Origin of the sequence: Nostoc sp. NMS7, from assembly GCF_017115085.1 — a bacterium.
Classification (GTDB): Bacteria; Cyanobacteriota; Cyanobacteriia; order Cyanobacteriales; family Nostocaceae; genus Nostoc.
This window is the reverse complement of sequence record NZ_JABXKJ010000220.1, coordinates 1-51,534: the sequence shown is the minus strand read 5'-3', so window position 1 is coordinate 51,534 and position 51,534 is coordinate 1. Positions and strand designations below refer to the sequence as shown.

Sequence of the window (51,534 nt, the reverse complement as noted above, 5' to 3'; positions counted from 1 at the left end):
CTCCTTTATCTTGTCAACTATTTTTCCAAAATTCTTTTTGGACTGCTTTCGAGTCTCCTAAAACTGCCCACAGTGTCGGGTTGTAGGCAACAATGGTTTATGCACTGTGCTGAGTAAGGAAGGGTGAAGCGTGAATTTTCAGTCGGTAATAGGTTTATTGCATGAGTTTTGGGGCGATCGCGGTTGCTTGATTGCCCAGCCCTACGACATTGAGAAGGGGGCTGGTACTAAGAATCCCCAGACATTTTTAAGAGCATTGGGACCGGAACCGTGGGCTGTTGCCTACGTTGAACCGTGTCGTCGCCCAACGGATGGACGGTACGGCGAAAACCCGAACCGCTTCCAACACTATTATCAGTATCAAGTCCTAATCAAACCGTCGCCAGATAATATCCAAGAGATTTATCTTGATTCGTTAAGGGTTTTAGGTATTCGTCCTGAAGACCATGATATTAGGTTTGTAGAGGATAACTGGGAAGATGCGACGGTGGGAGCTTGGGGCACTGGGTGGGAAGTATGGTTAGATGGGATGGAAGTTACTCAATTTACCTACTTCCAACAGTGTGGAGGAATTGATTGCAGTCCGGTGTCGATTGAGATTACATACGGGTTAGAGCGGCTGACAATGTATCTCCAGCAAGTGGAAGCAATTACTAAGATTCATTGGACGGACAACATTACTTATGGTGATGTTTACCTCCAAGGAGAAATTGAGCAGTGTACTTACAATTTTGAAGCATCAAATCCTGAGTTGCTACTGACACTATTTAATTTGTATGAGCAAGAAGCTACCCAATTGACGGAGCGAGGATTGGTTTTGCCTGGCTTAGATTATGTAATGAAGTGTTCGCATACGTTCAATCTGCTGGATGCTAGAGGTGTGATTTCGGTAACGGAGAGAACTCGCTATATTGCCAGGATTCGGCATTTGGCTAGGAAGGTAGCTCATTTATATGTTGAGCAAAGGGAGAAGTTGGGTTTTCCGTTGCTCAAAGATACTGTGAGTTCAGCAGGAAGCACAATATCCTAAAGGGTGCGACTACACCAACTAACTACAGCTTTGCGTTAAATCGTAGCGTTTTTAAACGCAGAGGAACGCAAAGTAAACGCAAAGGTACGCAGAGTCTTGTAAGGTTTAATTCGCTACAAATTAATTAAATGATCTACTTAAGTCCGCTAGAAACAATTATATATTTGGTCAACGTAGGACTTGGTGTTCTGTTTCTCGATGCAGCGCTGGCGTTTCAGCTAGGTATATCTTTATGATGTGGCTATTGCTAAAGGTCAGAAATACCGTTAAACAAGTCGGAAGTCGGAAGTCGGAAGTACAGTTTTGTAACGGGGATTTAAACCCCGCCTAACATACTTGCTTTTTTATGGAACCAGGGGACTTAAACCCACCGAATTTGTTAAATCTTGAATCTAGAGCATTAATGCTACAAGGATAAGGCCCGCCTGTGCGGGCTTTGTTTGTATAAACTTGATGGACTATACTTCACGACAAGGATAAAAATTTTTCGGCGTTGCTGATTAAAGAGATGAATAGCCCATGCAAAGGCGCTCCAGTCCCAGATAATAAGAGTTTGGAATATTTGATTTTTAAATTTCATAGCCAAATTCACCAACGCCGATTTTTCTCTATTGTTGCCTTAGCTATTTTTAAGTCAGCTGCAAATTCGGGTTGTCAGGTGCTTTTACAAAAAATCTTATGATTCAAACCAGTGGTGTAATTATTTGTCTTGGCTACATTTTCGGGTTGCTGTTTACAGCAGTTCCTTGGGGTGGTATATGGATTTTGGTTCTGGGGATAGTGGGAGCAATTCTTTTTAGAAGACGCACCACTTCACGGCAACTTGCTCAGAAACCAGAAAATGTTGGAAGCAAAAATAAGGCAGTCCCTAACATTTGGGAAACTACTCCCCATCCGCGAATATGGCTAGCTGCTAGCTTGGTGGGATTGTTGGCAACTCTGTATCTTCAATGGCGAGTGCCGCAACCAGGTGCAAAAGATATTAGTCAGTTCGTCCCGCCTGGAAATAGCAGTAATCAAGAACAACTTGTGATTGTTCGCGGTGAAGTGGCGAGTAATCCCCGCTTGACTCGCAGCCAGCGAGGACAATTTTGGCTGGAAGCGACTCAGCTAGATGAGGTCAAAAATGAAAAAGGTTCAGCAGGTGTCCCAAAAGGGGTTACTGGCAAATTGTATGTGACAGTGCCTATACTTCAAGCTACTGGGTTATACCCTAGTCAACAAATTGCTGTAACTGGGATTTTGTACAAACCAAAGGCGGCTTCCAATCCTGGTGGTTTTGACTTTCAGAAGTTTCTTAAGCAAGAGGGAACGTTTGCTGGTCTAATTGGGCGACAAATAAATGTTTTGGATCAGGAACGTAAATGGGGATGGTGGCAAATTCGGGAGCAAATTGTGCGATCGCAAGTTCGTTGGTTAGGTGTCCCTGAAGGTCCTCTTGTGAGTGCAATGGTTTTAGGCAGCAAAGCTGTTGATTTACCCTACGATATCCGCGACCTGTTTGTACAAGCTGGATTAGCTCATGCTTTAGCAGCTTCTGGGTTCCAAACTTCCTTGATTTTGAGTGTGATATTACAGTTAACGAAGCGGGCAAAAAAAGCAACTCAATTTACCCTTGGCTTTTTGGGTTTAATCATTTTTCTGAGTTTAACAGGTTTTCAACCTGCGGTTCTCAGAGCCGTAATTATGGGTTTTGCGGCATTAGTTGGTTTGCTATTAAAAAGGAAGGTAAAACAGTTCGGATCGTTACTATTAGCAGCAACTCTGTTATTAGTGTTTAATCCTCTATGGATTTGGGATTTAGGCTTTCAATTGAGTTTTTTAGCAACACTGGGATTAGTCGTAACAGTACCCCCATTAGTCAATCGACTAGCATGGCTACCACCTGCGATCGCTGCTTTGATTGCCGTTCCTCTAGCTGCCACGATTTGGACTTTACCTGTGCAACTTTTTGTCTTTGGGGTTGTACCATCTTATAGTTTATTGCTGAATGTGGCTAGTACTCCATTAATTTCGATCATTAGTATCGGTGGAATCATTAGTGCGATCGCAGCATTAATTTGGACTGAGGCAGGAAGCTTTCTGGCTGAGGTGTTGCATTACCCTACTGATTGGCTAATTAAACTAGTGGATTTTTTTAGCAAGTTGCCAGGAAATTCTGTTGCTGTAGGCAGCATATCTAGTTGGCAGCTTCTGGTGATTTATCTACTGATTATACTGGTTTGGTTAGTGCCTTGGTGGCAGCAGCGGTGGTGGTTTGCTAATGTGATTGCGATTGGTTTAGTATTCATCCCCCTTTGGCATTCGACAAATACATTGTTTAGGATAACGGTATTAGAATCTGGTACGGAACCAATTGTAATTGTTCAAGATAGAGGTACAGTAACTGTAATTAATAGTGGCGATGAAGGTACAGGACGTTTCACAATCCTACCGTTTTTGCAACAGCAGGGTGTAAATCAAATAAATTGGGCGATCGCAACTGATTTCCAAGGCAATGAAAGTAATGCTTGGTTGGAATTACTGCAACGTTTACCAATCAGAAATTTTTATGAATATTCCCCTAAGCCAGAAAATTCCATTGCAATTCAGGCAATTCAACAAGAATTACAAAAGTATCAGGGATCTTACCAAGCTCTGGCAGTCGGTCAAGGGGTGAAAACGGGTTCAATAGTAGCAAAATTAATCAACGATCAATTACCCATCTTACAATTGCAAATTTTAAATCAGAATTGGTTATTAGTAGGTAATATCAAGTCTAAAGAGGTACAGCAACTAGTTAAAAGTGGGAGTTTGCCTCGTCCACAAGTGCTGTGGTGTCCTCCTCAGTCATTAAAAGATTTAGTTATTGCTCTCCAACCACAAGTGGCGATCGCTTCTTCTGCCAACTTTGATCCAAAAGCTTTATCTGAACTGAATAAAAGCCAAACCAAACTATTTTTTACAGGACGAGATGGGGCTATTCAATGGACTCCTAATGGTCAGTTTGAAGCGTTTATTGAAGCAACAGAAAATAAGTCTTCTATGTTATAAAATACTTACAAACTAAGGAAATTTAAAAGCACAGATTTATTTTTAACTAAGTCTATCTTTAGATAGATGTATGGTCATTCGGAAGGAAGTAAGGTCTCGAAAGGTTTCAGGAAGGTCGATTCCCTGAGCAGGTGCTAATTGTATGCTTGGGGTAATGTTTGTATTCTTGCACATGGTGACACGGACTACTCACAGGAAGATATATTAAAAAAATGCAAATGGGAAGTTTAATTGAATTTACATTGTTTGCTCCTCGGAACAAAGGAGCAGCTTTAATTGGGTCTTTTTCTGAGTGGAAAGAAATCCCGATGGTAAAAAATGAAGATGGTTATTTCCGCACTCAAGTAAAACTGGAAGACGGCATTTATCAATATAAATTTCGTGTTCAAAGCAAAAGTCCAAATTTTGCACTTGATGAATGGGTAGATGTTATTGATCCTAATGCCACAAATGTTAATGAAACAGAAAAATCCAGCAGGGTACGGATTAAAGATGGGCAACGCATTGTTGATACTTACGTTTGGCAATATGACGAAAAACCGTTGCCTGACAATCGGGAATTAGTCATATATGAAATGCACGTTGCAGATTTTACTGATGATCACGTTGGGGTTGACAAACGAGGCAAATATTTAGGGGTAATTGCTAAGTTAGATTATCTGGTTGAATTGGGAGTTAATGCACTTGAATTAATGCCAGTTAATGAATACCCTGGTAACTATAACTGGGGCTATAAAGTGCGCCACTTCTTTGCTACAGAATCTAGTTACGGTTCAACAGAAGATTTAAAACGATTAATAGATGAGTGTCATGCTAGAGGCATTCGTGTTTTTATGGATGGAATTTATAACCACACAGATGAAGAATGCCCGTTAATGCTGATTGACCGGAATTACTGGTATTACGAACACATGCATTATCCTGAAGATCCAGATAATTACTGGGGGCCAGAGTTTAACTATAATAATTATGATGAGAAGTTAAATGTTAAGCCTGCATGGAAATACATCGGGGATGTAGTGCAATTTTGGATTCAGGAGTATCATATTGATGGAATTCGCTTTGATGCGGTGCGCCAATTAGCCAACTTTGAATTTCTCGACTGGCTGGCGAAGCAAACAAAAATCCATGCCGCACCCAAACAGTTTTACAACATTGCCGAACATATTCCTGATACAAACACTGTAGTCAAGCCAGATGGACCATTAGATGGTTGTTGGCATGAGAGTTTTAGGTACTTTATAGTTCCATATATTTGTGGAGAAACATTTGAATTAGAACAACTAAAGCAAATTTTAAATCCCAAGCAGCAGGGTTATGCGATCGCTACCAATGTGATAAATTATTTGGCAACCCACGATCGCGAACGTCTATTGCGAGAATTAGGCGATCGCGGTATCTTTGACGCAGACGCATTTAAGCGAGCGAAGTTAGCAGCCGTTCTCTTAATGACAGCGATGGGTATACCGATGCTGTGGATGGGAGAAGAGTTTGGCGAATACCAGCAAAAAAGCGAAGATGTGACTAAGCCACAGAAAATTAATTGGTCTTTGTTGTCAGGCGACCAGAATCATAATTTATTTGAGTATTATCAAAAACTTATTGCTCTACGCAAGCAGAATCTCGCCTTGCAAAGTGACAATATCCAGTTTTTTTACGAAAATGCCGAAGACAAAGTGTTAGCTTACACCCGATGGGATGAGCAAAATTCTCATATCGTTGTCGTGGCAAATTTCTCCGGCCAGAATCTAAATGAATATAAAATTCCCAACTTCCCATCTGCTCAATATTGGCAAGATTCGCTCACCAACTGGGAGGTGCAAGTTGGAGAAGATGGTTTAGTCACTGATTTGCCAAGCTATACAGCCAAGGTATTTGTTTAGCAGTAGTAGTTTGTCAATAAATCATTGATAACTAGGGATATTACTGAAACCGAGTATAATTGCAATCAACTGAAATCCCTATTAGGGATTGAAACGAAGTATAGTGGCAGTCTAACTTCCCAGTTGCTTGGTATAAAAATATACAGCCTATAGCGGTAAAGGTGATTCTACCTCCAGCTTGAGGGCTGTGATATTATGGGAGACTGCTACATACATTTAGAAAAACTAGAAACTGAATCGATCATGGCCCTCACGCAACTGCGGAAACAAGAAATAATTTCCAACTACCAAGTTCACGAAACCGACACTGGTTCGTCCGATGTCCAAGTTGCCATGCTAACTGAGCGCATTAACCGCCTCAGCGAACATCTCCAGGCAAATAAAAAAGACCATTCTTCCCGGCGGGGACTGTTGAAGCTAATTGGTCAGCGTAAGCGTCTTCTAGCTTACATATCGCAGGAAAGCCGAGAAAAGTATCTAGCTTTGATTGCTCGCCTCGGTATTCGTGGATAGGGACTACCGCTTATGTCTGCTGAAGAATCTGAACGCAGTCGCTTGCCCTTTGAACCAAACAAAAAGCGCCAAAAACCCGCAAAAACTCAAAGTAAACCAGCAACACAGCCACAAGAATCTGGCAAACAGGCTGATAGAAGAACGCCTTACACCAAAGAAGAAATGACTATTCCCCAAGTAGTCAGCCAGAGGATGATCCGACGGGTAGCTGGGTTCTGTGGTGTACCAACAGCTTTGGGCATTACCACCCTGGTAGTCAGCTATCTGCTTGCTATCTATTCTGATATCCAACTACCTCCCATCGCCGTGTTATTGGTGAACATGGGATTATTTGGTTTGGGGGTCTTAGGGATAACTTATGGCGTTCTCTCTGCCTCTTGGGATGAAGAAAGAGTCGGAAGTTTGCTGGGTTTGGGTGAGTTCAACACCAATTGGGGACGAATGGTGGCAGTTTGGCGCGAAACGCGGCAAAAAAACTCATAATGAACAGCGCTCAGGTATTATGTAACTGCGGTATTCGGTAAATTTTAAAGTGAATGTTGAAGTTGAAATTTTATAACTTGAACATTGCTAATTAAAATTAGATCATCTTTTTGATATGCCGTATCCAGTTATTTAGTAGTAAAACTACTGACTGAGCGCTATATTTTGTAAATAAATTTATTTTGTTTTTAACTATTCGTAATTAGTCCAATAGGCAACAATAAAGTTAGCCCATTTACAGAAAAACTTACTCAATTAATCAGGAACTTTCACATGATTATAGTAATGAAAAGTGGTTGCCCAGAGGCGGAAATAAACCGCATTGATGAGGAACTAACTAGCTGGGGGCTAACTCCAGAAAAAATTGTTGGCCAACACAAAGTAGTTATTGGTCTAGTAGGTGAAACCGCCAGCTTAGATCCACTACAAGTTCAGGAAGTTAGCCCCTGGATTGAGCAGGTGTTGCGGGTAGAGCAGCCTTACAAACGAGCCAGCCGCCAGTACCGCCACGGCGAAGCTTCGAAAGTGGTGGTTAATACTCCCAATGGAGCGGTGGTATTTGGTGAACACCACCCTTTGGTAGTCGTTGCCGGTCCCTGCTCAGTAGAAAATGAAGAAATGATTGTGGAGACGGCACGGCGCGTCAAGACGGCTGGAGCCACATTTTTGCGCGGAGGGGCATACAAACCCCGGACTTCACCTTACGCCTTCCAAGGACACGGCGAGAGTGCTTTGGATTTGTTGGCGAGGGCGCGGGAAGTTAGCGGACTAGGTATTATTACAGAAGTGATGGATGCTGCTGACCTGGATAAAATTGTCGAAGTTGCTGACGTGATTCAGGTGGGGGCAAGGAATATGCAGAATTTTTCCTTGCTCAAAAAAGTGGGAGCGCAGCCGAAACCAGTTCTCTTGAAGCGGGGAATGGCAGCTACTATTGAAGATTGGTTGATGGCAGCCGAGTATATTTTGGCATCTGGCAATCCCAATGTGATCTTGTGTGAACGGGGAATTCGCACCTTTGACCGTCAGTATACTCGGAATACGTTAGACATATCAGTAGTGCCAGTGTTGCGAAAGCTGACTCACTTGCCAATTATGATTGACCCTAGCCACGGTACAGGTTGGTCTGAGTTTGTGCCTTCAATGGCAATGGCTGCGATCGCAGCTGGCACAGATTCCCTGATGATAGAGGTTCACCCCAACCCTGCCAAAGCTTTATCTGATGGACCGCAATCTCTGACACCAGACCGTTTCGATAACTTGATGCAAGAATTAGCAGTGATTGGTAAGGCGGTGGGACGCTGGCAGCAACCAGCAGTAGCTCTAGCTTAAAATTCAGATCGAAGTGTATCCGACCATTATTATCAGGCTACAAGAGTGGCTGGCTATGGGGTTGAGGCTGATCATCGCTCTATATCCACCCCCCATGATTGTATAGGGAACTCCCATAGAGAGGCAGGGGATACTACGGAATTTGACCGAAAACAGGGTATGGTCGCCGCAGATACTTTGTACTAATACTGTACTAGTCCACTGCCGCCATTAGCAGTTTTGATATTAATGCAGAAAGTGCCAAAGGGACTTTAGCTGAAGTCCCTTACACAGTAAAAAAATAACTTTAACATTGCTTGAACATCCCTCGTGCTGCATCATAATGCTTGCCTAGGTAAACAACTAAGTTGGTGGAGCGTTCATTGAAAGCGGCTATCCCTCTCCATCCCAAGAGTGGGTGGTCGAGGTTGCTCCCGCCGCCGCTTGGGGCATAGGGCATTAGTAACTTCTTCCCCATGCCCTATGCCCCATTCCCCATGCCCAAAAACTCAATTCCCTTGAGTGGGTGGAGTTTTTTATTTAGTCTGTTTACCTAGATGAGCATCATGCAGAAACTTTTCCCGCATAGCGATGCCTACTACTTTGTCAAATTCATTTTGATGGTTAAAGAGACGCGATAAATCGCCGTCTCTACAGGAAACCTATCCGTCAATTATTTATTGACAGACTACTACGCTAATGACACTTGTGTCAGACAAGGTACTTTATATTACAAAACAAGGCGGCTATGCTGAGGGCAGAAGGGAAGTCTTGATGTGTATTGACTGTTTTCTTAATAGTACTTGACTTATGTTTTCACAAGATGTAGTTTATCAATATTAGAATAAACATCGGTAAATCAATCGGTTTTTAGTATTTTAGTGAAAATAAACATCTTTATTGTAAATTAGTCGAAGATTAGAGTTGAGACTTAACAGTTTCTGCATAGTATCAAGTATCGAAAATTTTCTGAAAATTTATTGATATACAATCCATATTTTCCGATAATAAATAAGGCGAAAAATAGATTGACTAAAATTACGAAGAAAAGGGGAATTGTTCATCTATAATCTAATTTTTCAGCAAAGTTGAATCTTATTGCTCAACTACAGGCATTCAATTAGAAGTAGTAAAAATCAGCATATTAGAGATGGAAAAAAACATTACTATTCTCACACTAATATTCATTCAGGGAATAGCGATCGCACTCTTATTCATGAATACAACTGCATTTGCAGCCACAGTCAATTCCTGTCCCCAAGGTATGGCGATGATTTCAGGAGGAACGTTCAAAATGGGGTCTGATAATTCCAGTTTTGTGGAGGAGCGATCGCCTGGAGATGTAACGGTGACTAACTTCTGTATTGATAAATATGAGGTAACAAACTCACAATTTAGCGAATTTGTCAAAGAAACAGGATATGTGACAGTTGCGGAACGTCCCTTATCTCAAGAACAGTTTCCCGATTTACCCGATGAGCAGCGATTACCGGGTTCCCTAGTGTTTGAGATCGCAAAACCAGGCATCAAGCAAGTTTCCTTTCTGAGTTGGTGGCATTGGACTACTGGCGCGAATTGGCAACATCCCTTTGGCCCAGACAGTGCAATCGCTAACAAATCCAACTATCCAGTTGTTCACATAGCTTACGAAGATGCCCTAGCCTACGCTAAATGGTCAGTAAAATCCCTGCCCAGCGAAGCCCAATGGGAATACGCCGCCCGTGGTGGCTTGGATGGTGCAACCTATGCTTGGGGCAATGAATATTCTGAACATAGAGCCAACACTTGGCAAGGAATTTTTCCCTTTTTCAACACCAAAGCCGATGGTCACTTGGGCATTGCTCCCGTCGGTTCTTTTGCACCCAATGGTTATGGACTCTATGATATGGCCGGCAATGTGTGGGAATGGACTACTGATTTCTTTCAAATCGGACACGATCGCAAATCCCATCAAATTAATCCTATTGCCTTAAATCAAAGCTTTGATCCCAAAAAGCCCGATGAATCAGAGTTACACGTGATCAAGGGGGGATCATATCTCTGCGCTCCCAATTACTGTAGCCGCTTCCGTCCGGCGGCGCGGGAGTCAGAATCACCAGATACGGGAACTACTCATATCGGGTTTCGGCTAGTTAAAAATTTACCTTCCAGCACATTACCTATAAATCCAAAATCGTTCGACTGAGCGTAGCCGAAGTCCAAAATCTCAAATCCAAAATTGTATGACTGATCCTCACAAGAAAGATTCTTTGTATGTATCTCTGAAGTTAACTTCTGGTGCGATCGCCTTTTTGACAGCCCTGACGCTAATATTTTCTAGTCTCTTACCTCTACCTGCTTGGGCAGACTACGGCGACAAATTGCCATTACCCCAACCATCTTTTCAAGGCAAAATTGGCATTACTTACAAAGAATCCGAACCAGACTTCCCCAAACCCATTAAGGCTCCAGAAAATGCACCAAACGTTTTGCTGGTGTTGCTTGATGATGTCGGTTTTGGACAAACCAGCACCTTTGGCGGTCTGATCAATACGCCTAATTTAGACTGTCTAGCAGAAAGGGGATTGCGTTATAACCAATTCCACACTACAGCACTCTGCTCTCCTACCAGAGCCGCATTGCTCACAGGACGCAACCATCATTCTGTGAGTACAGGTGTGGTTACGGAGTTAGCCACAGGCTACCCAGGTTATACTGCGATTTTACCTAGAAGTGCGGCAACGATCGCCGAAGTATTGCGAGACTATGGATATAACACGGCGGCCTTTGGCAAATGGCACAATACCCCAGACTATGAAACTAGTGCCGCAGGCCCATTTGATCGCTGGCCGACAGGTTTAGGTTTTGAGTACTTCTATGGATTTCTGGGCGGTGATACCAATCAATGGAGTCCAGCTTTGGTAGAAAATACCCAACATATTCAGAAACCAAGCAATCGCCCTGATTATCACCTCACCCCCGATCTAGCAGACCATGCGATTAAGTGGATTCGTACCCAACAAGCGATCGCTCCTGATAAACCCTTCTTTACCTACTTTGCCACTGGCGCTACCCATGCCCCACACCATGCACCGAAGGAATGGATCGACAAGTACAAGGGTAAATTTGATCAAGGTTGGGATAAATTACGCGAAGACATCTTTGCTCGTCAGCTAGCCCTTGGTGTAATTCCCGCCGATACTAAGCTGACTCCTCGACCGGCGGAACTCCCAGCTTGGGATTCCCTCACTCCCACCGAGCAGAAAGTTTATGCGCGTCAGGCGGAAGTATTTGCAGGTTTCCTCAGCCATACCGATGCACAAATTGGTAGAGTCATTGACGCGATTGACCAACTGGGTGAATTGGATAACACCTTAGTCTTTTTCATTGCCGGGGATAATGGTGCGAGTGCTGAAGGCGGCTTAACAGGTAGTGTTAATGAATTAAAAGTCTTTAATGGCGTAGCAGAAAGTCCTCAAGAAGTTCTCGCGGCTTTAGATGATTTAGGTGGGCCAAAAACCTTCAATCATTTTCATGCAGCTTGGGCTTGGGCAGTGGATAGCCCCTTTCAATGGACAAAACAAATTGCTTCTCACTTCGGCGGAACCCGGAATGGTTTAGTTGTGGCTTGGGGCAATCGCATCAAAAATCGTGGTGAACTGCGAAGCCAATTCCATCATGTAATTGATATTGCGCCTACAATTCTGGAAGCTGTGGGGATTGAAGAACCAGAGGTAGTCAACGGTGTAAAACAACAACCTATCGAAGGTACTAGCCTTGTTTATAGCTTTGATAATCCTGCTGTACCATCCGATCACAAAACCCAGTATTTTGAGATGTTTGGCAATCGTGGCATTTACGATCAAGGTTGGGTAGCAGCCGCCCGTCATGGACGCTTACCTTGGGAGCGTGTTTCCAAAACCACTTTCGATGAAGATAATTGGGAACTATACGATATTACCAAAGACTTCAGTGAAGCCAACGATTTAGCCAAGCAGAACCCTGACAAGTTAGCGCAACTACAAAATCTATTTCTGAAGGAAGCAGAGAAATACAAAGTTCTGCCCTTGGACGATCGCTTACTTCAACGGTTTGATGTCAAAATCCGTTCCAACCTAATCACAGGACGCAATAGCTTTACTTATTACACATCTGTTGCAGGGATTCCCGAAGGCAGCGCTCCCAATATTAAGAATCGCTCCTTTAGCATCACTGCCGATGTAGATGCTGCTTCATTTGGTACTGAAGGCGTTTTAGTCACCCAAGGCGGACGTTTTGCGGGTTGGAGTTTCTTCTTGAAAGAAGGTAAACCCACCTTTGCTTACAACTTCCTGAATAGCGATCGCACAATCATTCAATCTTCCCAACCAATTGCGATCGGCAAATCCCAAATCAAATTTGACTTTACTTATGATGGTGGCACTCCGGGGGCAGGCGGTACTGGTAAGCTCTTGATCAACGATCAACAGGTTGCCGAAGGCCGCATTGAGCAAACCGTAGGCTACAGATTTGGTTTAGATGAAACCTTTGATGTTGGTCAAGATACTGGCACACCTGCGGTAGATAGTTACCAAACACCCTTTGCATTCACCGGCAACTTACAGCAAGTCACCCTGGAATTGAAGTAATAAGCATTGGGCATCCCTTCGGCTTCGCTCAGGGCAAATGGGCATTGGGCATGGAGAAGAGACAAGGTAGAGGGGGGAGACAAGGGAGAGACTTGTTCAATAATTCCCCCTTGTCTCCTTGTCCCCCTTGTCCCCTTGTCTCCCCTGCTCCCCTGCTTCTTCGCCCCTCCGCCCCTCTGTGTGAGAAAAAAATCATGAACGAAATCTTGTCAATAATCGATAAACTCGCACTTTTCACATTTATCGTGTTCACCATGCTGGGTGCAGGGTTAAGTCTAACTGTACAACAGATTTGGGAACCACTCCGCAACCTTCGCTTAGTCATATCATCGCTGCTAACAAATTTTGTGCTAGTGCCGCTTTTTGTATATTTATTACTACAAGTAGTACATTTAAGTGAACCACTCAGAGATGGCTTACTGATCATGGCAGTAGCATCAGGACCTCCAGCACTACCTAAACTTGCCCAGATAGTCAAAGGCAATATAGCTTTCTCGGTGGGATTAATGATGTTGCTAATGCTGGGCACAATTTTTTATATGCCGATTGTACTGCCCTTAGTAGTGGAAGGTGTGCAAATTAACTCTTGGGATATTGCCAAACCCTTATTGTTAATGATGGTCAGCCCATTGATCATTGGGTTATTCATCAAAGCAAAATTGAGTGCGATCGCCCCCATTATCCAGCCGATTTTGTTCAAATTATCTAATGCTGGATTGCTTTTAGGTCTGGTTGTCAGGCTGATAGTTCACACTAACGATATCATTGGCTTATTACAAACAGGTGCAATCTTAGTTTGTGCCGTTTTCATAGTCTTCTCCTTTAGCGTCGGTTATCTTTTGGGCGGTCCTGGTATCGATACCCAACGAGTGCTAGGAGTAGGAACAGCTCAACGTAATTTTGCCGCAGCATTATTAGTAGCTACAAGTAATTTTGAAGATCCCAGCGTGGTGAGCATCATCATGGTGACGAGTATTTTAATGATGATTGTAGTTTTGATCGCTGGGCCAAAGTTCATAGAACTAAACCAAGGAACGGGTGTAGAGATAGAGCAGCCTCTAAGCTAAGGTGGGCTTTTTGGCCCACCCCACAAGATTGGGTAATTTATTTGTTGTCAGTCCCTAGTTTGCGGTTATTGTAACTAAACTTTCCCACCTGAAAAAAAGGACGGGCCAAAAAGCCATTGGTGTCAAGTTAAGAAAAATAGAAACTTGTCAAGTGGGTAAAACTGAATGGATAAACTCAACACCCTTGTGTTGAGAATAACCATGAGTCAGCCACGGAAAAAACAAGGAAATCCAGATTTTCGGCATCAAGTCACCGTCCCCGCCCCATCAAGCCAAGAGATAGAATCGCGGCTGTTTGAGTTAATCAGTCCGGGTACATTTGCCAATCTCAAAGGGGTAAAAGACTTTAAACGTAGTTTGCGCTCCGGCATAGCCCGCCTTCTCTAGGAGACGCTCCGCGAACGGCATCGTGTACTAACCCTAACAGTGATGGCAGCAATAGTATTGAGTCTAGTGTATCGACAAATACAGCATTTAACAGATGTGCTGGGCTGCCTGGAAGTTGAAGGATTGTTGTGGGTTAACTCATCCCCCGGCTTGAAGCCGGGGGTAAATCGAAGTCATTAGTACCAATGACTAATGACAATGGAAAGGCGGGCGGCTATCCCGGACATCCCAACAAGAGGGGTGTCCGGGATAGCCGATTTTCATTGAGGCAATGCAGGTGAGTCGGCAAGCTCTATCTCAACGCCTTGGGAACTTCTTGCCAGCGCACCTGTTTATCGGACTGTTTGAGCAAGTAATAGAGCCTCTAGCAGTCAAAGCCCTACAAGCATAATTACAAATTAGGATCAATGATTCTCGACAACTTCCAGACCTGTCCTAGCTACTGATTTAATATCAACATCCTGATTGTTTAGCAGCACTATAATGGTGGTATTTTGATTGGGGAGATACGCAAGCAATGTTACGAAGCCATAAGCTGTACCACTATGCCCAATTGCTTTTGCCAAAGGAGATGAAAACCGTTCTACACCTAAGCCATAGCTATAGCCTTCGCCATTATCTTTAAATTTCAGCATTTCTTTGAGCATCTTCGGGGAGAGTAAGGTTTTTTTGACAAATAACGCTTTGGCGAACTTGGCTAAATCCTCTGCTGTTGAAACCAATCCACCATCTCCTAAACCATTGCCATCATTGACTTGGGCGTAGCTATCTAGCTTACCATGCTTATGGCGATCGCCATAACCTGTAGCAACTTCTCCAATTGTCGGTTCGCGCAGTTCCGTAAAGGTATGTTTTAATCTTAATGGTTTTAAAATCTGATTGCGGATTGCTTGGGCGAGAGTTCCTTTAGTTATATTTTCAACAATCAGTTCCAATAGAATGTAGTTGCCATCAGTATAAATAAATTTTTCTCCGGGATTTGCACGCGGTTCTTCTTGGTACATATACCGAATAGCTTCTCTGGCTGTCCAAGGCTGTGAGCGACTTCTTTTCGCTGTAGCTTGAATAAACTCTTTTGTTTCTAGGTATTCCGCAATACCACTGGTATGGTTGAGCAGTTGACGAACTGTAATTCTGTCGCTGTTGATAATATGAGGACTGATGTCTCTTGGTAAGTAGGTTACGATCGCCTGATCTAATTCTATCTTCCCTTGTGCAACTAATTTCAGCACAACCACCGCCATAAAAGTTTTACTCATACTGGCAATAGAAAAGCCATCTGTGGTTTTCATCCGGGTTTTAGTTGACAAGTTATTCACACCAGATGCTCCCAGCCAATCACCTTTGGGTGTAGAAATATACATGACTGCACCAGGGATTTTTTGTTCTACAACTATCTCATTTAAAAGTCTCTGTAGTTGAGAACTTTTTCCTACAGTAGAGGTAGACATGACTTGTTTAGCAAGAGATTTTTCAATTACTCTCTGACTAATGTTATCACCCACTAGGTATCCTGCAAAACCAAGGGAAATTACAAAGACTATTGCAAATAAAATTTTGCTGAAAGCCAAAAATTTTAGGTTCATTTTACTTCCTAAATAGAAACCTAGTACCGCAGGGCGGAATTCAAAATTCAAAATTCAAAATTCAAAATGACTACAGGGTAAGCGTTTCATGGTTACGTAGCTCTGCCGAAGTATTGATTTTGAATGGGTGGTTTATTTACCCTGTGCTGTACTAGCCGAACTAGCTCAACAGCACAAAGTAGTTGGTGAGCATCAAAGAGACATCTGATATACAAATAGCATTACTTTATTCCCAGATTAGTATCAAAATTTAAATTCACCAACTCTCATAAAAATGAAAATGGCAACTAAAAGCAAGACAAAAGCCACTGTCTGGGTTGTGGAAAATGGTCAAGTGCGGCCTCGTTTAGATCATCTCACTACAGAGGAACCTTTAGAAATTCGCCTTGTTCCTTTCCAGAAGACGGTAGCTGTCACAATGCGGACACCAGGGGCAGATTTTGAACTAGCTGCTGGTTTCCTCTACAGTGAAGGAGTCGTTAGCCGCAGAGAAGATATCCGACGTATCAGCTACTGCGTTGATGAATTAGTAGATGGTGAACAGCGCCATAACATCGTAAATGTAGAACTGCGGGATGGGTTGATTCCAGATTTACAGCCTTTGGAGCGTCATTTTTACACTAGTAGCGCCTGTGGAGTGTGTGGTAAAGCTAGCCTTGAGGCTTTGCGTCTGCGGGGATGTCCAGTGATTCCTTCTGGCCCAACGGTAACACCTGAGATCATCTATAGCTTACCAGACAAGCTCCGGGCTGCTCAAGGTATCTTCACTGCTACAGGGGGTTTGCACGCTGCGGCTACCTTCGATGCTCAAGGACAACTGTTAAATCTGTGGGAGGATGTTGGGCGACACAATGCTTTGGATAAATTGATTGGTACAGCTTTGCTCAGTAACGAATTACCTTTAAATAATTGTATTGTCCTAGTCAGTGGACGCTCTAGTTTTGAGATTTTGCAAAAGTCTACAACTGCTGGAATTCCTATTGTTTGTTCTGTTTCCGCTCCCAGTAGTTTGGCGGTGTCTGTCGCCAAGGAATTCGGAATTACCTTAATTGGATTCCTACGCGGAGAACGGTTTAATATTTACACTGGTTTACAAAGAATAAACGCTGCTTAAGAACACATTGTGCAAAAAAACCAGTAAAGTTATTTCATGCGACGAGATTCAATATTTTACAAACTGTTTTAACAATCCCCCACTTTGCTCTTTGAACTATTGACAAATCCCCCGACAAATGCTGATGCCTATAGATTTGATTCGGTTGCTATCAAAGAACCCAAATTTGAAATTGATGGCGTGTTTTTACCACCTGAGAATGAAAGTCCGGGTACTGTATATTTCTGTGAGGTGCAATTCCAGAAGGACGAAAGGCTGTATGAAAGAGTATTTGCGGAATCATCGTTATATTTTTACCGCAACCGTGCCAGATTTAGCGATTGGCAACCAGTGATTATTTACCCGTCACGCAGTATTGAGCAAAGTGATATTTATCCCCATCGCTCATTTCTTAACGGTGGACAAATATATCGGGTGTATTTGGATGAATTGGGAGATATTCGTCAATTACCTCTATGGGTAGCATTGATGGTGTTAACTACGGTGGAAGAAGAACAAGCGCCGGAAGAAGCAAGGTATTTGTTAACAAGAACCCGTCAAGAAGTGCGATCGCCATCAAGTATCGCCATAATAGAAATATTGACAACAATAATGGTGTACAAGTTTGAACAATTAAGCCGAATGGAGGTAGAAGAGATGTTAGGAATTACACTCAAGGAAACGAGAGTTTACAGGGAAATTAAGGAAGAAGGACGAGAAGAAGGACGAGAAGAAGGACGAGAAGAAGGACGACAGCAAGAGGCTGCTAATCTGGTAATTCGACTTCTAACTAAGCGATTTGGAGAAGTTTCTCTTGAAATGCGATCGCACATTTCCAGTTTACCTCTACCTGTTCTTGAAGGTTTGAGTGAAGCACTGTTAGATTTTACTAGTATCGCTGATGTGCAGGCTTGGCTAGAAGCGCGATGATCCCACTTTCAGATTTCATCGACTGCGATTTTGAGATCAGCGACTCATCTTGTAGTTATTACTACCAAGGGCGTTGTCCTGAAAGTGGCGTAGGCGTAGCCCGTCGTAGACATCGCTTAAAATTACCCCGCACCTCAATGTCGGAAGTGATCGCCCACGGACTCATGCAACAACTTGCCAAAAATGACTGTTATTCTCGTGAAGGCAAGATGTATGGAATACTATTGGTTGAACTGCCTAATGGCGAACAACGGGTACTCAAAGCCTTCTCTGGTCTTTTGAATGGTTGCAGTGTGGTTGAGGGCTGGGTGCCGCCAATTCCCGGACGAGAGGAAGTTGCTTTACAAGAAGCCCGCACTTTGGCACAGTTGGACGCGATTAAGCAAGAAATTCTTACTTTGAAGCAACTGAGCGATCGCCAGCAGTACCAAACCCTGTTTGCTCAGTTTGAGCAACAGTTGCAAGCAATGAGCGATCGCCATCGCCATTGCAAACATCAACGACAGGAAAAACGTCAGCAAATCTGCAATACACTCACTTCAGAAGCACTCACGATTGCTCTTGAACAACTCGACGAAGAAAGTCGTCAGCAGGGAATTGAACGACGGCAACTTAAACGCCAGCAAAATGCAGTATTACAGCCCCTTCAACAGTTAATTGCAGCGACGGATGAGCGAATTAGCGAACTGAAACAACAGCGTAAAGCACTGTCCCGTCAATTACAAGCTCAGATGCAGGCTAGTTACAGCCTGACTAATTTTTCCGGGCGATCGCAATCATTGCAAGAATTGATGCCAGGAGGTTCGCCCACTGGTACAGGAGACTGTTGTGCCCCCAAGCTACTACATTATGCGGCAACACATAATCTCAAACCACTGGCAATGGCGGAATTTTGGTGGGGTGCGTCTTCTGTAAATCAGGATAAAATTCCGGGAGAATTTTATGGAGCATGCGCCGAGCGATGTCAGCCATTGATGGGATTTTTGCTATCAGGGTTAAGACCTATTTCAATCCCTAATAGGGATTTTCATACAACAGCCCCACTCTTGCTAAATAGATTAACACATTTGCGTAGATCCAATGTGTTTGACTCCCCAGCTTTCTCCACTATCAAAGGAGAGATCCCCATTCTTTATGAAGACAAATGGTTGATTGCTGTAAACAAACCTGCTGGGTTACTTTCGGTACCTGGGCGTTATTGCGATCGCCAAGATAGTGTTTTGAGTCGCTTACGTCATCTTAGGGCTGATGGTATGGCACTTGCATCTGTGCATCGCCTAGATCAGGAAACTTCTGGTATTCTGTTGTTGGCACGCGATCGCCAAACTCATCGCCAACTCAGCCAGCAGTTTCAGCAACGCCAGATTCACAAGGTTTATGAAGCTATCCTTTCCGGTGCGGTGACAGTTGAGCAAGGTGTGATTGACCTCCCACTGTGGGGAGATCCCGAAAATCGCCCTGAGCAAAAAGTTGATTGGCAGCAGGGTAAACCTAGCTTGACACACTTCCAGGTTATAGCGAGAGAAGGAAACTACACCCGCGTAGAATTTACGCCGCTAACAGGACGCACTCATCAGTTGAGAGTTCATGCGGCTGATGCGCGAGGACTTGGGGTAACTATTTTAGGCGATCGCCTTTATGGATGCTGTGCAGTTACCAGTCGGTTACATCTGCACGCCAGAGAACTTCGCTTCCAGCATCCGCAGTTAGAAAAAACCCTGCATTTACAAGCGATTACGCCCTTTTGACGCATCATCTCATGTCCACTTGACTACTTATTAAACTTCAAGAACCCCAAAGAGCTAAAGCTGTGCTTTGTCTCCCCTAACAGCAAGCCTATTGCTTTTTAAATTTGTATGTGATAATTTCTGCTTGTAGTGAATTCAACGCATATCCGACCGATTTACCGTATTTTAAGGAATTAATATCACAGCTAAGAGACTTCTCAATAAAAAAATACCCCACAAGATTGAATAATTTATTTTTGGAAATTCCTTAGAGCAAGATTGGATGATTGATTTTTTGCTAGTCCTTTAACAAATTTATTCGTAAGGAATATCACGCATGACCAAAGTATTAATACTCGATGCCAACCAACAACCCTTGTATCCAGTACGCATCAGCCGTGCTAGGCTGCTATTGTCACAAGGTAAAGCTACCGTATTCCAGCGATATCCCTTTACGATCATTCTGAAGGAGTCCCTTTCTGGTCTAAAACTTGAGCAACTTGGCTTCAAGATTCACCCTAGCATTAAAATAATTCGTAATTCGTAATTCGTAATTCGTAAGGGACTTCCAAATAAAAAAATATCCAACTATTTATTGTGGGGTGGGCGACACGAGAGCCCAGTAACCAAAGGCTCTCGTGTCGCCCACCCCACAAGTAGTAGTAATTTATTTCTTGGAAGTTCGTAATTGAATTCTTAACTACGAATTACTTGCAATCAAGAAGAAACAGTCTATCGCCGTGTAGATAACAGTGATGCCGAAGGACACGCACAATTAACAAGTAACTGAAATGCTTCGGCATCGCCAGCCGTAGGCATCGCTTCAAGCAGGTGATATCTACCGCCTGTTACCCCCAGATGGTGATATTCACGCCGTCAAAACCATATCTCTGAGCGCATCTGTATCCATCTTCTGGGTAACGATACTGGTTGCGTCTTACCTGACCCATTGATCATAGAATCTCACAGCGTCAAATCCTTTGGCTCTGGAGATTCCAAGGCTCCCTGTAAAGACGAAGAGGAAAAAGAACATGCCCAAGTACGATAGACCACAACCCCCTGTATTCGAGCGAGTTGAAGACGAACGCCTGCACCGTAAGCAACGCCTAGCTGCTGCCTTTCGCCTGTTTGGTAAGTTTGGGTTCAGCGAGGGAATTGCCGGTCATATTACAGCTCGTGATCCCGAATTTACAGACCATTTCTGGGTCAATCCCCTGGGGACATACTTCGGTCACATCCGAGTTTCTGACCTGATATTGGTTAACAAAGAAGGTGAAGTGGTTAAAGGTGATGCTCAAGTAAATCGAGCCGCTTTTGCCATCCATTCTCAGCTTCATGAAGCTCGGTCTGATGTGATGGCGGCGGCTCACGCCCATTCACTTTATGGTAAAGCCTGGTCTAGCTTAGGTCGTCTCCTTGACCCCTTGACTCAAGATTCCTGTGCTTTTTACGAAGATCATGCGCTATTTGACGATTTTACAGGTGTTGTTTTAGAAACTTCTGAAGGTCAGCGACTGGCGCAAGCTTTGGGACCAAAGAAAGCGATAATCCTACGTAATCATAGCATTTTAACTGTGGGACATACAGTAGATGAAGCTGCCTTTTGGTACATTAGCTTAGAGCGATCGTGCCAAGCCCAACTGCTGGCAGAAGCTGCGGGTAGACCGACTACTATCAAACACGAAACAGCCCGTTTAACACAAACTCAAGTGGGGTCACATGCAAGTGGATGGTTCAGTTTCCAGCCACTTTACGACAGGATTGTGCGCGAAGAACCTGATTTGCTGAATTAGTGCTGTGTTTCTTGGCACTGCAAAAATAGGCGCGGAAGTATTAATTTACGCCCACTTCCCGCTATTTTTAGATCAAATTTCCCTGGATTTATTTATATACTCCGGTAAACCTATAAGTTTATAGTATTCATATAGTTCAGAGAAATCATTTTGATGATTAACCTAATCTTTCGCCGTTTCATTGCCAAGTGGATATCCTTGATCAAGTTGAGGAATATCCCCTTTCACAACCAATATAAATTCTTCTTTTCTTCTCCTTTGCCAATAGTCGGGGCTTTTGTTACAGGTCTTTGTCTGAGCTTGCTATTTGCTGCCTGTTCATCGACATCGACTGTTAATTCCTCTAATCCCAGTGCCACATCTGTTGGTAATTCTGCTGCAAGTAAAGCAACAGTAGTCAGATTTGGTTATCAAAAATCGACCATTTTACTTAGAACTAAGGGTGTTTTAGAAAAGCGTTTGGCACCAGAAGGTATCACTGTAAAGTGGAGTGAATTTCAAGCGGGGCCTCAACTACTAGAAGCGATGAATGTGGGTAGTATTGACATCGGTCCTGTAGGAGAATCACCGCCAATATTTGCTCAAGCAGCGGGAGCATCACTAACTTATGTTGTTGGTACTGCGGCTACTCCAGCTAGTTCAGCAATTCTTGTTCCCCAAAATTCCTCGATTCAAAAAGTTACTGACCTAAAAGGCAAAAAAGTTGCTTTTCAAAAAGGGTCTAGTGCCCACTTATTATTAGTCCAAGCTTTAGAAAAAGCGGGATTAAAATATACTGACATTGAACCTAAATATTTGGCACCGGCTGATGCCCGCGCTGCATTTGTCAAGGGCAGTCTAGATGCCTGGGTAATTTGGGACCCCTTCTATGCAGCAGCTCAACAGGCAACTAATGCTAGAGTCCTGATTGATGGCACAGGGATTAATAAACAGGGAGGATATTATTTGATGACTCGCAAATTTGTCACTGAAAATCCCCAAACTGTCAAGACAATACTGGAGGAAATTCAAAATTTAGAAGATTGGTCTAAACAGAATCGAGAAGAAGTAGCAAAAACTCTAGCACCTGTGTTAGGAATTGATGTAGAAACGATGAAAAAAGCAACTAACAGACGAACTTTTGGTCTTGTACCAATTGACGACAATCTGATAAATCTACAACAAGGTGTTGCAGATACATATTATAAATTGAAGTTAATTCCCAAAGAGGTAAATGTGAAGGATGCAATGTTGACAAAAGAAAAATATGCGGCATTTTCACCAAAAACTTAAACTAGTACAATGAATTGGCTATAAGGGCATATCTCTCTATGCCCTTAGAGATGAAATTGGTGTTAGTAATAAAATATCTGAAAATTTTGGAATTGATTATGACTAATCCTACAGAACTACTGCGATCGCGCTACGGTGAAATTCCCTTCAGCCCCGAAATTGAATGGAATGATTCGCTGACAGCATTATTATCTCACCGTTCAATCCGATCTTATCTATCTGACCCTCTACCACCGGGAACTCTGGAGTTACTAATTGCAGCCGCGCAATCTGCATCTACTTCCTCTAATTTGCAAACCTGGAGTGTGGTAGCAGTCGAAGATCAACAGCGCAAAGAGGAGTTATCCAAATTAGCCGGAAATCAAGCACATATTAAGCAAGTACCTTTATTCTTGGTTTGGTTAGCAGACTTAGCGCGTCTAAGCTACGTTGCTGAGAGTCGCGGCATATCTGATGATGCGCTGGAATATTTGGAAATGTTTGTGACAGCAACAATCGATGCAACGTTAGCGGCGCAAAACGCAGTAGTTGCAGCTGAGTCACTCGGTTTGGGAACAGTATATATCGGCGGAATTCGCAACCACCCGCAAGAGGTAGCAGAGATATTAAATTTGCCCACCTCTGTGTATGCTGTATTTGGGCTGTGTGTCGGTTATCCGAATCCGGAAGTAGAAGCAGCGATTAAGCCGAGGTTGCCGCAGTCAGCGATATTGCATCGTGAAACCTATAAATTGGCAGATCAAGAAGAAGCGATCGCTCACTACAACGACATCATCAAAGAATTCTATACTGAACAAAAGATGGATGTTGCTGGCGATTGGTCAGAACACTCAGCCCAACGGATCGCAACTGTGGAGTCATTGAAAGGACGCGATCGCTTGCGTGAAGTTCTCAATCATCTCGGCTTCAAATTGCTGTAAACAAGAAAAATCAAGCCATGAGAATAATTTACTGAATTGACAGGCGATCGCACCAAGATTTAACTAATTATCAGATAGAGATGCGATCGCTTCACTCGTTTGATTTCTTGATTAAGTCGTAGTTCCAGGTATAAAAACCGATTTGATTGGGAAATCTAGAGAATCGCCCTGTACGATAACCCCGTGATAATTCCTTCTGCACCCCGCCTTTTACCTGTTTAAGTTCATGTTCATCAAGTTTTCCATAAATCCCTTCAATGATTTCATTAATACTGAAAACTTTTGAAGAATTTTGTTCTAAAAAATCGGAAATGGCATCAATCAAAATTAGCTTTTCAAATGGTTCAAGCTTAGGTACTTTTTGAGGTGTTGTTTCCCGAAAAGATTGGTGATTTTTGTGCTTGTTTTGCCCAAAGTAATTCTTAGTTTGATTAGAGGTAAGCAAACGTGAATCTAGAGTATAATACCCAGGCTTCCCTTTAACAGATGACCAATTATGAGTTTCTCTACTCTGGGTAAGTGAAGATTGAACTCGACCTTTAACTAGTTTGAAGATATCTGGCTCTAGCTCTCCATAGAGCGATCGCACGATCACGTCTATGTGAACAATTGTGCCGATCTGTTTTGCCAACAGCCGTTCAATCGCATCGGCGCGACTTAAAGATTGATACTCTGGCAACATGGGAATCTCTACCCCATATAGCGATCGCTGTTGAGTTGATGTTTGTGTTTCTATAAGTGGTAATATGGGCGGTAGTAATTCCACAGTATCTGTACCTGCGTCAAATTCTCCCGACTTGGAATCGTCCCATTGCAAGAGTTCAAGAGGGCTAGCTTCTTCCAGTTTAATATCAGAGTTATCAGTGAGAAGTAATAACGAATTTTCTTCTTTTTCAGGGGTGAATTCTTCGCCTGCTACCTCCGAGGCTAAAGACCAGTTAGATAACAAAGCTTCTACGTGAGTGAGATTGGCTTTGGCTTGGGTATATAGTTTTTCGTACTTTTCAACTTTGGGTGCGTAGTAATCTCGCAATGCTAATAGTGGCTCTAAAGCGCTTTGGGGAAGGTCTAAGGGGAAGGGACTATTCATAAAATTTCAATTTAGCTAGGATTTGATGCAGCAGCAAAGTTATAAAGATATATTTTAGGATAAATTAATACTACAAATACCATAATACATGCTAAGGCGTATAGAAAAGAAGGTTCATAAATATCTTTTGGAAGATGTATTGGTTATTGACTTAAATTACTAGAAATTATTGTTTCTAGTTATATTCTAAATGCCCGGCGCAAGTATCGCCCCCATTCAAGCGAGGAAAGTAGAGGAGCGATGCCTACGCTGATCAAAAGCAGAATCAGAAAAAATACTCCACCACTGAAATCGATCAACGGTTAACAGTAGTCATGTCAGGGTAGCGATCGCCTGCTGCCACATCTTTTGGTGCAACAGTTTCAAGTCGATTCAACTCTTGTTGAGTCAGGGTAATTTCGGTAGCGGCAATATTCTCCTCCAAATAAGTACGGCGTTTTGTACCAGGAATTGGCACAATATCTTCTCCTTGAGCCAAAAGCCATGCTAGTGCAAGCTGACTAGAAGTTACTCCTTTTTCGGTAGCAATTGCCTTGACTTGCTCTACTAATTCCAGGTTCTTAGAGAAATTTTCACCTTGAAAGCGAGGAGAATTTCTTCGATAGTCATCAGCTGCAAGATCATCAGGGCTGGTAATTGCACCTGATAAAAACCCTCTTCCTAATGGGCTATAGGGAACAAATCCAATTCCTAATTCCCGCACAGTAGGTAGAATTTCATCCTCTGGATCGCGGCTCCACAAAGAATACTCTGTTTGTAGTGCGCTAATCGGATGAGTAGCTTGCGCTCGTCGAATTGTGGCGGGGGCAGCTTCGGAGAGTCCTAGATAGCGGACTTTACCAAGCTTGACTAACTCTGCCATTGCCCCGACAGTATCTTCGATGGGTACGGTTGGATCTACACGATGTTGATAATAGAGGTCAATCACTTCAACTCCCAGACGTTTTAGCGAGGCATCGCAAGCTGTCTGGACATATTCTGGTCTGCCACTAATCCCTTTCCAACCACCATCTTCAGTGCGGACATTGCCAAATTTGGTTGCTAAAATTACTTGCTCTCGGCGATCTTTAATTGCTCTGCCTACTAGTTGCTCATTAGTAAACGGCCCATACATATCAGCAGTATCAAGGAAATTAACCCCAAGTTCTAATGCTCGATGAATTGTAGCGATCGCCTCAATTTCATCACGACCACTATAGAACTCAGACATTCCCATGCAACCAAGTCCGATATTTGAAACTTCCAACCCAAGTTTGCCTAGCTTTCTGGTTCTCATAAAATAATCTCCTAGTCAGTAATTGGTCTTAAGAATATTAGGTCTTTTAGCATTATCCCTTTCCCGATCACTAAGTCATCTATTCTTAGAGGTATTTACTGATATAAGTAGGTTGAAAAATTTAAAAATCAATATTTTGCGGGTACGCCATTGCGCTAAGGGGATTGTCGCATAAATCGCTAACTTCAAACAGAGGTTTTATTCTTTTTTGATTTCTGTTTTAGGTTATCTGAAATTACGTTTTTTGTACTCCAAATTCCCAAAGCCAGCAACCCTAATGTGACAGAGGGTTCTGGAACAGACTCAACTCGACGGAATTCGATGGGTGTGGCGACAAGCAAATTACCTTTCTGATCAAAAATCTTGTCTAGGGAGTCGATGCTACTCTGCTCAATAGTTACATCGGAAACCACTTTGAAGCCATCACTTGTTATACAGCCATTGGGAGCGTTATTTCCAATGTAGCTGTTCGGCTGCCAAAATAATTGCAGATTACAGGTGTTCTTCTCAACATTGTTAATACTAACAGTTGGCGTAGACTGAGAATGATTGCATAACCCGCGTACAGTATTATTATTCAAAAAGCTGCTAATACTTAGATTCACAGCCGAATTCCCTTCACTAAAAGAATAAAGGCGTAGGCGTTCAAAACCTGGGCTTTCTTGTTCCAGATAAACGTTCTGTGTCTCAGCCAGAGGATTAGTATCATCCAGTTGCACACTACAAGTTGAGATAGTAATTAATGGCACAGAAGGGCTATTAGCAACCTGTTGGGCATTATCAAAAAAACCAGTGAACCACTGTGCTACTTCCTTCACCTGTGTCTTAATTGGTGGCGCAATGGTGTCAGCACGGCTTTGTTGAACAAATGAAAATGTGGTGACTAATACTGTCAAAATTGATACTTTGAGTAAATGCATATAGGTTCTGACTCCAACAATGGCAGATTAACAGACAGATGAGAAATAATTTACCCTATTAAGCCCCATCTCGCGCCAAGAAATAAATTTCTTAGCTATTGGCATCTCGCATCCCAAAATAACCATCTGTGAATCTAATCGCCGTAGATAGACTATTAACTTATACCCAGCCTTAGACTGTGGTCTATCAGATATCGTGCGATCACATACCCGCCCGCCGTAGGCATAGCACCCGATTAAATGGGAACACTATTAATAATTGCGTTCCTCACCGCCATGAAATTATTGAATTTCCTCAAATCCAAACCAGCTATTACAGCTTTAGCGATCGCACTAGCCATCACTGTCATTAATGTACATTCTTCCAGTTCAAATCCTCCCATTGCTAGGAGTACAATTACTCAATCACAATCACATATTCAACTTGTTCACACACTGACAGCACATAAAAAAGTAACTTTTGGTGTTCCAGCAGTTGTGATTAGCCCAGATGGGAAAACCCTGATTAGTGGAGGTAGAGATGATACAATTAAAGTCTGGAATCTACGTACTGGAAAATTGCTGCGGAGTTTAGATGCTCACTCAGATGGTGTTACTTCAATTGCGATTAGTCCAAATGGGAAGCGGATTGTAAGTGGTGGGATAACCACTCCAACAATGAAGATTTGGGATTTACGCACTCAATTAATGCTGACGCTTAACATCGAAAGTGGACATAGCCAGCCAGTAGAAACCGTTACTATTAGTTCAGATGGTAGATTGATTGCTAGTGGCAGTGATGACCACACAATCAAGCTTTGGGATTTACACACGCTTAAGCTGCTTGATACCATTATTGCAACTTCAGAATTTGTGAGTAAGGTTGCATTTAGCCCTGATATGCAAACCCTTGTGAGTACTGGGGGTGGCGATGACAATACAATTAGGCTGATTTCACTGCAAACTAAAAAAACACGCCATATTCTCAAAGGACACAAAACCCCAGTTGATGCTATTGCTATTACCCCAGATAGCAAAAAGCTCGTCACTGGCAGTTTTGGTCAGCTAGTTTCTGGAAATCGGGCAATTAGCACCCTGAAATTATGGAATCTCCAAACTGGAAAATTGCTGCATGAGTTTACTGACAATTTTAGTTCAGTTGAATCTCTTGTGATCAGCCCCGATGGAAAAATTCTGATCTGCGGCAATTTTGATGGCACTATTAAACTGTGGAGCTTAGAGACTTTGAAACTGTTGCACACCTTTCAAGATGGTTCCAGTTCCGTTTTAGGGCTTGCTCTTAGCCCAGATGGTAAAACTCTCGCTAGTAGCAATGAGGATAGCACTATACATATTTGGCAAATTAACTATAGCGGTTCTGGACTCTTGTGAGGTACAAGAACCCCACCCCCAACGCCCTAAGAGCAAGCGAGCAGGGGGCTAAGATATACCTTATGTGATTAGGAAACGCTATAACTGCATTAACTATTACCTACAGATGGAAATTTAAATGCCAAAAAAACAGATTTTACGAATCACCTGGAAAGGTATATTTCTGTATTTAGAGACTGGCTCATGACCACATTCATTAAGCTGTCTACCAGGCGATCACGTGATAAAAACATGAGTTCTTTTCCATACAAAACTTCTTGTACAATCACGTAAGATACTAGCGAACCAAAAAAAATCTGAGCCATTGCTTCTGGGTCGATGATTCCTAATTCTGGATGAGATGCGAAATACTGACTCAGCATTTGCCGACCGCGTTGCACAACCGTTTCGGTATAAAGTTTGGCTAGTTCAGGAAAGTTTTGTGACTCGGTGATAATCAACCGCAACAAGGCCAAATAATCGGGATTATCAGCGACTTTGGTTAAATAAATTTCCGCAACTTGACGCAACAAAATCGCTGGTTCACCGTGCAATTTTTCTGTGCAAAAAATGCTTTGAAAACAAGCCAGCGTCAACCGTTCTATCAACGCTTTAAACAGCCCTTCTTTATCTTGAAAGTGAGTGTATATTGTTTGCTTCGACACTCCAGCTTCTGCGCTGACACGATCCATACTTGTTCTAGCGTAACCCTCCTTCAAAAATACCCGTATAGCTCCTTGCAAGATTTGCTCCTGCTTGGGAGCGATCGCAGGTAAAGCATTTCCTATTTCGGAAGTAGGATTTTTGGACATGAAGAGTAAATTTTTTGACGTATCTCTTGTTTTATCATACTATACAGTCTAGTATGATGACCAATAATTCCGAATTTTCGATTTTCATTTACAAAATATTTTTTACAATCCAGGGTGCTACCATGACTCAGACTATCCCGACATCCCCGGAAAATCTTAAAGAGCCGCCAGTATCGAAGCAGCAGCCGCACAAGAAACCGATTCCTTTACTAATCGGGGGGGTGCTGGTGGTGGTTGGCATTGGCTACGCCGTGTGGCGCAGTCAACCACAAGCACCAGTGAATGTACTGAAAGTTAGCGGCCGGATTGAGGGTTATGAAACCGAGATTGGGATCAAGCGTTCTGGAAGAATTGAGTCAATAGTCGTGCGAGAAGGGGCAGCAGTTAAAAAGGGGCAAGAGTTAATTAAGTTAGACAACACAGACGATCAATTGCTGCAAGGACAACTGCTGGGTACTCAAGCGAGAGTGACATCTGCTAAGTATGATGAACAGCAGGCAATTTCGGATGTCGAGCAAGTCGCCAGAGAAACTCAAGAAATTAATAGCCAAATTAACGAAGCCAAACTGAATTTTCGCCAGTCCCAAGGGGATACCCAAGGCAGAATTGAGCAGGCACGGGCAAATGTAGCAGCAGCCAGAGCCACATTAGTACAAGCACAAGCCCAAGTTAAGCAGGCAGCAGCAGAAGTTAATTTAGCAAAAATCAACCGCGATCGCTATACCCAATTAGTCAAAGAAGGGGCGATTAATCAACAACAATTCGATCAAGCACAAACCACCCTTGAGACTGCGATCGCAACCCTAGAAGCACGAGTTGCAGCAGTTAATGCCGAACGCCAACAGTTAAGTGCTACATCAGGGGCGTTAACTCAAGTTAAAACTACAGGTTTGAATCCTGACATTCGCAACGCCCAGTTAACAGCATTAATCAGAAAGCAGCAGCAAAGTGATGCTCAACTTAAATCTGCACAGGCGAAAGTCAACTCTGCCCGTGCCAAAGTCAAAGATGCTCAAGCATCAAATCAGCAAATCCTCACCCAGATTGCAGACTCCAAAAAAGATTTAAATGTAGTTAGTCCCTTAGATGGAGTGGTAACAGCCCGGAGTGTCGAACCAGGTGCAGTAGTTAGCAGTCAGACTAATATTTTAACAATTGTTGATCCCAAAACAGTGTATTTTAGAGGTTTTATTCCCGAAGGCGATATTGGCAGAGTGCGTCTAGGACAAACAACGAAAATCTTGATTGATTCTGCGCCAGGTAAACCATTAGAAGGTAAAGTAATTGCGATCGATCCGCAAGCTTCATTTACACCAGAGAACATTTACTTTCAAAAAGATCGAGTCAGACAAGTAATAGGAATTCGGATCAAAGTTCAAAACCCTGATAACTGCTTTAACCCCGAAAATCCTTATACTAAATCAGATTTACCCTGCGCCAAAATGGGGATGCCAGCAGATGCCGAAATCAACCTGAATCCAGAAAGCAGATAACAGAACAACATTTCATTAATTCCTCCCAAATTCTCCGCGTACCTCTGCGCTTCCCTCCGCGTGCCTTTGCGTTTAAATTTCCCCCCTCAATTCTCCAAACTAGGAGGCTAAATAATGCAACAGCAAACAACAGTAGTTACTCCAAACTCACCGCAATCATCTAATCTTACCACTACAGCAATTAAAGTTGATAGCTTACACAAGCACTATGGAAACTTAGCTGCTGTACGGGGAATTGATTTCAGCGTCCACAAAGGTGAAATGTTTGGATTAATTGGCCCAGACGGTGCAGGAAAAACTAGCACCTTTCACATTTTGGGCGGTGTGATGGAAGCAACGGCGGGAGACGTACAAATATTTAATCAACCTGCACGAGATGCCCGATTAATCACAGGTTATCTCACCCAACAGTTTTCGCTGTATTTGGATTTGAGTATTGATGAAAACTTGCGTTATGCAGCAGGGTTGCGGCAAGTAGCAGACGATTTATTGCAAAAACGCCGCAATAAATATTTAAGATTAATGAATTTGGAGCGATTTGGCGATCGCTTGGTGGGACAACTTTCTGGGGGAATGAAACAAAAACTGGCGCTATGTTGTGCTTTAGTTTCTCAACCAGAAGTTTTGTTACTAGATGAACCTACGACAGGTGTTGATCCAGTTTCCCGGCGGGAATTTTGGGATGTGCTAGGAGAATTATCAGCCGAGGGGATGACAATTGTAGTTGCTACACCATACTTAGACGAAGCTGAACGCTGTAACCGCGTCGCTTTGATGTACAGTGGGCAAATTCATGAAATTGGCACACCCGCAGACTTACGGGCTAACTTAGGTTTGCATCGCTTAGAAGTGCGAACAGCAAATCTGGAGGCGACAGAACAAATACTATCTCAGACTACCCAAACAAATATAGTAGATGTGCAAACTTTTGGCGATCGCTTAGATGTCCTCGTGAAAGATATAAATTCCGGCGAAACCGAAGTCCGCAAACTACTGCAACAACATCAGTTACCTTCCCCCAGTATCGAGCATGGTGAACCCACATTAGAAAACGTCTTTGTTACGCGCCTGCGACAACAAGGTTCGGTACCGCAATTTTTTCCATTTCCTCGTTTTCGCAAAAGAGGACAAGGGGAGACTAAAAAAGTAGCCATCTATGCCCACAACCTCAGTCGGATCTTTGGCAAGTTCCAAGCCGTTAAAGATGTCAACGTCGAAATCCGCTACGGCGAAATCTTTGGGTTGTTAGGTGCTAACGGTGCTGGCAAAACCACCACAATTAAAATGTTGTGTGGATTATTAGAAGCAAGTGGCGGTGAAATTTCCTTGGGTGGTGAAACCGGAAATCTGCGAAGTGCAGACTTACGACGACGCATTGGTTACATGAGTCAAAAATTCACCCTTTACGACGATTTAACTATTCTGCAAAATTTAGAATTTTATAGCGGAGTTTACGGTGTACCTCGCAAACTCCGACGAGAAAAAATTGACTGGGTAATTGCTACCTGTGGCTTAGAAGGACAAGCAAATATGATTACTGGGCAGCTACCGGGAGGTTGGAAACAGCGAGTTGCTTTCGGTGCTTGCGTGATGCACGAACCAGATATTTTATTTTTAGACGAACCAACATCGGGGGTAGATCCGTTAGCGCGTCGCCAGTTTTGGAAGCTGATTAACGACTTCGCCCGCAACGGTACAGCCATTTTAGTAACAACACACTATTTAGAAGAAGCTGAACAGTGCAACCGCATGAGTTTTATGGTTGCAGGAGAAACCGTCATTGAAGGTTCGCCAAGTTCTGTCAAAGCCTCGCAACCGGGACAACTAATAGAAATTATTGTTAATCAAAACCAAGTTGCTTCCAAGATACTCAAACAACACTTTGAATCGTGGCGCATCTCGATTTTTGCTGATAGTTTACACGTTGTCCTTGATCATCCTGAGCAGGAGATAAATCAACTAACTCAACTTTTAGAAGCTAATCAAATTAGCATCAATTCTTTGCGTTCCATTCCCTTTTCTTTAGAAGATGCTTTTATCGGTATTGTCCAGCGATCGCAAAAATAGGAATTGAGTGGGGAGAAAGTTTACTTAATATATATGAAAAGAATTTTTGCTCAATGTGTGAAAGAAATAGCCCAATTTCGCCGCGATCGCCTGACATTAGCGTTAGCATTTTTGTTGCCATTCATCACCCTAATAATTTTTGGATTTGCGATCAGATTAGAAAGTAAAGATATTCCCTTAATTGTACAAGATTTTAATCGCACAAATCTAAGTAGCAGCTATATTGAACGATTGTATGCCACTAATCAATTTGTGCCTAAACAATGGTCTGGTGGCAATCCCACACGCGATGCAATAGATAAGGGAATTGCCAAAGCTGCTGTAATTATTCCGCCGGAATTTAGCCGCGATATTCAAGCAGGAAGAAGTACAAATGTACAAGTATTAATCGATGCAACTGATGTTAATAATGCCCGTGTAATTAAAAATAGTATTCAGAGAGTCACAAACTTTTTCATGCAAGAGCATGGACTGATACCTGCTACTAATAGTATTACAGCACGAATGCGTTTATGGTTTAATCCTGGTAGATTAGAATCGTTGTATATTGTACCAGGAACTTACGGCGTTGTACTATGGATTTTTCCTTCATTGCTGTCTGCGATCGCAATGGTACGAGAAAAAGAAAAAGGGACAATTTTACAAGTTTATGCTTCGAGTATTAGTGCCACAGAACTATTACTTGGTAAAGGATTAGCATACTTATTAATTGCCATCGCCGAGGCATTAATAGTTATGATATTAGGCTCAATTATTTTCCAAGTTGGCATAGTTGGCAACCCGATAACATTACTACTTGGCACATTACTATTTCTGACAGATAGCGTTCTTTTTGGCTTACTTTTAGGAGTCCGTAGCAGTAACCAAAATGCTGCTGTACAAGGCGCTTCCCTACTAGGTTTTATCACATCCTTATTACTCTCAGGTTTTATTTATCCCCTCAACAATATTCCTTTCCCCTTATCACTACTACCTAACGTAATTCCGGCGCGTTATTACATTGATATCACTCGTGATGCCTTCGTGCGCGGTACAGGATTTGCCGGAGTTTGGTTTGATTTACTCATGCTTGCAGGCTTGGGATTAGTATTTTTCAACGTATCACGCCGAGTTTTAAGTCGAATGCAATTACCTAGTTAATCTCTCTGTGGTTCGAGAAAAAGGAATTTTTTATGAAACTTATTCAGCAATTATTTAATAGTCCATTTTGGGCATTAGTGCGGAAAGAAATTAATCAAATTACCCGCAATAAACAATTAATTGTTTTGTTAGTTATTCCACCGACAGTCCAATTATTACTGTATGGCTTTATCCTCAATCCCGACGTTCATAACTTACGATTAGGTGTCATTGACTATGCCAACGTCAGCGCCAGTCGGGAGTTAGTTTCAGCCATGACATCAAATCAAATTTTTACTTTAGAATCTGTACCAAACAGTGAAAAAGCATTGAGTCGTCAGGTAGAAGAAGGAAAACTAGATGTCGGAGTCATAATTCCTCCCGATTTTCCGCGTCAACTGGCACAAAAATCCGCAGAAATTCAAGTATTTATCGATGCTGTAGATGCCAATACAGCCGGAATTGCGGGAAATTATATGAATCAAATTATCCAGCAATATAATCTGCAATTAACCCAAGGTCAAGCAAGTCGCTCAATCTCACCAGAAGTTGTGTTTCTTTACAACCCCGGACTGACGAGTAGTTGGTTTTTTGTACCAGGAGTTATGGGTTTAGTTTTAACATTAATTGGCACATTAGTATCAGCAATTACTGTTGTTCGGGAAAAAGATACGGGAACTTTAGAACAATTATTAATGACCCCGGCTGCTAACTGGCAAATATTACTATCGAAAATAGTCCCTTTAGCATTTTTATTAATGGGAGATGTCTTATTAGCTGTCACATTAGCAACAGTAATATTTCATGTACCATTTCGAGGAAATTTTCTGCTATTTTTCGCCTTATCAAGTATGTATGTATTTGTCGGGATTAGCCTGGGTATTATGTTGGCGACTGTGAGTAGTTCCCAACAACAGGTAGTCTTGACAGCTTTCTTTATTAATTTACCAATGGTACAAACTTCTGGCGCGATCGCACCCATTGAAGCCATGCCTCCCTTCTTTCAAGTCCTATCCTTACTCAATCCCCTCCGCCATTACATTGCGATCATTCGAGGTATTTTGCTCAAAGGCGTTGGCTTAGATGTACTGTGGATGAATGTTTTAGTTTTAGTCGCCTTTGCTGTTGTGTTATTAACTATTAGTATTAGTAAGTTTCGCAGTCAGTTAAGCTAAAGGATATATTCAGATTGATTCTTGTAATACCTGCAATCCCCATTTGTAAAGCGGCGTAAGTCTTATGTAATTCTGTAATGATTTTGTGCTAAAGATTTGCTATCGTCTCGCAGACTTGATTGAAAAACCTGCCAATCTTTTGAAAAGACTAGCAGGTATGGCTTATCATCAATCGGAGCGGCGGGATTTGAACCCACGACCTCCACTACCCCAAAGTGGCGCGCTACCAAGCTGCGCTACGCCCCGGTCAGAATTATTATCATACAGCAAAACTTGAGGATAATCAAGAGGCAAATTTAAAAAACCTTGAGCATCCCAGTAGCTTGCAGTAAATCTGGAACAGCAGAAGTATTCCATTTACCTTCTACACATCGCTCTGTATTCAATATGAAGCGCAGACTGTAATTATCAGGATAGCCTTCTACCTCCATCCATAATAAATCGCTTTCGGCTTCACAAGCAATTTTTTCCTCTTCCATCAATTCAGTTGCGAGTTGCTTCATGGTGTCTGCTAGCTGTGCTAGTAGACGGCAAAAATCATTCAACTCGGCTTCAGTTAACTCAATTGCCCAATCATCTGTACCCACTAAACCTTTAAATTCAGGTGCGTCGGGGTTCCAGCCAATACGCCAACCAAATCCGCTTTTGACAACACGTTCCATAAAAAGTTAGGAGTTTGGAGAGACGCGATTAATCGCGTCTGTAGTTTGGAGAGACGCGATTAATCGCGTCTGTACAGGAGTTAGGAGTTTTTGATTTACTTGAGTAATTCCGCACCTCCCCGTTGTGGTGGCTGTGGGGGAGTGGATGTACTAGGACTGGGTGTGGTGTTGGGGCTAGGGGCTGGTGTATTTTGAGAAGTAGGATTAAATATATTGACTAAGACTTGCACTAGGGCATCTCGCTGGCTGCGGGTGAGACGGGTAATGGCTTTACGATCGCCTTCTATCGGATTTTCCCGTAATGAATCATTCCCTGGATAGCTATTATCATACATAATTTCATTCGCACCCAGGTAATCAGCTAAAGTCAGCTTCCAATCCAAACGATAAATTGGAGCTCGCCCTTTGGTATAAATGTGATATCTAATCAGGCGATTTACTAAGGTGTTGTTTTCGGCAACTTTCCCATTTTCTTTGCTGATATACTTATTTTCGCGTGGTAAATCTGGCAATTGCTGATATACTTCCTGCCAAACATCGCTAGGAGTGATTCTCTGAGCGTACGCCCTTGGCGTCGGCGCAGCCATCGCACCTTGCATATAAAATAAACTTGTATCTATTGATTTCCCCGTCCCTGAACCCAAAACAATTACACCCACCACCATTAAGGCAGTGAGTGTCTGCCAGGGCTTGAGTAGGGGTTGAATGAACGATAAATGTTTGCTCATCCTACCTTCTCTAAAACCTTTATTTATAGTTCGCCAATGATTTCTGGCTGAGTCAATTCATCGGACATTTCGATAATTGCCCTTAGCACTGGCTTCATCATCACATCTTCGTTACTTTCAAAGTCTTCATAACGCCGACGTTTAGCACGATTTGCCACCTGAACCGTAATGCGGTAACGATTTGAGGCTGCACCAATCAGCTCCTCTGAACGGTGCATAATCTGAGACTGAGTTGTCTCGAACTTAGAACGCTTTAGCATAATCAGTGGTTCTTGGGGTCATTCCCCAGTGTAGCAGTACTAATAAATCTGCTGCTGTGTATTTAATCGCTAGCAACCTCTCTCTTGATAGAGGTTGAGAGTGTTTTAATTAATATAAGTTACTTATAATATTACCTGACTAAAATTACACACGCTTATGGCTGATCTTCTGGAAACTGCTGTTAACGCCGGAAACTTCACTAGCCTGGTGAAGGCTGCTAAAGCTGCAAATCTCATAGAAATTCTGAAAAGCCCTGGTTCTTTCACACTATTTGCGCCGACTGACGAAGCTTTTGCCAACTTGCCAGAGGGAACTACTTTAGAGTTGCTACTACAAGATATCCCCAAGCTGAAGAAAATTGTGGCATATCATATCGCTAGTGGAGATGTTAGGTCTGATGATTTGGTACAGATTAATGAGGCAGAAACGATTGAAGGGTCAATTGTAGCCATTGAATCTGCCAACGGTAAATTTAAGGTGAATAACGCCAATGTCATCAAAACAGACATTTTGACAGACAATGGCGTGATCCATATTATTGATGCGGTGTTAATGCCTGCGATGGTGGCAGGAAGTTAATGGATTGGGCACTTGTACTGAGCGAACGCGAACAGCGCGGTGCCCTGAGCTTGCCGAAGGGTCTCGTAGAGAAGCCGTTGGCGTAGCCTCTCGTAGAGAAGTATTGGGCATTGGTTATTCTTTTTGTCCCCCTTGTCCCCCTCATCCCCCTCATCCCCCACTCCCTGGTACAGACGCGATTAATCGCGTCTCTACTCCAGACTCCCCACTCCCAAAATACACCCACTGCGTGCGGGAACACTCAACGTCAACTGCTGAGTTTCTCCTTCACCATTCCACTCAACCTCAGCAGTACCATATAACTGCTTGTTGGGTTGAGTACGCAAACTGGGGATATCTACATTCGCTGTTGCCGAACTTGTGCCAGCGTTGACGGCAATTATCAATTCCTCTGTCCCTAAAGTTCGCGCAAAGATATAAAGTTGTCCTTGAGCATGGAGGACTTGGTAATCACCTGTACGCAATGCTGGGTAAGTTTGGCGCAGGACAATTAATTGACGGTGAGTATTGAAAATTTCTCGCTCCCACTTGGCTTCTAAAGGAAAGCTACGGCGGGAGTCGGGATCTATGCCACCAGGTAAACCAACTTCATCACCATAGTAGATGCTGGGGGCACCAGGATAGGTGAGTAGCAGTAGAGTTGACAATTCCACACTGGCTTTATCGCCGCCTGCAATGGTCATTAATCGGGCTGTATCGTGACTTGCTAACAAATTGAGTTGAGTTAGCTGAATTTCCCAAGGGTAAAGTTGCAGTACTTCTTGGATTTTGGTGGCGTACTCGGTGGCAAATAAGGGTGGGTAAGGTTGATAGTCGCGGCTTTGAACTTGGTCTAAGACTACGCGATCGCCAGCTGCAAAGGCAATTGTCGGCCCCGCAAATAAATAATTCATCACCCCGTCAAATTGCGTCCCATCCAACCACTGGCGGGAATCTCCCCAGACTTCGCCGACAATGTAAGCTTCAGGATTGACTGCCTTAACGCGATCGCGGAATTCCTGCCAAAAGCCAGGAGTTTTTATTTCAAATGGTACATCCAATCGCCAACCGTCGATGCCGAATTTAATCCAATATTCGGCAATCTCCATAATATATTCTCGGACTTCGGGATTATCGTGATTAAATTCTGGCAAAGCCCGATTTCCTACCCAACCCCCGTAGTTAGCAGGGAATTCCCCATTGTATGGTGAAAGCGGCCAGCCATCTATTTTGAACCAATTTACCCAAGGGGAATGGGGACCATTCTCTAAAACGTCATGGAAAAAGAAAAAGCCGCGACTGGAATGGTTAAACACTCCATCCAGAACGACTTTGATATTCCGTTCATGGGCGGCATCGAGTAAATCCTTAAAAGCCTCATTACCCCCTAACATCGGGTCAACTTGGTAATAATCGTGGGTATGATAGCGATGATTACTGGCGGATTGAAAAATCGGTGTAAAATAAATCGCGTTAATTCCCAGATCATGGATGTAGTCTAATTGCTCCATAATGCCCCATAAGTCGCCGCCTTTATAACCTTGGAGTGTTGGCATAGCTTCCCAATCTTCCCAACGGGCTTCATGCAGCAGCCGTTTGCGCGGCTGTTTGCTTCTGGCAAAGCGATCTGGGAAGATTTGGTAGAAAACCGCGTGTTTTACCCAGTCTGGTGTTTGAATTTGCATGAATAAATTTTTGTAGCTTCAAAAGCGATCGTTGCAAATATTGGTTTCTTTATGGCTCTTACTTATGATAGAAAATCTGTCATTTATCAGTAGTTATTAGAGGATGTTTGAAAAGTATTGATTGATCGAGATCAATACTTTTGCAGGTTGCTACCCGTTAAAGATGGGACCCGCCAGTAACATCAAGGTATTGACCCGTCACCCAACGGCTGTCAGATGAAGCGAGGAAGGCAGCCGCATCTGCAACATCGCTGGGTTGACCGACTCGACCCAGTGCTGATAGACTGGCTGCAAATTTCTGTGAGGCTTCGTCCGCAAGTATGTCTGCATTCATCTCTGTGTCAATGATGCCGGGAGCGAGTGAATTGACCGTGATGTTGCGTACCCCAAGCTGTTTAGCGAGTACAAGAGTGAGGGTGTTGATGGCTCCTTTGGTAAGACTATAGGCAGTCACATCAGGAAAGGCAATGCGCGTCACTCCAGAGGAGAGGTTGATAATCCGTCCACCGTCTCGCAGTCGGGGGAGTGCCTGCTGGATCAGGAAGAATGGCGCTTTCACATTAACCGCAATTAGTTCGTCGAATATTGCCTCGGTCGTTTCCTCAATAGTTACTCTGGGAGCAATCCCAGCATTGTTAACCAGGATGTCAAACTCATTCGTGCCGGTTTGCTGGTTCAGTGTAGCGTCCAGTGCTTCGTAGAGCGCATAGACATTTGCCAGCGTGCCTAACTCTGCCTGGACTGAGAAAGCGGTTCCGCCATTGGCTTTAATCTCTTGGACAACGGTGTTAGCAGCATCGGCATTTCGCCCATAGTGAACGGCAACCAATGCCCCATCTTGAGCAAGCCGCAGGGCGATCGCTCTACCAATGCCACGACTCGCACCCGTCACCAGGGCAACCTTGTTCTCCAGTAATTGACTCACTTCAAACTCTCCTGTGCTGTATCAAATGCACTTTGCAGATTTGCTTAGGTCGATTATAACTTGCACGATTGCAATCAAAATTGGCAATATCTGGTAGGAGCGTCATTACAAATTACGCCTTGCGGTACTAGGCGGTTTTAGCATTTTCATCTGATGTTTGGGCTGCACTAGCTTTCAAACGGCTCGACCTGATTTTGCGAATACGTTCGCTATTGCGAACACCACCGCCCATCTCATATTCACGGCTGTTTTTGCCGTATTTGATAGCAACCACCATTAGCATCTTCTCTGAAAGACTGCTTAAGTTTTTCTCCATTTCTTCAATCTCGATTTTAAAAGAGTCAATCACAGATAGAGCGCTATTATAAACATTAATTTTTGTACGTAACTGCTCAATTGATTCAAGGAGTTTCTCAATATTATAATTATCATCAAATTTGATGCTGGGAACAATCGATTTAAGTCCAGTGGATCTTAACTCAGCTTTTTCTAGAATGCGGGAGGTACGTTTTCTCCGAGACATAATTTTAGTCCTTTAAGATGCTTCTAGAGCTAGCTTGGCTCAAGTGAACTGCATTCGGCTTCAGCAGAACTCACAATTTTTTTAATAAAGTTTTCAAGCCATAGCAGTAATTTCTCGGATTTTAATTACTAGATGCTGGTATTTAGAGAAATAATATGTTTAAGCTTGATAAAAGCTTGAAGGTAAACGGTTTCAACTTGAAGGTAAACGGTTCCAACTTGAACGTACACGGTTCCAACTTAAATGTAGACGCTTCCAGCTTGAACGTAGACGGTTTCAACTTGAACGTAGAGCGTTTCAACTTGAACGTAGACGGTTCCAGCTTGAATGTAGACTTACTTACGGCTGTTTTCAAGTAAATAGACCACGCGGTAGGGGTACAGCAATGCTCATGCGTGTCAACTTAACGTAAAACCCATGTCCCACAAGGAACTGAAGTTCCTTGCTAATAGCTCAAGTCATCTAAAGATGACTAAATAATTTGAAAAGTTTTTAGTCTACTTCAGTAGACTTGGGCTAAAAGCCAAAGAAATTTATTTCTGGGCGGGCGTGGAAGTCAACAAGCGATTTCTAGCTTAAGTTGACACCAATGAGCTTTTTCTGTGCCCCTACGACACCAATAAATTTAGTTTGAGGTAAAAATGAGACACGAAAAACTTTCTCCTGGACTACTTTTGGCATTTCAAGACTATCAAAATGAAGGAGATCAAGCTTTAGTTCAACACAAAAAATCCCTTGGTATTATTGCCCACAAAAGTCCAGTTAAGCCTACTAAGAGCGTGGTTTTTATCTACTGCGACCCTGATGCAGACTTGAGTTACCTATCACAATATAATATTGAAGTCAATCAAAACTCTGGGAGTGTGCGGACGGCTTTCTTACCGATAGATAGTTTAGATGTCTTATCTGAAGAAGATGTGATTCACCGGATTAAGCCATCACGCAAACTTCATTTGAGGATGGACACAGCACTAGGAACTGTGAAAGTGCCGGAGTTCAAAAACCAAACCGGACTAACTGGTAAAGGAGTAATCATCGGCATTATAGACAGTGGCATTGATCCGAAACACCCCGCTTTTGCTGAACGAATTTTACACATTTGGGATCAAACACTGCCAGGGCCAGGAGTCACAGAGGGCGGCTATGGGGGGGAATTTACGGGAGCGCAACTGACAATTTCTCAGGATACTGGCGGTCATGGTACTCACGTTGCTGGTATTGCCGCCGGTGCCGATGCTATCTATGGCGGTGTCGCACCAGAAGCAGAATTAATTGTCGTCAGGTCAGATTTACAAGATGCCCACGTTGCTGATGGCATCCGTTACATTTTCCGAGTTGCTAGAGAGTTGGGACGCCCAGCAGTAGTAAATCTCAGCTTAGGTGGACACGCTGATGCCCATGATGGTAGCGACTCCTTATCAAAGGTGATTGACGCCGAAACTGGCGCTGGAAGAATTGTTTGCTGTGCTGCGGGTAACGAAGGAAACGATAACATTCATGGACAAGCGACGATATCCAGTGGACGTACTCGTGGGATGCGCTTTAATATTCCTTTGAATCAAGTCGGCATAGTTTGGTTGAACGGTTGGTATTCCAAAGAGGGCGAATTGGAAGTGTCGCTGCGGAGTCCTAACGGTTTTGTCACCCCCTTCCAAAAAATCATTGCTGACGGTAATGCTACACAAGATTACCAGTTACCAGATGCACGGGTGCAATTAGCGACACCAGGGCCAGATAAAGCCAACAGCGACCATAATTTCTTTGTGCAAATACGTGGTATTGACCCCTCGCCAGTAATGGGAGGTATTTGGCAGCTACGAGTCCGCAACACTTCTTCAACTGACACACGTTTAGATGTGTGGACACTAGATGATAGTTCCTCAGTGTTTTTTACAGGTGAAAGTGTGAAAGATGCTGTAAAAATTGGTTCGCCGGGAGCCGCCAGCAGTGCCGTTACAGTTGCCGCCTATACTACTAAAGCCACGTACATAGATATTGATCAGCAGGTGCGAGAAATGGGCTTAGAATTAAATACTATTTCCGAATTCAGTAGTGAAGGACCTCTACGGAATGATGGACAGAAGCCTGATGTCACAGCACCGGGAGCAATGATTGTTTCGACGCTTTCCGCCGATGCAAATTTTGACCGCGCATCGATGATTAATTCCAAGTTTGTGGTCAAGGCTGGTACGAGTATGGCGACACCGTTAGTTAGTGGGTTAGTCGCACTGTTGTTGCAACGTGATCCTCAGCTTGATCCGGCTGCTGTGAAAGACTTGCTACGTAAAAATAGTGCTATTCCCGGAAAACCCCCAGGCACATTTGATGACAAATGGGGTTATGGAGTGATTAACGCCTTAAATCTGTAGTTAGATTCAGAAAGGTGGTATATTAAATTACAATATATCGCCTTTCTTCAGGGCGATTAATTATCAAAAGTTAGACACTGCTTTTGCTATACTACTGAAGCAAAAAAATTGTAGGTTGGGTGGAGGCTTTGCGTAACCCAACATCCTGATAATCAGTTGGGTTGCGCTCCGCTCCACCCAACCTACGTCTACGTCTAATGCACTATTTTAGCCTAGAGGGTCCACTACGTGCATTTCAAAAATCAAATACTAGTCCTATATTAGATAGGACTTACGCAAAAAAGCTCCGAAGTAGCGGTAATTCATGAATTACCGCTACGACAAATCAGGTTTTTGAGGGAATTTTGCGTAAGTCCTATTAGATTCAGAAAGGTGGATATTATTTCTGTACAAAGGTAGGCAATAACAACTGATAAATTTGATAAGTTAGTCTAGGTAAAAATTGCCTAGCTTTTTTATCAAGGAATTGCTGATGAATTATCAGAAACTAGATGCCGCTCTTGCTACAGCCCTGAATGACGTTCAAGATTCAGAAGAGGCGAGTTTGGCGGTTTTCATCCATACTGAACCAGTTTTAGACTCTGCTGCAATTGCTGTTTTAGAAAGTTTCGGCGTGAGTGGTGTTATTAGTGGCAAAGATATTTTCACGGCGATACTGTCAGCAAATGCCATTTCCCAGTTGTCAGAGCAACCTTGGGTGATCAGTCTGAAGCGATCGCAGCAATTGCGTTTGGTTCATAAGATCATAAATACAGGGAAGTTGGATGCTTAATGGGCATTACCTACCCCTAGATGCGGATAATTTTTTGCTATTATTGTGAATCGGGTTTTTGTTTTTCTGGAAACTTACACTTCACCTGAATTTCCAAATTACTTTCAGTTGAGCCTTCGGTAATGTAAGGAATGCCGGCCTTGCCACCCAATTTAATCCCAAATTTAAGTGTTATCTCATCAATTTCAGCAGTATTAAAGTCTTTAAAAGCACTAAGAGCATAGATAGTATAAGAGCGAATCATTTGGCGAGCTTGTTGCATCCGAGCGATCGCATCTGTTCGCACATCCTTGTATTCTATGCCATCGTCGTCTTCCTCAATTTCCTGAGTTATTTCGGTGGCTGTGAGGTTAATCTCAATCTGCTCAATTTCTCCGTCTGCTTGGAAAAATAGTTGCTGTACTTCTGACATAGGCTACCTCGGTTAAATTTTTGTATCGTGTTTGAAATATTTCAGCTTGCTTGCGGAAAAATAACAAATTATGCTGTTATTAGTAACACAGCCATTGATTGTGTCTGTCAAGATTATGCCGCATTTACCAACTCAAGGTGTGTTAAATGGCACGATACGCGCTTGTTATTGGCATCGCTGAATATCTCAGCCCATCATTACAGCCTTTGTCAAAAACTACAAATGATGCTGAGGCGATCGCGCAACTCCTAGAGCAGTATGGTGATTTCCAGTCTGTGCAAAGACTACCACAACGCTGGAATAAAGATAAAAACGGCTATGAAATGGCAGCGTCAAAAGTTACTGGCGCTGAAATCGGTCAAAAACTCAAAACATTTCTGTTAGAGCAAGCAGCTAATAATGAAGCGCTGATTTATTTTAGCGGACATGGTTTTACTATTTCCGACAACTTGGGACAAGAAAAGGGATATTTGGCAAGTTCCAATTGTCAGATTGAATTTAAGGAAAATGAAAATGTTGAACAAAAATATGGCATTCCCCTGGATAGCCTTAACGATTTAATTCGAGCTTCGCAATTGAGTAGTTTGGTGATGCTACTCGATTGCTGTCATAGCGGCTATTTCTTAGAAAGACAATTAATCCAAAAAACTCTTAACGCTTTCAGTTCGCAAAAGGATTATTACTTAATTACAGCTTGTCGCGGCTTTGAACGCGCCGGAGTGATTAAAAGTGAAGAATACAGCATTTTCACAGGTGCAGTTGTTAAGGGATTGACGGCAGAGAATGTAGGTAGTAGGCGAATAAGTGGCGATCGCTTGTTTGATTTTGTCAGCAATGAACTTAAAGGTTCCGTACAGGAGCCGATTCGCATGGGTTGGGGACGTTCCATTACTCTGGTTACTTATCCCCAATTAGATATTACTACAGCCGAAAAAACTGCTTTCAATCAGGAAAATCCTTATCGGGGACTTTATGCATTTGAATCAGAACAAGCGCAATATTTTTGTGGGCGAGATGAAGCAGTTCGTACCCTAATTTCGCGTTTAGCAGAGAGTCGTTTTTTGGCTGTAATTGGCTATTCAGGTAGTGGAAAATCTTCCTTAGTAAAAGCAGGTTTGTTACCGCAACTCAAAGGCGATCGCCTCCCTGGAAGTAGTCAATGGGAAATCATATCTTTTACCCCAGGAGAACATCCTTTAGGTAAATTAGTTGATATTTTAGCTCGACAACAGCAGCAAAATCAGCCGCATCTATTATTTATCGATCAATTTGAAGAAATATTTACCCTTTGCCAAGACGATGAGGAACGCAAAGCTTTTATCTGCTTAGTAGCACAGGAAGTAAAAAATGCTGAGGAAGAAACGCGGATAATTTTGACAATTCGCGGTGATTTCTTAAATCGTTGTGGTGACTATCCAGAAATTATTACTCTCATTAATAATATTCCTCCCACATCATTCATCGTCACACCGATGTCTTTTGCTGAGTTAGAACAAGCAATTGAAAAACCAGCAAAATTACATGGGGTAACATTTGAGCATGGTTTAGTTTCACAAATTTCCGCCGATGTAGTCAACCGTCCTGGTGTATTACCCATACTGCAATACGCGCTCAAAGAATTGTGGCGAGTTTGCATTGAAGAACCTGAATCACCAGAACCACTTTTAACTCGCAAAGGCTATGAGGAAATTGGCGGAGTTAAAGGAGCTTTAGACAAACGAGCGACAATTTTGTATGAAAGCTTAACGACTATAGATCAAACTTTTGCGCGTCGCTTGTTTATGGAATTGGTGCAGTTAGGTGAAGCTGGAGAAGTGACGCGGCGGCGTGCTAGCTGGGATAGATTAGAAGCGATTTCAGATTCTCCACAACAACTGCAACGGGTTGTGGGATTATTGGCTGGTTCTCAACAACGTTTGATTATCACTGATGAAAATATGGTTGAAGTGGCGCATGAAGCGCTTTTATCTGAGTGGAAATTACTCAATAGTTGGATTGCTGAAAATCTAGAAAATATTCGTTTTGGCCGTTCTTTAGAGCAAGATTGCCAGGAATGGCTACAAAGATTTAATAAATCGGATGAAGCACTATTGGCGGGTGCAATGTTGGCTGTAATTTCTGAGTGGGTGAATAAGACTCAGCCAAGACTTACGCCATTGGAATCAGAATTTTTGGATAAGAGTTTGGAAAGACGCGATCGCCAAAATCAGGCAGAATTAGAGCAAGCAAAAAAACTTCAACGAGAAGCAGAAGCAAAAGCTAAAGCTGAATCATAAAGAACTAGATTTGCGATCGCTTCTGCAATACTTGTAGCTGTATGTGGGGGATTAGGATCGTTTGCATGGCAACTTAGCACTAAGAATAGCCTGAAGGATAAGATCGCTTCTGGAGCATTAATTGCATCGCCTGAGATCCTTTTGCAAACAGGGAATCAGCTTGATGCGATGATAGCAAGTGTACAAGTACTCAAGCAATTTCAAGATTTAGGTATAGACAATGCTGATGCACTTAATCGACTGAAATTAGTGATAGATAAAGTGCAAGAACACAATCGTTTAGAGGGACATACAGATTCTGTTAGCAGTGTAAGTGTTAGTCCTACAGAAAACCTTATTGTTTCTGGAAGTCATGATAAAACTGTGAAACTTTGGAAGTTGGATGGCACTCTGGTTAAAACTATGAGACATGATGCTGCTGTCTATAGTGTAAATTTTAGTCCTGATGGTCAGTATATAGTCTCTGGTGGTGGTGATAAAAAAGTTAAGCTCTGGACGAAAGATGGTACTTTCCTTGATTCGGTTACAGAAGAGAAAAATATCTATTTTGTCAATTTTAGTCCTGACAATAAAATAATTTCTACCGGGGAAGATAGCACTGTAAGGTTATGGGAATATAATTCATCAAAAATTATACAAAAACCTTATAAAACCATACTAGGAAATGGCAAATATAGAGTTTGGAGTGCAGAATTTAGTCATAATAATAGTTGTAAAAATATTGTTACTGCTGGCGATGATGGAAACATTAGAATTTTTACCAAAGATAGCACTTCTGTTGTTACTTTACGAGGACATATCGCAGCAGCAACTTATGCAAGTTTTGGTCTTAATAATAAGACTGTTATTTCTTCTAGCTACGATAGTACTATTAGAATGTGGCAAGAAAATGACAATAAAACATGGTCAAATGTTAAAACAGAAAAGGCTAATAATCCTTATCAAGTGAAATTTAGTCCAGACTATAAAACGATTGCTGCTACTAGTATTGATGGAAATATACAACTATGGAAATCTAATCAACTTAGCCAACAATATTTAATCGGAAGACACAGAGATAAAATCACTGCTTTGAGCTTTAGCAATGATAGTAAATGGATTGTTACTGCTAGTCGTGACCAAATTCTAAGGATATGGAGTTTAGATTCTCCGTCTGAAAATACATCCCAGACAAATACTACTAATTTATTAAAAAAAGGCTGTAGTTGGCTATCAGATTATTTAAATAACAATGATAAGGCACATCAAAAATATGTTGATATTCGTCATATTTGTGAAAATACAAAAAAATATAAAATTTAATATAAGTAAAATACATATTTAATGCGTATAATACTAATCACAATTACAAGGATTTGAAGTATGCAAAACTTAGAAGCTAATTCCAATAATTCTGAATCCACCCAGTCTCAAAGTCAGAATGTTGGAGGAAATGGAACCAACTCCAAACAATCTGGAAGAGATGCAGGAGATCGTGAGCATGGAATCAATAAACCAGGTCATACAACTGATCATACAACTTCTGACTCTCAAAAAAATGACGAATCAAAACCACCAGCAATTCCTGGAACTATTTTCCCTCCAGCCCCTGGGGAGCAACCCTCTAGTAAGTAAACATAATGACCTATATTTATAGCCCCCTGATGATCTAAGCAATTTTCAGTACAGCACTTTGATGATTGCATAAATGGCAATTATTTCATTAATTAGATTCTTCTGCTAAAATTTTCTTCGTAGAAAATTTTATTGCTTAACTGACCTTGAGTGATCGCCTGAATCCATAACCATAACTAGTAAATGGGTTATTAGTAAATAGACCTCTTACAAAAGTCAAAAAATTAAAAATGTGATTCTGAGCGGAACGTAGTGGACAGAAGAATCTCACTACTCTGTTTAGCTCCGCTCAATATGACAATTTAAGCATTTATGCAAGAGGTCTAATCTCTTTAAACTTATGTTTTTTTACCATAACCTGAAATTTAGTTATGTCCTTCAGGATGAGTATAGTCTAGCGATCGCCCTTCATTCCTCATCCCAATTAATACAAGTGTTCTATTTTTCTACTTATCAGCCGCACCATCCATACACTACCAGCATTCTCTAAATATTCATCCCTAAGAATCATCAGATCCCCCTTACCAGCTGCCCCATACAGTCCTAAACTGAAGATGAGAGTTGAAAGGCAGTCGGGAGAAATTTTGTGAAGAAAGTATTATCAATCATCCTTGGTGGTGGCGCGGGTACGCGGCTTTACCCACTAACCAAACTACGTGCTAAACCAGCAGTACCAGTGGCAGGGAAGTATCGCCTAATCGATATCCCTGTTAGTAACTGCATAAATTCCGAAATATTCAAAATCTACGTCCTGACACAATTCAACTCAGCTTCCCTCAATCGCCATATCGCCCGCACTTACAATTTTAGTGGCTTCAGCGAAGGCTTTGTGGAAGTGCTAGCCGCACAGCAAACGTTAGAAAACCCTAACTGGTTCCAAGGTACAGCCGATGCTGTGCGTCAGTATCTATGGCTGTTGGAAGAATGGAAGGCAGAGGAATATCTGATCCTCTCAGGAGATCACCTCTACCGCATGGATTACCGTCTGTTTATCCAGCGCCATAGAGAAACGGGGGCTGATATAACTCTCTCAGTCATTCCCATCGATGAGCGCCGCGCCTCAGATTTTGGTTTAATGAAAATTGACGATTCTGGTAGGGTTGTTGACTTTAGCGAAAAACCTAAAGGCGAAGCCTTAACTAAAATGCGTGTTGATACCAGTATTTTGGGATTGACAAAAGAACAAGCCGAATTACAGCCTTACATCGCCTCAATGGGGATTTATGTCTTTAAAAGAGATGTTTTGATCAAGTTGTTGAAAGAATCTGTAGAACGGACGGATTTTGGCAAAGAAATTATTCCTGATGCTTCTAAGGATTACAACGTTCAAGCTTATCTATTTGATGACTACTGGGAAGATATTGGAACAATTGAAGCATTTTATCATGCCAACTTAGCACTGACTCAGCAACCCCAGCCACCCTTTAGTTTCTACGAGGAAGAAGCGCCAATTTATACCCGCGCTCGTTACTTACCTCCGACTAAACTTTTAGATTGCCACATCACCGAATCAATTATCGGCGAAGGTTGTATTCTAAAAAATTGTCGCATTAAACATTCAGTAGTAGGAGTGCGATCGCGGATTGAATCTGGCTGCGTCATCGAAGAATCTCTGCTCATGGGTGCAGATTTTTACCAAGCTTCTGTGGAACGCCAAGGTATATCAGTAAAAGATGACATTACTGTAGGCATCGGTGCTGACACGCTGATTCGTGGTGCGATCATTGATAAAAATGCCAGCATCGGTCACGATGTGAAAATTATCAATAAAGATAACGTGCAAGAAGCTGACCGCGAAGCTCAAGGTTTCTACATCCGCAGTGGTATTGTCGTCGTGCTGAAAAATGCTGTAATTCCTGATGGAACGATCATTTAGTCATTAGTCATTAGTCATTAGTCATTAGTCATTGGTTAATAGTTACAAGTAACAAAGGACAAAGGACAAATGACTAAACTCATTTTACTAATTGGTCTTCCGGGTAGCGGTAAGTCAACTTTGGCAAAAGAATTACTGGCAGAATGCCCCCAGATGTCGCTGATTTCTACGGATGCCATCCGGGGGCAATTGTTCGGTTCCCAAGCCATTCAGGGGTCCTGGCTGCTGATTTGGCGCGAAATTGAGCGGCAATTTCAGCAAGCTATTTCCACAAGTAATACAGCAATTTACGATGCCACCAATGCCCAGCGCCGCCATCGTCGTGAAGTGATTGCTTTAGCCCGTAACCTGGGCTTTACCCACATTAGGGGAATTTGGGTGGATACGCCAGTCTGGTTGTGTTTAGCATGGAATAAAAGGCGATCGCGTCAGGTTCCAGAAGAAATTATTTTGCGGATGCACCGCCAACTCCGGGATGCCCCCCCAAGCCTGGAAGACGGACTAGACAACCTGATCCGCAGATCAGAAAAATCGGAGTACGGAAATTGCGATCGCTCGGTGAGCAAGAACCACACTTGATTTTCTATATTGTTTGTTAATTTAAAATCAGATTCTTTTTGCTTGGCACTATATCAGGCAAACTAAACATCTCTCATCTTAAAAAAAAACATAACGGGAATTTATATAGGAGGCTAGTAGATGGCTGCAACCGACTTCAAAGACTATTACGCTATTTTGGGAGTTAGTAAGACTGCCACTCCAGAGGAAATTAAACAAGCCTTTCGGAAACTAGCCCGCAAATATCACCCTGATGTTAATCCAGGCAACAAACAGGCAGAGGCACGCTTCAAAGAAGTTAGCGAAGCTTACGAAGTTGTGTCAGATGCAGATAAACGCAAAAAGTACGACCAATTCGGTCAATATTGGAAACAGGCTGGTGAAGGTTTCCCATCCGGCGGTGTTGGTGCCGATATGGGTAACTTTGACTTCAGTCAATACGGCAATTTTGATGAATTCATCAATGAGTTGCTAGGACGCTTTGGTGGTGCTACCCCTCGTGGTGGGCGACAAAATTACTCTTATCGCCCTTCTACAGGTGCGCCAAGTGGTTTTGGTGGCTTTAACGATTTTGGCTTGCAAGATGCAGGTGCGGGTGCTACCCAGGATAGTGAGGCTGCGATCGCTCTAACTTTTGGTGAAGCATTTAATGGTGTGCAAAAGCGCTTCAGTTTAGGTAACGAAACAATAGATGTTCGCATCCCATCTGGCTCTAAAACTGGTACTCGCCTGCGTGTGCGCGGCAAAGGTCAAATCAACCCGATGACTCAACAACGGGGAGATTTATACTTAAAAGTCGAACTTCAGCCGCACTCGTTCTTCCAAATGGAAGGCGATAATCTGGTTTGCGAAGTGGCAATCACACCAGATGAAGCTACTTTGGGAGCGTCTATTGATGTACCAACTCCTGATGGTTCAGTTAATGTTAAGTTACCTGCGGGGGTACGTTCTGGTCAATCCTTACGTTTACGTGGCAAAGGTTGGCCTCTCGGCAAGGGTGGACGCGGCGATCAGTTGGTGAAGGTGGCGATCGTGCCACCAAAAGACCTCAGCCAACAAGAGCGGGAATATTATGAAAAAATCCGGGCTATACGTACTTATAATCCCCGTAGTCATTTGAATCAAGTCAAGCTGTGAATATTTTTGATTGTAGAAACGCGAAGTTTCGCGTCTCTACAATAATTAGGTATGAATTTACTGCGCCATTCTCGCCACCACAACAGACTTAAACGCTTCTATTGCCTCTGGTGTAGCCTCGGTAGCTTGCCACGATGGACGTGCTACTAAGCGATCGCACCAAGCATTTAATTTGGGATAGTCACTTACTGGAGTTTAGACTAAAAGCAGGCGATCCTTAACAAAGGAGTGTACGTGTCGT

At 42.7% G+C, this 51,534-nt stretch carries 46 protein-coding genes and 1 tRNA gene; 33 read left to right on the top strand and 14 right to left on the bottom strand.

Going from position 1 to position 51,534, the window contains the following annotated elements; translation table 11 throughout:
• The first annotated feature begins 130 nt into the window (after nucleotides 1-130).
• The 6 genes from glyQ (at nucleotide 131) to aroF (ending at nucleotide 8,274) form a co-directional block, all read left to right on the top strand.
• Nucleotides 131-1,030, top strand: a complete 900-nt coding sequence (gene glyQ, locus HWQ38_RS27075) for a glycine--tRNA ligase subunit alpha (protein ID WP_292799908.1) — start codon at nucleotides 131-133, stop codon at nucleotides 1,028-1,030.
• Nucleotides 1,031-1,708: 678 nt separating this feature from the next.
• Nucleotides 1,709-4,063, top strand: coding sequence for a ComEC/Rec2 family competence protein (locus HWQ38_RS27070; RefSeq protein WP_292799905.1), 2,355 nt, complete (start codon nucleotides 1,709-1,711; stop codon nucleotides 4,061-4,063).
• A gap of 218 nt (nucleotides 4,064-4,281) precedes the next feature.
• Nucleotides 4,282-5,946 (top strand): alpha-amylase family glycosyl hydrolase, encoded by a 1,665-nt coding sequence (locus HWQ38_RS27065; RefSeq protein ID WP_292799902.1) that lies wholly within the window; start codon nucleotides 4,282-4,284, stop codon nucleotides 5,944-5,946.
• Nucleotides 5,947-6,189: 243 nt separating this feature from the next.
• Entirely contained in the window at nucleotides 6,190-6,459 is a 270-nt protein-coding gene (gene rpsO / locus HWQ38_RS27060) for a 30S ribosomal protein S15 (RefSeq protein WP_292799911.1), read from the top strand.
• Nucleotides 6,460-6,471: 12 nt separating this feature from the next.
• Entirely contained in the window at nucleotides 6,472-6,942 is a 471-nt protein-coding gene (locus tag HWQ38_RS27055) for a PAM68 family protein (protein WP_292799899.1), read from the top strand.
• 273 nt (nucleotides 6,943-7,215) lie between these two features.
• Complete coding sequence (aroF, locus tag HWQ38_RS27050; protein ID WP_292799896.1) at nucleotides 7,216-8,274, top strand: 3-deoxy-7-phosphoheptulonate synthase; 1,059 nt, start codon at nucleotides 7,216-7,218, stop codon at nucleotides 8,272-8,274.
• 286 nt (nucleotides 8,275-8,560) lie between these two features.
• On the opposite strand, the gene HWQ38_RS27045 is transcribed toward aroF, so the two are convergent.
• The gene (locus HWQ38_RS27045; protein WP_292799893.1) at nucleotides 8,561-8,713 is read right to left on the bottom strand and encodes a hypothetical protein; all 153 of its coding nucleotides are present in this window, start codon (nucleotides 8,711-8,713) and stop codon (nucleotides 8,561-8,563) included.
• Nucleotides 8,714-9,403: 690 nt separating this feature from the next.
• Between HWQ38_RS27045 and HWQ38_RS27040 the strand changes: the two genes are divergently transcribed.
• The 5 genes from HWQ38_RS27040 to HWQ38_RS27020 all read left to right on the top strand — a co-directional run bounded on the left by HWQ38_RS27040 (nucleotide 9,404) and on the right by HWQ38_RS27020 (nucleotide 14,494).
• Nucleotides 9,404-10,438, top strand: a complete 1,035-nt coding sequence (locus tag HWQ38_RS27040; protein ID WP_292799890.1) for a formylglycine-generating enzyme family protein — start codon at nucleotides 9,404-9,406, stop codon at nucleotides 10,436-10,438.
• 37 nt (nucleotides 10,439-10,475) lie between these two features.
• Nucleotides 10,476-12,860 (top strand): arylsulfatase, encoded by a 2,385-nt coding sequence (locus HWQ38_RS27035; RefSeq protein ID WP_292799887.1) that lies wholly within the window; start codon nucleotides 10,476-10,478, stop codon nucleotides 12,858-12,860.
• 194 nt (nucleotides 12,861-13,054) lie between these two features.
• Nucleotides 13,055-13,927, top strand: coding sequence for a bile acid:sodium symporter (locus tag HWQ38_RS27030; protein ID WP_292799884.1), 873 nt, complete (start codon nucleotides 13,055-13,057; stop codon nucleotides 13,925-13,927).
• A gap of 201 nt (nucleotides 13,928-14,128) precedes the next feature.
• Complete coding sequence (locus HWQ38_RS27025) at nucleotides 14,129-14,314, top strand: hypothetical protein (RefSeq protein WP_292799881.1); 186 nt, start codon at nucleotides 14,129-14,131, stop codon at nucleotides 14,312-14,314.
• 42 nt (nucleotides 14,315-14,356) lie between these two features.
• The gene (locus tag HWQ38_RS27020) at nucleotides 14,357-14,494 is read left to right on the top strand and encodes a hypothetical protein (RefSeq protein ID WP_292799878.1); all 138 of its coding nucleotides are present in this window, start codon (nucleotides 14,357-14,359) and stop codon (nucleotides 14,492-14,494) included.
• Between the two features lie 224 nt (nucleotides 14,495-14,718).
• Here the strand turns inward: HWQ38_RS27020 and HWQ38_RS27015 are convergent, their stop codons facing one another.
• Entirely contained in the window at nucleotides 14,719-15,900 is a 1,182-nt protein-coding gene (locus tag HWQ38_RS27015; RefSeq protein ID WP_292799875.1) for a serine hydrolase, read from the bottom strand.
• A gap of 274 nt (nucleotides 15,901-16,174) precedes the next feature.
• Between HWQ38_RS27015 and fdhD the strand changes: the two genes are divergently transcribed.
• From fdhD to HWQ38_RS26980, 7 genes are all read left to right on the top strand, one after another.
• Nucleotides 16,175-17,014 (top strand): formate dehydrogenase accessory sulfurtransferase FdhD, encoded by an 840-nt coding sequence (gene fdhD / locus HWQ38_RS27010; RefSeq protein ID WP_292799872.1) that lies wholly within the window; start codon nucleotides 16,175-16,177, stop codon nucleotides 17,012-17,014.
• 84 nt (nucleotides 17,015-17,098) lie between these two features.
• Nucleotides 17,099-17,923 (top strand): Rpn family recombination-promoting nuclease/putative transposase, encoded by an 825-nt coding sequence (locus HWQ38_RS27005; protein WP_292799870.1) that lies wholly within the window; start codon nucleotides 17,099-17,101, stop codon nucleotides 17,921-17,923.
• Nucleotides 17,920-19,671 (top strand): RluA family pseudouridine synthase, encoded by a 1,752-nt coding sequence (locus tag HWQ38_RS27000; protein ID WP_292799867.1) that lies wholly within the window; start codon nucleotides 17,920-17,922, stop codon nucleotides 19,669-19,671. The genes HWQ38_RS27005 and HWQ38_RS27000 overlap by 4 nt, the downstream gene beginning before the upstream one ends.
• A gap of 316 nt (nucleotides 19,672-19,987) precedes the next feature.
• A complete protein-coding gene (locus HWQ38_RS26995; protein WP_292799864.1) occupies nucleotides 19,988-20,197 on the top strand; it encodes an RRXRR domain-containing protein in 210 nt (69 codons plus the stop codon).
• Nucleotides 20,198-20,681: 484 nt separating this feature from the next.
• On the top strand, nucleotides 20,682-21,443 hold the full coding sequence (locus HWQ38_RS26990; RefSeq protein WP_292799861.1) for a class II aldolase/adducin family protein: 762 nt from the start codon (nucleotides 20,682-20,684) through the stop codon (nucleotides 21,441-21,443).
• 153 nt (nucleotides 21,444-21,596) lie between these two features.
• Nucleotides 21,597-22,715 (top strand): sulfonate ABC transporter substrate-binding protein, encoded by a 1,119-nt coding sequence (locus tag HWQ38_RS26985; protein WP_292799858.1) that lies wholly within the window; start codon nucleotides 21,597-21,599, stop codon nucleotides 22,713-22,715.
• A 98-nt stretch (nucleotides 22,716-22,813) separates the two neighbouring features.
• The gene (locus tag HWQ38_RS26980; protein ID WP_292799855.1) at nucleotides 22,814-23,635 is read left to right on the top strand and encodes an NADPH-dependent oxidoreductase; all 822 of its coding nucleotides are present in this window, start codon (nucleotides 22,814-22,816) and stop codon (nucleotides 23,633-23,635) included.
• Nucleotides 23,636-23,726: 91 nt separating this feature from the next.
• On the opposite strand, the gene HWQ38_RS26975 is transcribed toward HWQ38_RS26980, so the two are convergent.
• From HWQ38_RS26975 to HWQ38_RS26965, 3 genes are all read right to left on the bottom strand, one after another.
• On the bottom strand, nucleotides 23,727-24,725 hold the full coding sequence (locus HWQ38_RS26975; RefSeq protein WP_292799852.1) for a hypothetical protein: 999 nt from the start codon (nucleotides 24,723-24,725) through the stop codon (nucleotides 23,727-23,729).
• A 295-nt stretch (nucleotides 24,726-25,020) separates the two neighbouring features.
• A complete protein-coding gene (locus HWQ38_RS26970; protein ID WP_292799849.1) occupies nucleotides 25,021-26,001 on the bottom strand; it encodes an aldo/keto reductase in 981 nt (326 codons plus the stop codon).
• A 185-nt stretch (nucleotides 26,002-26,186) separates the two neighbouring features.
• Nucleotides 26,187-26,921 carry a chromophore lyase CpcT/CpeT gene (locus HWQ38_RS26965; RefSeq protein ID WP_292799847.1) on the bottom strand — a complete coding sequence of 245 codons (735 nt, stop codon included), beginning with the start codon at nucleotides 26,919-26,921 and terminating at the stop codon, nucleotides 26,187-26,189.
• 240 nt (nucleotides 26,922-27,161) lie between these two features.
• Here HWQ38_RS26965 and HWQ38_RS26960 point away from each other — a divergent pair, with 240 nt between their 5' ends.
• Nucleotides 27,162-28,292 (top strand): WD40 repeat domain-containing protein, encoded by a 1,131-nt coding sequence (locus HWQ38_RS26960; protein WP_292799844.1) that lies wholly within the window; start codon nucleotides 27,162-27,164, stop codon nucleotides 28,290-28,292.
• Between the two features lie 143 nt (nucleotides 28,293-28,435).
• On the opposite strand, the gene HWQ38_RS26955 is transcribed toward HWQ38_RS26960, so the two are convergent.
• Complete coding sequence (locus HWQ38_RS26955) at nucleotides 28,436-29,083, bottom strand: TetR/AcrR family transcriptional regulator (protein ID WP_292799841.1); 648 nt, start codon at nucleotides 29,081-29,083, stop codon at nucleotides 28,436-28,438.
• A 122-nt stretch (nucleotides 29,084-29,205) separates the two neighbouring features.
• Here HWQ38_RS26955 and HWQ38_RS26950 point away from each other — a divergent pair, with 122 nt between their 5' ends.
• The 4 genes from HWQ38_RS26950 to HWQ38_RS26935 all read left to right on the top strand — a co-directional run bounded on the left by HWQ38_RS26950 (nucleotide 29,206) and on the right by HWQ38_RS26935 (nucleotide 34,937).
• Nucleotides 29,206-30,576, top strand: coding sequence for an efflux RND transporter periplasmic adaptor subunit (locus HWQ38_RS26950; protein WP_292799838.1), 1,371 nt, complete (start codon nucleotides 29,206-29,208; stop codon nucleotides 30,574-30,576).
• Nucleotides 30,577-30,690: 114 nt separating this feature from the next.
• The gene (locus HWQ38_RS26945) at nucleotides 30,691-32,643 is read left to right on the top strand and encodes an ATP-binding cassette domain-containing protein (protein ID WP_292799836.1); all 1,953 of its coding nucleotides are present in this window, start codon (nucleotides 30,691-30,693) and stop codon (nucleotides 32,641-32,643) included.
• Nucleotides 32,644-32,676: 33 nt separating this feature from the next.
• On the top strand, nucleotides 32,677-33,783 hold the full coding sequence (locus HWQ38_RS26940) for an ABC transporter permease (RefSeq protein WP_292799833.1): 1,107 nt from the start codon (nucleotides 32,677-32,679) through the stop codon (nucleotides 33,781-33,783).
• A gap of 32 nt (nucleotides 33,784-33,815) precedes the next feature.
• Entirely contained in the window at nucleotides 33,816-34,937 is a 1,122-nt protein-coding gene (locus HWQ38_RS26935) for an ABC transporter permease (RefSeq protein ID WP_292799830.1), read from the top strand.
• Nucleotides 34,938-35,109: 172 nt separating this feature from the next.
• Here HWQ38_RS26935 and HWQ38_RS26930 read toward each other — a convergent pair.
• From HWQ38_RS26930 to HWQ38_RS26915, 4 genes are all read right to left on the bottom strand, one after another.
• A tRNA-Pro gene (locus HWQ38_RS26930) sits at nucleotides 35,110-35,183 on the bottom strand.
• A 50-nt stretch (nucleotides 35,184-35,233) separates the two neighbouring features.
• The gene (locus HWQ38_RS26925) at nucleotides 35,234-35,599 is read right to left on the bottom strand and encodes a DUF1818 family protein (protein WP_292799827.1); all 366 of its coding nucleotides are present in this window, start codon (nucleotides 35,597-35,599) and stop codon (nucleotides 35,234-35,236) included.
• Between the two features lie 95 nt (nucleotides 35,600-35,694).
• A complete protein-coding gene (locus tag HWQ38_RS26920; protein WP_292799824.1) occupies nucleotides 35,695-36,327 on the bottom strand; it encodes a hypothetical protein in 633 nt (210 codons plus the stop codon).
• 23 nt (nucleotides 36,328-36,350) lie between these two features.
• Nucleotides 36,351-36,587, bottom strand: coding sequence for a DNA-directed RNA polymerase subunit omega (locus HWQ38_RS26915; RefSeq protein WP_292799821.1), 237 nt, complete (start codon nucleotides 36,585-36,587; stop codon nucleotides 36,351-36,353).
• Between the two features lie 157 nt (nucleotides 36,588-36,744).
• On the opposite strand from HWQ38_RS26915, the gene HWQ38_RS26910 reads away from it, so the two are divergent.
• Complete coding sequence (locus tag HWQ38_RS26910) at nucleotides 36,745-37,167, top strand: fasciclin domain-containing protein (protein ID WP_292799818.1); 423 nt, start codon at nucleotides 36,745-36,747, stop codon at nucleotides 37,165-37,167.
• Between the two features lie 191 nt (nucleotides 37,168-37,358).
• Here HWQ38_RS26910 and HWQ38_RS26905 read toward each other — a convergent pair whose 3' ends face one another.
• From HWQ38_RS26905 to HWQ38_RS26895, 3 genes are all read right to left on the bottom strand, one after another.
• A complete protein-coding gene (locus HWQ38_RS26905) occupies nucleotides 37,359-38,831 on the bottom strand; it encodes a glycoside hydrolase family 13 protein (protein ID WP_292799815.1) in 1,473 nt (490 codons plus the stop codon).
• Nucleotides 38,832-38,988: 157 nt separating this feature from the next.
• On the bottom strand, nucleotides 38,989-39,756 hold the full coding sequence (locus tag HWQ38_RS26900) for an SDR family oxidoreductase (RefSeq protein ID WP_292799812.1): 768 nt from the start codon (nucleotides 39,754-39,756) through the stop codon (nucleotides 38,989-38,991).
• Nucleotides 39,757-39,883: 127 nt separating this feature from the next.
• Nucleotides 39,884-40,279, bottom strand: coding sequence for a hypothetical protein (locus HWQ38_RS26895; protein ID WP_292799809.1), 396 nt, complete (start codon nucleotides 40,277-40,279; stop codon nucleotides 39,884-39,886).
• Between the two features lie 155 nt (nucleotides 40,280-40,434).
• Between HWQ38_RS26895 and HWQ38_RS26890 the strand changes: the two genes are divergently transcribed.
• The 3 genes from HWQ38_RS26890 to HWQ38_RS26880 all read left to right on the top strand — a co-directional run bounded on the left by HWQ38_RS26890 (nucleotide 40,435) and on the right by HWQ38_RS26880 (nucleotide 43,420).
• On the top strand, nucleotides 40,435-40,638 hold the full coding sequence (locus tag HWQ38_RS26890) for a hypothetical protein (protein WP_292799806.1): 204 nt from the start codon (nucleotides 40,435-40,437) through the stop codon (nucleotides 40,636-40,638).
• A gap of 282 nt (nucleotides 40,639-40,920) precedes the next feature.
• Nucleotides 40,921-42,648 carry a S8 family serine peptidase gene (locus HWQ38_RS26885; protein WP_292799803.1) on the top strand — a complete coding sequence of 576 codons (1,728 nt, stop codon included), beginning with the start codon at nucleotides 40,921-40,923 and terminating at the stop codon, nucleotides 42,646-42,648.
• 472 nt (nucleotides 42,649-43,120) lie between these two features.
• Entirely contained in the window at nucleotides 43,121-43,420 is a 300-nt protein-coding gene (locus tag HWQ38_RS26880; RefSeq protein ID WP_292799801.1) for a hypothetical protein, read from the top strand.
• Between the two features lie 40 nt (nucleotides 43,421-43,460).
• Here HWQ38_RS26880 and HWQ38_RS26875 read toward each other — a convergent pair whose 3' ends face one another.
• Nucleotides 43,461-43,832, bottom strand: a complete 372-nt coding sequence (locus tag HWQ38_RS26875) for a CU044_2847 family protein (protein ID WP_292799799.1) — start codon at nucleotides 43,830-43,832, stop codon at nucleotides 43,461-43,463.
• 146 nt (nucleotides 43,833-43,978) lie between these two features.
• Here HWQ38_RS26875 and HWQ38_RS26870 point away from each other — a divergent pair, with 146 nt between their 5' ends.
• The 6 genes from HWQ38_RS26870 to HWQ38_RS26845 all read left to right on the top strand — a co-directional run bounded on the left by HWQ38_RS26870 (nucleotide 43,979) and on the right by HWQ38_RS26845 (nucleotide 51,293).
• On the top strand, nucleotides 43,979-46,108 hold the full coding sequence (locus HWQ38_RS26870; protein ID WP_292799796.1) for a caspase family protein: 2,130 nt from the start codon (nucleotides 43,979-43,981) through the stop codon (nucleotides 46,106-46,108).
• 168 nt (nucleotides 46,109-46,276) lie between these two features.
• Entirely contained in the window at nucleotides 46,277-47,410 is a 1,134-nt protein-coding gene (locus tag HWQ38_RS26865) for a WD40 repeat domain-containing protein (protein ID WP_292799793.1), read from the top strand.
• A gap of 60 nt (nucleotides 47,411-47,470) precedes the next feature.
• The gene (locus HWQ38_RS26860) at nucleotides 47,471-47,722 is read left to right on the top strand and encodes a hypothetical protein (RefSeq protein ID WP_292799790.1); all 252 of its coding nucleotides are present in this window, start codon (nucleotides 47,471-47,473) and stop codon (nucleotides 47,720-47,722) included.
• Between the two features lie 586 nt (nucleotides 47,723-48,308).
• Entirely contained in the window at nucleotides 48,309-49,598 is a 1,290-nt protein-coding gene (locus HWQ38_RS26855) for a glucose-1-phosphate adenylyltransferase (protein WP_292799787.1), read from the top strand.
• A 69-nt stretch (nucleotides 49,599-49,667) separates the two neighbouring features.
• A complete protein-coding gene (locus HWQ38_RS26850; RefSeq protein ID WP_292799784.1) occupies nucleotides 49,668-50,177 on the top strand; it encodes an AAA family ATPase in 510 nt (169 codons plus the stop codon).
• 120 nt (nucleotides 50,178-50,297) lie between these two features.
• Entirely contained in the window at nucleotides 50,298-51,293 is a 996-nt protein-coding gene (locus HWQ38_RS26845; protein ID WP_292799781.1) for a J domain-containing protein, read from the top strand.
• Nucleotides 51,294-51,534: the final 241 nt, after the last annotated feature.

What these genes read in the sequence shown, in the direction of transcription:
- HWQ38_RS27070 (WP_292799905.1), top strand. Translation starts at nt 1,709, where the DNA reads ATGATTCAAACCAGTGGTGTAATTATTTGTCTTGGCTACATTTTCGGG.
- HWQ38_RS27065 (WP_292799902.1), top strand. Translation starts at nt 4,282, where the DNA reads ATGGGAAGTTTAATTGAATTTACATTGTTTGCTCCTCGGAACAAAGGA.
- rpsO (WP_292799911.1), top strand. Translation starts at nt 6,190, where the DNA reads ATGGCCCTCACGCAACTGCGGAAACAAGAAATAATTTCCAACTACCAA.
- HWQ38_RS27055 (WP_292799899.1), top strand. Translation starts at nt 6,472, where the DNA reads ATGTCTGCTGAAGAATCTGAACGCAGTCGCTTGCCCTTTGAACCAAAC.
- aroF (WP_292799896.1), top strand. Translation starts at nt 7,216, where the DNA reads ATGATTATAGTAATGAAAAGTGGTTGCCCAGAGGCGGAAATAAACCGC.
- HWQ38_RS27045 (WP_292799893.1), bottom strand. Translation starts at nt 8,713, where the DNA reads ATGCCCTATGCCCCAAGCGGCGGCGGGAGCAACCTCGACCACCCACTC.
- HWQ38_RS27040 (WP_292799890.1), top strand. Translation starts at nt 9,404, where the DNA reads ATGGAAAAAAACATTACTATTCTCACACTAATATTCATTCAGGGAATA.
- HWQ38_RS27035 (WP_292799887.1), top strand. Translation starts at nt 10,476, where the DNA reads ATGACTGATCCTCACAAGAAAGATTCTTTGTATGTATCTCTGAAGTTA.
- HWQ38_RS27030 (WP_292799884.1), top strand. Translation starts at nt 13,055, where the DNA reads ATGAACGAAATCTTGTCAATAATCGATAAACTCGCACTTTTCACATTT.
- HWQ38_RS27025 (WP_292799881.1), top strand. Translation starts at nt 14,129, where the DNA reads ATGAGTCAGCCACGGAAAAAACAAGGAAATCCAGATTTTCGGCATCAA.
- HWQ38_RS27020 (WP_292799878.1), top strand. Translation starts at nt 14,357, where the DNA reads ATGGCAGCAATAGTATTGAGTCTAGTGTATCGACAAATACAGCATTTA.
- HWQ38_RS27015 (WP_292799875.1), bottom strand. Translation starts at nt 15,900, where the DNA reads ATGAACCTAAAATTTTTGGCTTTCAGCAAAATTTTATTTGCAATAGTC.
- fdhD (WP_292799872.1), top strand. Translation starts at nt 16,175, where the DNA reads ATGAAAATGGCAACTAAAAGCAAGACAAAAGCCACTGTCTGGGTTGTG.
- HWQ38_RS27000 (WP_292799867.1), top strand. Translation starts at nt 17,920, where the DNA reads ATGATCCCACTTTCAGATTTCATCGACTGCGATTTTGAGATCAGCGAC.
- HWQ38_RS26995 (WP_292799864.1), top strand. Translation starts at nt 19,988, where the DNA reads ATGACCAAAGTATTAATACTCGATGCCAACCAACAACCCTTGTATCCA.
- HWQ38_RS26990 (WP_292799861.1), top strand. Translation starts at nt 20,682, where the DNA reads ATGCCCAAGTACGATAGACCACAACCCCCTGTATTCGAGCGAGTTGAA.
- HWQ38_RS26985 (WP_292799858.1), top strand. Translation starts at nt 21,597, where the DNA reads ATGATTAACCTAATCTTTCGCCGTTTCATTGCCAAGTGGATATCCTTG.
- HWQ38_RS26980 (WP_292799855.1), top strand. Translation starts at nt 22,814, where the DNA reads ATGACTAATCCTACAGAACTACTGCGATCGCGCTACGGTGAAATTCCC.
- HWQ38_RS26975 (WP_292799852.1), bottom strand. Translation starts at nt 24,725, where the DNA reads ATGAATAGTCCCTTCCCCTTAGACCTTCCCCAAAGCGCTTTAGAGCCA.
- HWQ38_RS26970 (WP_292799849.1), bottom strand. Translation starts at nt 26,001, where the DNA reads ATGAGAACCAGAAAGCTAGGCAAACTTGGGTTGGAAGTTTCAAATATC.
- HWQ38_RS26965 (WP_292799847.1), bottom strand. Translation starts at nt 26,921, where the DNA reads ATGCATTTACTCAAAGTATCAATTTTGACAGTATTAGTCACCACATTT.
- HWQ38_RS26960 (WP_292799844.1), top strand. Translation starts at nt 27,162, where the DNA reads ATGGGAACACTATTAATAATTGCGTTCCTCACCGCCATGAAATTATTG.
- HWQ38_RS26955 (WP_292799841.1), bottom strand. Translation starts at nt 29,083, where the DNA reads ATGTCCAAAAATCCTACTTCCGAAATAGGAAATGCTTTACCTGCGATC.
- HWQ38_RS26950 (WP_292799838.1), top strand. Translation starts at nt 29,206, where the DNA reads ATGACTCAGACTATCCCGACATCCCCGGAAAATCTTAAAGAGCCGCCA.
- HWQ38_RS26945 (WP_292799836.1), top strand. Translation starts at nt 30,691, where the DNA reads ATGCAACAGCAAACAACAGTAGTTACTCCAAACTCACCGCAATCATCT.
- HWQ38_RS26940 (WP_292799833.1), top strand. Translation starts at nt 32,677, where the DNA reads ATGAAAAGAATTTTTGCTCAATGTGTGAAAGAAATAGCCCAATTTCGC.
- HWQ38_RS26935 (WP_292799830.1), top strand. Translation starts at nt 33,816, where the DNA reads ATGAAACTTATTCAGCAATTATTTAATAGTCCATTTTGGGCATTAGTG.
- HWQ38_RS26925 (WP_292799827.1), bottom strand. Translation starts at nt 35,599, where the DNA reads ATGGAACGTGTTGTCAAAAGCGGATTTGGTTGGCGTATTGGCTGGAAC.
- HWQ38_RS26920 (WP_292799824.1), bottom strand. Translation starts at nt 36,327, where the DNA reads ATGAGCAAACATTTATCGTTCATTCAACCCCTACTCAAGCCCTGGCAG.
- HWQ38_RS26915 (WP_292799821.1), bottom strand. Translation starts at nt 36,587, where the DNA reads ATGCTAAAGCGTTCTAAGTTCGAGACAACTCAGTCTCAGATTATGCAC.
- HWQ38_RS26910 (WP_292799818.1), top strand. Translation starts at nt 36,745, where the DNA reads ATGGCTGATCTTCTGGAAACTGCTGTTAACGCCGGAAACTTCACTAGC.
- HWQ38_RS26905 (WP_292799815.1), bottom strand. Translation starts at nt 38,831, where the DNA reads ATGCAAATTCAAACACCAGACTGGGTAAAACACGCGGTTTTCTACCAA.
- HWQ38_RS26895 (WP_292799809.1), bottom strand. Translation starts at nt 40,279, where the DNA reads ATGTCTCGGAGAAAACGTACCTCCCGCATTCTAGAAAAAGCTGAGTTA.
- HWQ38_RS26890 (WP_292799806.1), top strand. Translation starts at nt 40,435, where the DNA reads ATGTTTAAGCTTGATAAAAGCTTGAAGGTAAACGGTTTCAACTTGAAG.
- HWQ38_RS26885 (WP_292799803.1), top strand. Translation starts at nt 40,921, where the DNA reads ATGAGACACGAAAAACTTTCTCCTGGACTACTTTTGGCATTTCAAGAC.
- HWQ38_RS26880 (WP_292799801.1), top strand. Translation starts at nt 43,121, where the DNA reads ATGAATTATCAGAAACTAGATGCCGCTCTTGCTACAGCCCTGAATGAC.
- HWQ38_RS26875 (WP_292799799.1), bottom strand. Translation starts at nt 43,832, where the DNA reads ATGTCAGAAGTACAGCAACTATTTTTCCAAGCAGACGGAGAAATTGAG.
- HWQ38_RS26870 (WP_292799796.1), top strand. Translation starts at nt 43,979, where the DNA reads ATGGCACGATACGCGCTTGTTATTGGCATCGCTGAATATCTCAGCCCA.
- HWQ38_RS26865 (WP_292799793.1), top strand. Translation starts at nt 46,277, where the DNA reads ATGATAGCAAGTGTACAAGTACTCAAGCAATTTCAAGATTTAGGTATA.
- HWQ38_RS26860 (WP_292799790.1), top strand. Translation starts at nt 47,471, where the DNA reads ATGCAAAACTTAGAAGCTAATTCCAATAATTCTGAATCCACCCAGTCT.
- HWQ38_RS26850 (WP_292799784.1), top strand. Translation starts at nt 49,668, where the DNA reads ATGACTAAACTCATTTTACTAATTGGTCTTCCGGGTAGCGGTAAGTCA.
- HWQ38_RS26845 (WP_292799781.1), top strand. Translation starts at nt 50,298, where the DNA reads ATGGCTGCAACCGACTTCAAAGACTATTACGCTATTTTGGGAGTTAGT.